The organism is Paenibacillus sp. NEAU-GSW1 (genome assembly GCF_009737085.1).
Lineage (GTDB): Bacteria > Bacillota > Bacilli > Paenibacillales > Paenibacillaceae > Pristimantibacillus.
This window is the reverse complement of the sequence record NZ_WOVL01000012.1, coordinates 115,343-173,013: the sequence shown is the minus strand read 5'-3', so window position 1 is coordinate 173,013 and position 57,671 is coordinate 115,343. Positions and strand designations below refer to the sequence as shown.

Genomic DNA, 57,671 nt, shown 5'->3' with positions numbered 1-57,671 from the left:
AGTAATTAGCGCCTAAACGGTAACGCTGCGTATCCGGATATGCGAACAGCCGTCCTTGCAGCAGCTTATCCTCGGAATGCTCTATTCCCGGCACAAGCGCGCTAGGCGCGAAAGCGGACTGCTCCACCTCGGAAAAATAACTGATCGGATTGCGGTTCAGCGTCATCGTGCCCACCTTGTGCAGCGGAAACAGATCCTCCGGCCACACCTTCGTCGGGTCGAGCGGATCGAACACGTAACGGTCGACATCCTCCACAGGCAGCAGTTGGACATGCAAATCCCATTTCGGATGATTGCCGAGCTGAATATTTTCGTACAAATCGCGCGTCGCATGATTGAAATCGCGAGCTTGCACTTCAGAGGCTTCCGCCGCAGTGAAATTTCGCACGCCTTGCTGCGACTTCCAGCGGTATTTTACATAAACCGCTTTGCCTTTGGCATTGATCCATTTAAACGCATGCACGCCGAAGCCGTCCATTTCCCGGTAATTTGCAGGCGTGCCGTCATCGGAGAACACCCAAGTCAGCATATGGGTCGATTCCGGTGTCAGCGTCATGAAATCCCAATACCGGCCAGGTGTCTGTACATTTGTATCCGGCGAAGGCTTCAGCGAGTGAACCATATCCGGGAATTTCATCGCATCGCGAATGAAGAAGACCGGCAGATGGTTGCCGACGATATCCAAATTGCCTTCCTCCGTATAAAACTTAACGGCAAAGCCGCGCGGATCGCGCGCCGTCTCAGGCGAGCCGGTGCCGTGAATGACCGTCGAAAACCTTGCAAATACCGGTGTCTCTTTACCCGACTCTTGCAGAAAATGAGCCTTCGTATACGCCTTCATGCTATTCTCGGCAACGAATACGCCGCGTGCGCCGGCGCCGCGCGCATGCACGACGCGCTCTGGAATCCGCTCGCGGTCAAAGTGTGCAAGCTTCTCAAGCAAATGATAATCTTCAATAAGGGCTGAACCCCGCTGTCCTGCTGTTCTTGAATTTTGATTATCTCCAACGGGGGCGCCTTGATTTGTAGTTAAACGGTTGTCCATGATTACGACCTCCAAATTATATTTAGACTTAATCTAAATCTTATTTGAAGTTTACTTAAAACATACCGCTTATGTCATGAACATCGGATGAAAATAAAATGAAGCTGCCGTGAAGTTGAAGCTGCGATTGACGCGCTATTCGGCTAGCCGATAGCCGGCTCCCCGCACCGTCACGATATAGGTCGGTGAGGCTGCGCTGTCGCCAAGCTTTTTGCGAAGCGTTTTGATATGAACGTCAACGACATTGCTTCCGCCAAGATACTGGCTTCCCCATACCGCGTCGAACATCGCCTCGCGTGTAAGCACCGCGCCGTCAGACGAAATAAACATGAGCAACAGCTCATACTCTGTTTTCGTTAAATCAATCCGTTCAGTTCCGCGATAGACGATCATCTTTTTTAAATCAATAGCCAGATCTTTGAACGTGTAGCCAGACTCCACGCCTACGCCTGCTCCAGTTGCTGCGCGCTGATCCAATATGCCGTTGATTTTGTCCAGTGCGTTTACCGGATCACCCGGCCAGACGAGAAGTTCGGCGCCTTTTGGCAGCGAATGCGAAGCGACAGTCGCTTGTTCCCCGACTAGGAACAACAGCGGCACGCCCTGCAAATGAGCGGTTTGCAGAAGACCCGCCCGCAGCGCGTCAACGGCGTCGGGATTCAGCTGCGGATGAGGCGTCGCATCGAAAATAATAAGCTCCGGCTGCAAGCTGCTGACGAACGCTTTGTTCCAGTCATGCAGCGTAAACAAATCGAAGCATTCTGCAGAAAGCAGCCGCATTAATTTGTGCATTCGTTCAGGGAACGGACTGACCGCCATCACGCGTTTGGTCAACGAGCATGCGGTACGTGAAATCATTTCGCTGCCGGCCGTTTCGAATGAACCGCTCAATATGCCAGCCGACGGTATGATTTCTTCGCTATTCAATGCTGTTATTGGCTGGCGCATGATTCGCAAACCCCCTCAAGTACGACATGTGTTTCCGATACTTTGAACTTCGTCTCCTGGGCGACTTTCTTTATCCATTCTTCCGGCATTTCGGTCAGCACTTCCTCTACCCGGCCGCACACTGTACAAATAATATGCTCATGATTATCCGTCCTTGCGTCATAGCGGCTTGCCGCTTCGCCAAGCTTAAGCTCCCGAATCATGCCCGCATCGGTCAAATAGCGAAGCGAGTTATAGACGGTACCGTAAGCAAAAGTGAAACCGTTGCCGCGCAGCCGTTCAATAACGTCCGCCGCTGTCGGGTGGTCATGCGATTGCTGGATTACATCAAGGATCGCTTTTCGTTGTATAGTTAAATTTATTTTGGCCATTGTCTGTTCATTCCTCACATCAGGAGTTTAGCCGTAACATCAGAAACTTTGAATCGGAGCTCAAAATGACACCGCATCTCAAAGTCGCTTATTAGCTTATAGTTACATCTTTTTATTTAGACTAAGTATAAATCTAAATTTAATAAAGGTCAACCATTGCGGTCCCGTGCAGCCTTTCCAAATACTCGCTGGATTCGCAATACCTATCCTTCTACAGACCGTTAATCACAGTCGCTGCTATAGACTGCTACTTTAGAACGATTTATGCAAAACAGGCTCTCTATTAATTTTCAGAATATTTACAAAATTAAAATAATAGGCTATAATGAGGGTACATCAAACGAGAGGGGATAGTCCAATGAAGTGAGTTAGCGAAGCATGTCTAATCCGAAAGAAAGGAGTCAGCCGATGCGTCGGTCGTGACATCAGACATGCGGGAATCCATTTGAATTGAAGAAGATGATGAGGAAGACAATCTGAAACTAGGCAAAGGCAATACTTACTTGAAGGCAAGTGCAAATATGGCAACGCAAGTTGTAGAATGGAGTGTATTTTTCAATTGAATAGCAGCAAGGATGAAAGTTAAAGGGATTCCGGTTATCTTCGATAAGCGGAATCCCTTTTTGATTTGCGCTAGAACAAAGATAAGGCCATATTCGGCCTTACGCGCATGACCAACAGCCGCTTTCGCGATCGTAAAGCCAATTTCGGCCTTACAGCTGCTGCTTTCGAGTGACATGCCTCCAATTGCCGCTCCGTAAGGCCATATTCGGTCTTACGCGCATGACCAACAGCCGCTTTCGCGATTGTAAAGCCAATTTCGGCCTTACAGCTGCTGCTTTCGAGTGACATGCCTCCAATTGCCGCTCCGTAAGGCCATATTCGGTCTTACGCGCATGACCAACAGCCGCTTTCGCGATTGTAAAGCCATTTTTGGTCTTACAGCTGCTGCTTTCGAGTGACATGCCTCCAATTGCTGCTCCGTAGGCCATATTCGGTCTTACGCGCATGACCAACAGCCGCTTTCGCGATTGTAAAGCCAATTTCGGTCTTACAGCTGCTGCTTTCGAGTGACATGCCTCCAATTGCCGCTCCGTAAGGCCATATTCGGTCTTACGCGCCGCCTTGCTCCGTCCCGCTTCGCTTCCCCGCTACAAAATCGGCGACAGCAGCCGGCTGATCGACTCTTTAAATTTATTCATAAGCGGACGATTGTTATACTTCGCCAACGTCAGCTCCTCGCAATAGGCCAAATCCGCTTCAAAAATGCGTTGCAGCTCCGCAGACGTCGCGCTGTCATAAATGAAGGCGTTCATCTCGAAATTCAGCTTGAAGCTGCGAATGTCGATATTGGCCGTGCCGACCGAAGCGACCTGTCCGTCAATGACGAGCGTTTTGGCGTGCAGAAAGCCCTTCTCGTACATGAAGCATTTCGCCCCGCCAACGAGCAGCTCGCTCACATAGGAATGCGTCGCCCAATAAACGAAGAAATGATCCGGCTTGCTCGGCAGCATAACCTTTACGTCAACGCCGGACAACGCTGCGATTTTGAGCGCGGTCATCAAGCTTTCATCCGGCACAAAATACGGCGTTTGCAGGCAGACGCTTTTTTTCGCTGAATAGATCATTTTGATATAGGCGTCCTTTATTTGCTGGTATTCGGTATCCGGGCCGCTTGCCACCACCTGCATGCCGATTGTGCCGCCGCCGCTAATTTCTCTCGGAAAATAGTGCTCGTTCAAGTCAATCATTCCCGAAGAGGCCATATTCCAATCCATTAGAAATTGCGCCTGCATCTGTTGAACGGCGTTGCCCTTTACCCGCAAATGCGTATCGCGCCATTCGCCGAAATATTTGTTCCGCCCCAAATATTCGTCTCCGATATTAAAACCGCCGATGTACCCCGTATGACCGTCAACGATGACAAGCTTGCGATGATTGCGGTAATTCAGCTTTAAATTCAAATAAGGAATACGGGATGGAAAAAAAGCTGCCGTTTTACCGCCTGCCGCCCACAGCTTGGAGAAAAACCGCCGCGGAAGTCCCTTGCTGCCAATATGATCGTACAAAAACCGGATTTCTACGCCCTGTTTGGCCTTCTCGGTTAACAGCTCCAGCAAGTAGTTGCCGATTTTATCATTACGCACAATGTAATAGACAAGATGAATATGATGTTGTGCGGACTCAATATCGCGAAGCAGCGCGTCGAATTTGCTGTTGCCGTCGGTGTAGATCCGTACGCCGTTATTTTGCGTATACAACGCGTAGCTGCTCACTAAATTCATCGACATCATATCGCTGTACCCGGCCATCGCCGGATCGTTAAACGAAACGGCACTGCGCTCCAGCTCCAGCTTCTGCCCCTCAATCGTATCTTCAATAATGCGCTGGCTCTCCCGCAGCAGCTTATTCAGCTTCCGTTTACGCAGCTTCTGGCCCAAAATCAAATAAAGAATAAAGCCAATGACCGGGATAAAATAGAGCACCATCAGCCATGCCCATGTAGAGGAAGCGTTTCTGCGTTCCAGAAAAATGACCGTTATTGCTAAAAAGATATTAAGCAGCGTGAACAGCGAAAATATATCTTGAACAAGATTCGCTGCAATATTCATAGAAGCACCTCACTTCACTTGCGCCAACACTTCCGGATCGGGACGAATTTGTAAATTTTTCTTCTAATAAATAATACTAAATGGGCGTGTCATGTTCAAATATGCTACAATGCTCACAAGCATTTACGCTGCCAACATACATAGACGCGGCGGAACGGATTGGAGGAGACAGCCATGGACTTACGCAAGCTACGCATCGACGAGCCCGTACTAGGCACGTTCAGCGAGGAACGGGATGAATACGAACGCGATTACGCTCGGCTCATTCAATCGCCCGCTTTTCGCCGGCTGCAAGGAAAATCGCAAGTATTCGGCGCAGGCTCCGGCGACTATTACCGGACAAGACTGACGCATTCGCTCGAAGTTTCGCAAATTGCCCGCGAGGTTGCCCGCAGGCTCGGAAAGCAGTATGCTTTTTTGTCCAAAAAAGAGCATCCCGGCCTCATACTCGACCCGGCTGTAGTGGAAATTGCCGCGCTCGCTCATGATCTCGGCCATCCGCCATTCGGCCATAAAGGCGAAGAAGTGCTCAACCAGCTGCTTATGGAGCATCATGGCTTGAAATATGAAGGCAACGCGCAAAATTTTCGCATCTTAATGTTTCTGGAAAAAAGAGCAGGCAGCGGCAGCGGCCTCGATTTAACCGCCGCCTCCCTTCTGGCCATTAATAAATATCCGTATTCGCTTGACGAACCGAGCAAACTTAAAGGGCTTTACGCTTCGGAATGGCAAGAAATCGAGCATCTTCGCGATCTTTGGCAAATGCCTCTGGGCTGCTCGACGCTTGAAGCGCAATTAATGGACTTATGCGATGATATCGCTTATTCGACGCATGATATTGAAGACGGGATTCGTGCCGGCAAAATTCAAATGAACCGAACGTTTTTTGAGGACAGCCGTCTGATCGACAATCTCGTCCAAGAGATCGTAGATGACCAAGGCAATATGGAGGTCGGCTGGGATCAGGTCGATATTCCGGCAATGGTCAAGCAAGTTCTCACCGACTACTTGCAGCAATGGGAAGAGCTGTACGTTCAATATGACCATGAATCGTCCCGTACCCGCAGAGAGATGAAGGCTCGCTGGGTCAGCACTTTTGCAGGCAAAATCGGCATTATCGATGATCCCGCAAAAGGCTGGAAGAAGGTTTCGTTCATCGAAAACGGCAAGCAGGATCTGGAGCTGCTTCGCACGATGGAAATTTTGAAAAAGCTCGCTTGGGTGACGCTAATTAAAGATTTTCGCGTACAGCGGCTGCAAAAACGGAGCGAAATTATGATCAAGCGGTTATGGGACAGCTTTAAAGTGCCGGAATACGGCCGTTTGATTTTGCCGCCCGATTGGGTAGCAAGCTATGAGCAGCATAAGCAGAACTGGAGCTGGCCTCGGTTTGTTGCCGATTATATATCGGGAATGACCGACGCTTATGCGGAAAAAGTGTACGCCGAGCTGTATGCCAGCAAATCCGGTTCGATCTACGAAATGGACTAGCATCGCGACTTCCCTAAATGCCTCGCAACCCGCGCCAATCCTAGCAAATGAGTATGATTCTCAAGTATAAATCACCTCCGCCATTGTCTATCCTATAGACGGAGGAGGTGATTCAATCATGGCTAAGGATGTACTTTGTGAAGTCAATTCTTGCAAGTTCTGGGCCGCAGGAAACCATTGCCACGCTTCTTCCATCTATGTCGTAAACAATCGTGACAAGCAAGCGAAACACTCCGAGGAAACCGACTGCAAAACGTTCGAATCAAAGCTGTAAACGAAAAACATCAAAGCAAAAAGCGGCGCATACGCCACGTGCTGGAATTAGGCTTCCCCTGCACTCGGACGTTATGCGCCGCTATTGTTAGGTTGCATTAATTGTTGACCGGCACCGCGTTGAAATATTCCTCCAGCGTAATGCCTTGCTCCGCTATTTCCGACGATATATCTTTGCCTACATAACGAAGATGCCACGGTTCGTACTTATAGCCGGTAATGTCTTCTTTTCCATCCGGATAACGAATAATAAAGCCGTATTCATCGGCATGATCAGCAAGCCATACCGCTTCCGGCGTACCTCCGAAGCAATCGGATGCGGCACATTTGCCGTCGCTGCCCGATACGTCGATTGCCAAGCCCGTTTCATGCTCGCTCGTGCCCGGAAAGGCGCTGTACGTCTTCGCCTTCTCCAAGCCGTCTTTCTTCACATAGCGCTCGAACAGCGACTTTTGCGTCGCATGCGAACGATACGCCGATACGCCCGCTAAATGAATGCCGTCGGATTTTGCCCCGTCGAACATCTCTTCCAGCGCTGTTGCTGCTTCCTTGCGCATTTTGCGCTTATCGATTTTTTCATTGAACGTAAACAATACGTCCGGATAAACGAGATCGGCCGGTTCATAGTTTTCCGGCAGTTTATTCTGCTTGTTGACTAAAGCAGTTACGCTATCGGGCTCGGCTATGACCGCCATGCCGTCCTCATCGTCAGTTGGCTTCGGCTTGGCTGTGGCAGCCGGTTTGTCCGTTTCAGCAGGTTCATCGGAAGGCGCTTCTGTTGCCGCAGCAGGCTCGTCCGTATTTTGCGGTGTCTGAGACGGAGAAGCCGTCACGCCCGTTGAAGCTTGCGGATTTGCTGCCTCTTCCGGCGCTTGCGCGATCGAATTCTCGTATCTTATGAGCAAAAACGCGGCGATGGCAATGACGCATACCAATGCAAACCATAACTTAGTTCTTCGTTGTTGTTTTCTCGATTGTCGGTTCATGCCGCACTCCTTACAGGTTTTTTTTCGAATCTAGCAAATCGATTAACGAGTCTCGTTCTACTATAAACGATACGCCTGTGCCTTGTCATTTATATTCGACATTTTTCGCATATTAGCGCGGTTTTTTTCATGGTCATTGAGGTGACTTTTGCCTTTGACATTGGACTATGAAAAGGAGCATAATAGGGATTAATTGTTCATATATTGAGTACTAGACAAGACGGGCTGATGGTTCACTGCCAGCCTGTTTTTGTTGTGAAAGGTAGGCGGTATCGTGTCAGGTTTAACTCCAAAACGGCTTTTCAGCACTACACCTATTCTAGTCTTCTCGCTAATCGTTCTCTTAAAGAGTTTTCTTACTTGGATGGTTGTGTTTGGCGGCCCGTCGTGGACAACGCTATTAAAGGAAGTTCCGTTTGCACTTATCGTGTTTTGTCTTATTGAATGGTTCGCCACAAAACGGAAGTTGGTCTACTACTTGACCGCAAACCTGTTGATGACAGCTATTTTGTTCGCCGTGCTTATGTACTATAAGTATTATGGCGTCATCGTCACCTATCTGGCTTTGCATCAGGTAAACCAGGTAACCGCCGTGAGCAACAGCGTATTCTCGCTCATGGACCCTTATTATTTGCTTGTCTTTATCGATATTATCGTCATGGGCTATTATTTGATGCGCCGCAACAAAGCCCAAGCCTGGAAAAAAGAAAGCCAAAAGCAAATCCGCAAAAGCGTCGTTGCCGCTCTGTTCGGCGTATCGCTTGCGATTAGCTTGTTCAATATCGTGCCAAACCGCGCAAGCATGAACGAAATTGTAAAAGCGGAGCAAATGGGCATTCTAAACTACGAAGCGTATACGATTTTTTCGAAAAAAACGCAGGATTTCGTTGAACCTTCCGAAATTACGCAAACTAAAATTAATGAGCTCAAGCAGTTCGAGCAGCCTGCGTCGCCACAGTTGTGGGAAGCGGCAAAAGGTAAAAATCTAATTATTATTCAGATGGAATCGTTCCAAAATTTCCTGATTAACCTGAAGATCGACGGACAGGAAATTACGCCAAACATGAATAAACTCGCTAACGGAAACTATTACTTCAACAACTTCTACCAAGGAGTCGGCCAAGGCAATACATCCGACGCTGAGTTTATTGTAAACACTTCGTTCTATATCCCGCCGAATGGCGCGGCAACAGGGGTTTATGCGGGCAAGGAGCTTCCTAGTTTGCCTAAGCTCGTGAAGGAGCATGGCTACAACTCGGCTACGTTCCATACGAACGTCGTAGAATTCTGGAATCGCGGCGAGCTCTATAAAGCGCTTGGCTTCGATCAGTATCACGACAAAAAGTTTTTCGGCGAGGAAGATACCGTCTTCTTCGGCGCTTCCGATGAAGTGCTTTATAAGAAAACGGCTGAAGAACTTAGCAAAATGAGCGAGAAAGGTCCTTTCTACTCGCAAATCATTTCGATGACATCGCACCATCCGTTCACGATTCCGGAACGCAAGTACAAAATGCAGCTTCCTGAACGTTATGAAGGCACATTTGTAGGCGACTATATTCGCGCGCAAAACTATGCCGATTTTGCGCTTGGCCAATTTATCGACGATTTGAAAGCTCGCGGCTTATGGGAAAACAGCTTGGTGATGATCTACGGCGACCACCTCGGCTTGCCGATCTATTCGCTTGATCGCGACGACAAAGAGCTGATGAAAGAAATTTACGGCCATGAGTACGGCTATACGGATATGATCAACATTCCGTTGATTATCCATTCGGCCGGCTTGACCGATAAAGAACCGAAAGTGTTCGACCAGCTGGGCGGACAAGTCGATATCGTGCCGACGGCGGCGAATTTGCTTGGCATGTCGATGGCGAACCAAATTCATTTCGGCCAAGATTTGCTTAACAGCAACTCTTACAACCTGCTTCCGCAGCGTTACTACTTGCCAAGCGGTTCCTTCGTAAGCAGCGAAGAGCTGTTTATGTCCGGCAGCGGCTTTGAAGACGGTACGCACTATTCGCTCGCAGGCGACGGCAAAACAACTACGAAAGCGACAGAGGACGAATACAATCGTGCGCTGGAGCTGCTGAAGCTGTCCGACAGCTATGTCAGCCAGTTGCCAGACCGCGAGTCGCAAAAAGCGGAATAAAACCGACAACGGCTGTTTCGAGAAGGGCAATCTCGCCCCTTTCGAAACAGCTTTTTTATAACAACCATAATCGGAGGGGTACGTAATGACGAAAAGAAGAGTCGATCATGTGGGGGTAGCTGTTAGAGATTTGGAGGCTTCCGTACGGTTTTACACCGAAATCGTCGGTCTGACGCTGAAGGGACGCCTGACGCATACGAACGGCGTTATCGAGCTTGCCTTTCTCGGCTTTGGCAACGACGACGAGACGGAAATCGAGCTGATTCAAAATTACAGCAACAAGCTTCCGGCGGAAGGAACTGTCCATCATTTTGCAATTCATGTCGAGGACTTGGATCAAGAATGGACTCGCTTAAAAGCGACGGAGGCCGAATTCATCGACAACGAAATTACGACGCTGCCGAACGGCTACCGTTACTTCTTCATCTACGGGCCGGAACGCGAGTGGATCGAGTTTTTCCAGCGTTGATTAAAGCGACAAAGAAAGAGCCCATCAGTCCCCCCAGGGGACTGATGGGCTCTTTCTTTGTTGGCGCGAGCAAGCGAGGAACGGGCTTCGCCGGATCTAAGGTACATTTGTACCTTAGATCCATAATTCGGTGCTTCGTCGGTGGCTCCAAGGTACATTTGTACCTTAGAAGGCCGTTCCTCGCACGCTCGCGCTGGGCTTCGCCGGATCTAAGGTACATTTGTACCTTAGATCCATAATTCGGCGCCCCAGCGGCGGCTCCAAGGTACATTTGTACCTTAGAAGGCCGTTCCTCGCACGCTCGCGCTGGGCTTCGCCGGATCTAAGGTACATTTGTACCTTAGATCCATAATTCGGCGCTTCGTCGGCGGCTCCAAGGTACATTTGTACCTTAGAAGGCCGTTCCTCGCTGGTAACGCTGGGCGTTCCTCCCGCCGCCAGAGCAAATTCGTCCCAATTAAGACTAAAATGCGCCACCGCCGCTGGATTTGAGTGGTTTTAGGCTCAAACGAGACTTATACCTGCAAAAATAACTGTCGCCTACCCGCCGCCTGCGCAAATTCGTCCCAATTGAGACTAAAATGTGCCACCGCTGCTGGATTTGAGTGGTTTTAGGTTCAAACGAGACTAAAGCCTGCAAAAGCAACTACTGCTTCGCCGCCTCGAGCACCTGTTGGACGTGGCCGTCAACATCTACGCTGCGCCATTCCTCGGCGAGCATGCCCTGCTCGTCGATTAGAAACGTCGAGCGCTCGATGCCCATAAATTCATTGCCGTTCCAGCTGCGCAGCTTCCATACGCCAAACAGCTCGGAAACCTCATGCGTCGTATCCGACAGCAGCGGGAATGGCAGTTCATGCTTTGCAATGAACTCGTCATGGGAAGCCAGATCGTCAGGGCTAATGCCGATGACAGCTGTATTGTTGGTTTCAAACTGGCCGTTGTAGTCGCGGAAATCGCATGACTCGACCGTGCAGCCCGGCGTCATATCTTTCGGATAGAAATAAATGACGAGCTTTTTCCCTCTATAATCCTTCAACGAAATCGCTTGTCCGGTAGATGCCGGCAGCGTAAAGTCCGGCACCTGTTGGCCGATTTGTACTTGCCCACTCATTTGTTATCCTCGCTCCTTCCTTGTTTCGGAACAATATGCTCATAGAACAATGAGGTATTCAAGACGAAATCCCGAATCTCCTCTTTATCAGCGTGCAGCAGCGAGTACGTAAGCGTAAGCTTGGTCAGCGCCGCCTCGATAGACATGTTTTCGATAAAAGCGACGCCCGCTTCGATCAAGCTGACCGAGGAAGCGTAAAGCGCCTCGGAACTGTCCTTAAGCGGACAGAGATAAAGATCGACGCCATGCGTTCCGCAATATTCGGCGAACCGAAGCAGCGAATGGCTCCCTGGCGCGTTGGCGCTGGCCGTGCCGGAATGGTACAGGTCATGAAGCACCGCCTTCGGCTTTCTCGCGCCGCTGAAATCATAATACGAGTAATCGATGCCGCTAAAAGGTTTGATATAAAGCAATCCCGATTCCAACCGGCTTTTGCCTTGCTGCCATGGCGAGCTAAAGGCGCCCCCTCTGCCGCGAAGCTCATCTGTAAACGGATTATACGGATGCTCATTCCGCACAAACCGCCCTTCGACCATTTGGCCGTAAGGAACGCTGTACGGGCTGCCAAACTGATCGGTAAAAGACTCGCATTGCGTAATGCGAGTTCCCAAATAAACAATCGACTCCCCGCGGTCATTCCGGTACACAACGAATACGCCCGGCAAGCTTTCTCCTGCTATAAAATCAATCGCCGCCGCAAAGTTGCTCGCACCGTTGCTGCGTTCGTCTTCAAGCGGATAGTTCGCAGCTACAAGCACAATCGGCACCGGCGTATCGCAGCATAAGTAACTGAGCATCGCGGCCGAGTAGGCGAGCGTATCCGAACCGTGCGTCACAATGATGCCGTCGTATGCCGATTTATCGAGGCCGCCCAGAGCGTCCATTAACGTATTCCAATCGTCCGGAACGATATTTTCACTGAGCACGTTCAACGGCTGCGCCGTATCGAACACCACGTCCCTCCGGTCGGGAGCGTTCGTATAGGATTCAATCAACGTATAGGCTCCGCCTGCTTGCGGGGACATTTTCCCGTTATTGTTTTTGCTGCCGATCGTCCCTCCTGTGAAGAGGACGGCGATCTGTTTCGCTGCCATAATCTCGTCTCCAATCGTGCGCGTTGTCCATCCTCATTTTACTATTTCCGCGATAAAAAAGCACAGCCCCCGGCATGCCGGAAGGCTGTTCATGTTACAAGCCTATGGAGCTGCGCCAGCCGCGCAGCACATGCGACTTTACAACGGGCTTGAAGACGCCGTTTCTACCGTATTTGCCAAAGGCAAAAATCCGTCGATCCGGCATTCGACGCTGTCCCCCGCGCGCAGGACGGCCGATCCCGGCGTACCCGTCATAATGACGTCGCCAGGCAGCAGCGTCATTACCTGCGAATGGAAGGCGATTAAATGCCACGGGTTAAACCGCATATTCGAAATGACATTTCTATGCGCCAGCGCTCCGTTATGCCACGTTTCCACCTGAAGCTTAAACAGATCATCAACATCATCGGGCGTAATCAGCTCGGAACCGAACGTAAAAAACGTATCGAAGCTTTTCGCTCTCGTTAAATAACGCATATGCCTAGCGTGTATATCGGCGGCCGTCGTATCAATAGAGGCTGCATAGCCGGCAACATAGCTAGCCGCTTCGGCTTCCGTAACGTTTCGGCACACCTTGCCGATAACGATCGCAAGCTCCGCCTCCGCGGTTACTCTAGCCGACTGCGGCGGCAGCACGATCGCTTCGCCCTCGCCGATCATCGCCGTATCCGGCTTCATGAAACTGACCGGCTCTTCACCGGCCGGCAGCGTCAGCAGTTCATCGGGATGGGCTGCGTAGTTCATGCCGATGCCCCAAATTTTGCGAGGACGGCGATAAAGCGGCGCCAGCTTCGCCATAGCTTGATCTGCGGGGACCGCATCCAGCGTTTCCAGCTTTTCGCGTCCGCCCGCGTTATACCAGGCCGTCAGCTCCGGCAACCGCCCGGATTCGATTAGTTCAAATGCCGTTGTCGGCCAGCAAGCGTCAACGCCGCTCGAGTTCAATGTCGAGAGGCTAACGAAGCCGCCGGACACGGCGATAAAAGCCCGCTCCCCTTCGCCATCCCGAAGCGTTGCCAGCTTCATAACCGCTCCCCCATTCGCCCGGCAAATTGACGCGCCCATTTCAACAGCTTCAAATCCTGCTTTGCCCCCGCGATAAAAGAAAGCCCGATCGGCGCGCCGTCGACCTCCCCCGCAGGTAACGTAATCTGCGGCAAGCCGGACAGACCCGCGATGCAGCACAGCTGCATCGTATGGAATCGCCCGAGCTCGACCGCTTCGCCGCTAACCTCCCGGTCAGGCGCCGTTCCCGGCACCGTTGGAATGACGAGAAGCCCGTCTTCTCCGAGCAACTCCCGCATGCGGGCTCTCACCGTTCGCCAAAGCTGCAGCTGCGGCTCGTGATCGGCCGGTTTCAGCTTGCTCGCGAAGACGAACCGTTCTCCGATGCTGCCTCCAAAAACCGGCTTAACGCTCTCAATCCATTCCCCGTGCGTCTCCCATATTTCGAGCGCTTGCGCCGTGCGGAAAGCCTTAATCCATTCCTCAAGCCCTTCGGGCGCTATATTTACGCTTTGAACAGAAACCGCATATTCATTAGCGGCTTCCAGCTCCTGACGAAAACGCAGAAGCTTCGCGGCGCTTTCCGCTTCCGCTTTGCCCCATGCGTCTTCGGCGAATAGCAGGCGGCCGAAGCCTTTTTTCGAGCCTTCACCGGCCGGCAGTGCCGCACCAAGCAGCGCCTCTCCAACGCGGAGGAGCATTTCGGCGTCGCGGGCCATCCATCCGACCGTATCGAAGCTCGGCGCTAAAGGAATGACACCTTCAGCCGTCACCCATCCATGCGTCGGGCGAAAACCGTAGATGCCGCAATAGGACGACGGCACGCGAACCGAACCGCCAGTATCGGTGCCCAGCGCAAAATCGGCCATGCCCGCCGCCACTGCGACCGCCGATCCGCTGGAAGAGCCGCCCGGAATGCGACCCGGCGCCTTCGGGTTGATCGGCGTGCCGTAATGAACGTTTTGCCCGTTAATGCTGTACATGAGCTCATCGGTATGCGTCATGCCCGACAGCCGGGCGCCGCTCGCGAGCAGCCTCTCAATCGTTGGGGCTGTAGCATCAGCCGGCGCGTGCGTCCGAAGCCAATCCGGATTCCCCGCCCCGTTCGTATGCCCTTTGACCGCAAAGACGTCTTTTGCGGCAAACGTCAACCCATCCAGCGGCCCTTTGCCGGTCGGCTCCAGCACGACATCCTGACGGGCATAACCGTTATATGCGTCTTTCATCCGCAGTCCCTCCTTTTCCGCCGCTCGTATCGTTGATAAATCAACCTCCGATTGCTGCGCCGTCGCTGCGCGGATCGGCTCCTCCGCTCAATCCGCTGCCGTCCGGAGCGATGGCGATAGCATGCGCATGGCCCATAATGCCATCTACATCATTCATAACTCGCACGAGATGCCCTGCCTCGGACAACCGATCAGCCACTTCTCCTCCGATTCGCCCCTCGATTTTCAGCTCCAGTGTCGGAGCTCCCCACGTCCGTCCCCAAACAAAGCGCGGCTCGCTTACCGCCTGCTGCGGGTTCATGCCGAAATCGACCATTCTCGTAAATACGGCAAGCTGCGTCTGCGGCTGCCCTTCGCCGCCCTGCGTGCCGAACAGATAGGCGGGCTTGCCTCCCTTGCATGCCATCGCGGGCATGAGCGTATGGAACGTTCGTTTTCGCGGCTGCAAGCAATTGACATGATTGGAATCAAGCGAGAAAAAGGAGCCTCTGTTTTGCAGCAAAATGCCTGTATTGCCCGCCGTAAAACCGGAACCAAACTCGAAATACAAGCTTTGGATAAAAGAAACCGAGTTCCCCTCGCTGTCGACAACAGCGGCGTATGCGGTATCGCTGCCTACCGGCCGGCTGTCGATTGGCGATGCTTGACCACTCTTAATCGCAGCCGCAAGCTGTTCCGCGTACGGCTTGCTGAGAAGACGGTCCAACGGGATGTCGGCAAATGCAGGATCGGTCAAATACAGGTTCCGGTCGCGGAAGGAAAGCTTTAGAGCCTCGACCATCGTATGGTAGTAATCGTAGGATCCATGGCCCATGGCCCGTATATCGAAATGCTCCAATATTTGCAGCGCCATAATCGCGACGAAGCCTTGCGAATTCGGCGGCACTTGATACACATCATATCCTCGGTAGCTGCCTTTAATCGGCTTCACCCATTCCCCGCTATGCTCGGCAAAATCGTCCATCGTCAGCAAGCCGCCTTGCTCTTGCAGAGCGGTTGCTATGGATTCCGCAATCGGCCCTTTGTAAAAGGCGTCGCGCCCCTGTTCGGCAATCAGCCTCAAAGAAGCTGCAAGCTCTCGCTGCTTGAATCGTTCGCCAGGCTTAACGATTTTTCCGTCCGGCAAATAGATCGCCGATGTATGCGGGAAGCGCCGCAGCGTCTGCTCCTGTTTTACCGTATTCTCATATTGGTCGGGCGACATCGGGAACCCTTCCTCGGCATAAGCAATCGCCGTCTTCATCACTTCGGCAAATGCCAGCTTGCCGTATTTGGTTTGCACCGCAAACCAGCCGTCCGCCATACCCGGCACCGTAATTGCGCTTAGCGGCCCCCTCGTCGGGATCGCTTCCATGCCCAGGCCTGCAAACGCTTCGATCGCTGCTAGACGCCCCGAGCGGCCGCTGGCATTGTAGGCGCGCACTTCGCTATCGCTAGAATGATAGGTCAGCCAGAACGAATCGCCGCCCATACCGGTCATATGAGGGTAAACAACAGCCAGACAGGCGCTGACCGCCACCGCCGCATCGAACGCATTGCCCCCGCGCTCCAATATGGCAGCACCTGCGGCCGAAGCCAAATGATGCGGACTGACAACCATATGTTTGGCTCCGTACGCCGATTCTGCCGCCAAGCTTGTTTCGCTCATGCTATCTCCGCCTTCATTGGATTGGAATGGACTGCTAATGTCAATAAATCTATCATTCTTTTCTTCTAAAATAACATGCTGCGTTTCGTATAGGCAATTCCTATTTTATAAAGTAAATTGCGTATTTTATGTTGAATGTGAATATTTATCGTTATATATTAATTCGTATAGTAATCCAGACGCAATTATTACAAACATTTCGTAACCTAAAGCACAGAACGCGAAAGGAGTTCTTTTTATGCAACCAAAACCGTCTCCTCCCCTCACCGCTGCCAACATTGATGAAATCGACCGAAAAATTATATTGGCCCTGCACGCCAATGGCAGAATTTCTTACACCGAACTGGCAAAAGATATCGGGCTATCGCGAGTTGCCGTACAAGCGCGAATCAACGCCTTAATGGAAGAAGGCGTGATTGAGCGTTTTACCGCCGTAATCAATCCGGAGAAAATCGGCATTACCGTATCGGCCTTTTTCAATGTGGAAGTCGAACCGAAATTTTTGCACGAAGTAGCCGACCAGCTCTCCACCGAGCCCGCCGTCACCAGCCTGTACCATATGACCGGCCCGAGCAAGCTGCATATGCACGGCCTGTTCACGAGCAATCAGGAGATGGAAGTGTTTATGCGGGAAAAGCTGTATACGCTGCCCGGCATTATGAGCGTTGATTGCCAAGTGCTCATAAACCGCTACAAAAGCAGAATGGGGATGAGGCTATGAGCGCACACCCTCCGCTGCCGCTTCCTGAAGGCGAAGGAGCAGGCAAAGCTTATGGGCAGCTTAGCTGGGCGATGCTGAAAACCGGCATTTTAGGCTTTGGCGGCGGTCCTTCCGTCATTCCTTTGATCCGTTATGAAGCCGTCACCCGCTGCCGCTGGATCAATGACGATGATTTTGCCGAAATACTCGCATTAGCCAATGCGCTGCCCGGACCCATCGCGACCAAAATGGCGGCCTATCTCGGCTATCGCAAGCAAGGCTGGCTTGGCGCCGTTGTTGCTGTGCTCTCGCACATCATGCCGTCTGCAGTTGCGATGATCGCCTTGCTGTCAGCGGTCGACGCCTTAAAGGGCTCAGCCGCCGTGCAGGGCATGATCGCCGCGGTCATCCCCGTCATCGCCGTCATGCTTGGCGTTATGGCGTATGAATTCGCAAGCCGAGCCGTTAAGGGTCTCGGCGTCGCGTTCGGCATCGTTATGTTTGCCGTTGCCTTTCTGCTGCTGCAGATCGTAAACGTTCAAGACGCTGTCGTCATCGTCTCATTCCTCGCTTACGGAGCCATTCATTTTAAAGCGATAGGCTGGCTAAAGCAACGCAAAAACAAAAAACGCCCTATAAGCGAAACGGACGGAGGCGAGGAGTAGCTTATGAATATGCCGGATTGGCTTGAACTCATCATTGGTTTTTTTGTCGCCAATGTGCTCGGATACGGCGGGGGCCCCGCCTCGATTCCGCTTATGTATAACGAAATCGTCACGCATTACGGCTGGACGACCGATCCGCAATTTTCGAACATACTGGCGCTCGGCAACGCTCTGCCGGGGCCGATCGCAACTAAAATCGCCGCATTTGTCGGATACGATGTGCTCAGTGACGCCTATGGTCCCGCCTACGGCTTGCTCGGCATGCTGCTTGCATTGTCGGCCACCATCATCCCTTCAGCAGTGGCGCTCATCTTCCTGCTCAAGCTGCTGCAGAAGCATCGCCAGTCGCCGATCGTCAAAGGCATGACGCTGCTAGTTCAGCCGGTCGTCGCCATCATGATGGTGCTGCTGACCTGGCAAATGGGCAGCATTTCCGTCCACTCATCCGGCATCTGGCAATCGCTTGGCATCGCCGCCGTCGCCTACTGGGCGATGGAGCGTAAAAAAATCCACCCAGCTATCGTCATTTGCGCAGCCTTCGCTTATGGCGGACTCGTGCTGTCCCATTCATTCGCGTAATGCGGTTCGGCGGTCCGACGGCCCTCTGCGAACTATGTTCGCAGAGGGCCGCGTCAGACCGCTATACTCCTCGCCAACCTACCAACCTGCCTACGAGCAGCTTCGCTCCACCGTCCAACTAACCTGTCTGCGAACCAGCTGCGCTCCACCGTCCAACTAACCTGTCTGCGAACCAGCTGCGCTCCACCGTCCAACTAACCTGTCTGCGAACCAGCTGCGCTCCATCGTCCAACTAACCTGTCTGCGAACCAGCTTCGCTCCACCGTCCAACTACCTGTCTGCGAAACAGCTTCGCTCCACCGACCAACTAACCTGTCTGCGAACCAACTTCGCTTTTTTACGAAGCTAGTTTCGCTATTTGGTTACTCAAACGAGCAGCCTGCCACAATAGCGAACCGACTTTCGTTAGTGGAGAACCATCATTCGCTATTAACGTCATCCGGTTCGCTATTTACTCGCTGCGCCCCCACAAAACCACAAACAACGAAATTAGCTGCGCTATTCTGCGAACCTGCTTCGCTAATACACTTACCGCCCACCAACCAACCGTTCAATCCAACCTCGCTCGCCCACCCAAACTAACCTGTCTGCGAACCAGCTTCGCTCCATCGTCCAACTAACCTGTCTGCGAACCAGCTACGCTCCATCGTCCAACTAACCTGTCTGCGAACCAGCTTCGCTCCACCGTCCAACTAACCTGTCTGCGAACCAGCTTCGCTTTATTGCGAAGCTAGTTTCGCTATTTGGTTACTCAAACGAGCAGCCTGCCACAACAGCGAACCGACTTTCGTTAGTGGAGAACCATCATTTGCTATTAACGTCATCCGGTTCGCTATTTACTCGCTGCGCCTCCACAAACCCACAAATAGCGAAATTAGCTGCGCTATTCTGCGAACCTGCTTCGCTAATGAGCCGCTAACGGCAAGCCCCGCTTTCCGTCAGCTTTCCGCGTGCAGCAAGCCCCTGCGCAAACAACGCAAAGAAGCCGCCCATAACAGGCGGCTTCCATACTTCCTCTTGCTTTTAAATTGTGGTGTCGCGCGGATAAGCGCGGACCTTTCCTCCGACTGCCGGAGGATCGAGCTCGTCGTCGGAACTCATAAACGGCCAATAGTTCGCTTTGCCGAACATGCGCACCATGACCGGAATGAACAGCGGCAGCATGACGAGCGCATACAAGAACAATCCGCAAAGCACGATCGTTGCGATCTGCAGCAGCGACATCACGCCCGAAGGCAGCATTGCGGCAAAGGTGCCGCCGAGAATGACGGCTGCCGACATAATGACGGTGCCCATGTTTTTCATCGCTTCCAGTATCGCCTGCGCAGGCGACAGATGGCGGTACTCCTTAAACCGGTCCATCAAGAAAATACTGTAGTCAATGCCCAGCGCCACCAGCATGACGAAGCCGAAGAACGGCACCGCCCAGCTGAGGCCGGTCTGGCCCAGCAGCCTTACGAAAATCACTTCCGTAATCGCCATCGACGTATAGAACGTCACGAGCAGCGACGCAATCAAATACAAAGGCATTACAATCGAGCGGAACAGCACGATGAGAATAAGCGATATGCCGATCAGCATCAAAACAACCGTGCGGCTGTAATCCGCATTCGAAATATTGCTCAAATCGTTGTTCATGCTCGATACGCCGCCAACCGCATAAGTCGCCTCCGCAAAGGAGGTAGCTTTAATCGCGCGTCCGACTGCGGCTTCCAATTCGTCAACCCGCTTCATCGTCTCCCGTTCGTACGGATTGTCGCTGAACACGACATCAAACTTCGCCGTTTTCCGGTCCTCCGACAGGTAGATGTCCAGCGCCTGTTGGAACTCCTGCTCTTCAATCGCTTCCTCCGGAATGAACCAGCCAGTCATTTGTTTATTTGACGCAGAGGAAAGCTCATTCAAGTAACCCTTCGCAGACGCAAGTCCGTCCGTCACCTGCGTCAAGCCGTCAACGCTTTGATCCAGACCGCCCGTAAGCTCGCTAAGCTGGCTGTTCAAGTCCGCGAAGCCGGAGCGCAATTGTTCTTGTCCGCTTGCCAGCTCATCGAAGCCTTGCGTCACGCCCGGAAGCTTTGAAACGATCTGACCTTGACCGTCAGCAGCCTGGTCGATCCCTTTTTTCAGCTCCCCAATGCCGTCCGCCAGCTGCGACAGCCCTTTCGCCAGCTGCGACTGGCCGTCGGACGCCTGCGACAGCCCGCTATTCGCTTTGGTCAAACCGTCAGCAACTCCACCGAGCTGCCCATTCAACTGCACCAGCTGATCGCTCAACCCGCTTGCTCCCAGCTGAAGCTGCTCCAGCGAGGAGACAGCTTGCAAATAATCCTCATCCTTTGTCAACTCCGGATGGCTTTTCTCAAGCCCCGCAAGTCCGTCGCCCAAGCTCTTCAAACCGTCTGCAAGCTTTTTCTGCTCATTGGCAATGGCCCCGTACGCCAGCTTCAACTGTCCGAGACCTGTCGCCGCCTGCTCATAACCTGTCAGCAGCTCCTCACTCGCAGCAGCCAGCTGTTCGGCGCTTTTCTTTGCCTCGCCAAGACCTTTGCTCAGCTCCTTAGCGCCAGCCGAGCCGTCGTTCAATCCTTGCTCGATCCGCTTCAAGCCGTCTCCAAGCTGCTCGACGCCGGTTTTCAATTGTTTCGTACCGTCGACAAGTTCATCTACGCCGTCCACCGCTTCATTCAGCTTAGGCGCGTTATCGCTAAGAGCCGCGCTGGCCTCGGACAATCCGGATCCAATTTCACCCAGTCCGTCACCGCTTTTGCCTATCCCGTCTTCCAACGTGCCTACCTGATCGGTTACGAGGAAGTCGTCAAGCACCTCGCCTGTCGGGCGGGTTGCGCTTCGTACTTTTTTGACACCCTCCACGTTCGACAGCTCGCGGCTTACTTGCTCCAATGCAGCCAAGCCTTCAGGCGTATCGAAGCCGGCATCCGACTTCACAACGACAGTCGACGGAAGCGACTCGCCTGGGCCGAAATTGTCCGCGATCAGATTGAATGCTTTGACCGAATCGTATTTATCGCCGATTTCATCAAGCGAGTTGAACGAAATGGCGCCTTTATACGCGGTCAGGAAAGGTACGATCAGCACCGCCAAAATAACGAGCGCCCAGAGCGGACGCTTCAGCGAGAAGCTGCCAACCGCTCCCCACAGACCGCTCGGCTTATGCTCAAGCGAGCCCTTCGAAGGCCAGAACAGCTTCTGGCCGAGCACTGCCATGAAGAATGGCACAATCGTAAACAGCGCGACAAGCAATACCGCGATACCAACCGCAACCGCAACAGCCGAGCGATAAAGCACGAAGGTCGAGAAGCCGATCGACGCAAAGCCGACGAGTACGGCAAGACCGGAGAACAGCACTGTTTTGCCCGCTGTTTTGTAGGTCGCCAGAATCGATTCTTGAATGTCGCCGCCGCGATGGGACAGCTCCTCCTTAAATCGGCTGATCAGCAATATGCAATAGTCCGTTCCGATCCCGAACAACACCGCGACGAGAAAAATTTGCGTAAAGTTCGATAACGGAAAGTCGATGTACTCCACCAAATAGGCCACGATCGACTGCGACACCAAGTAAGTGAAGCCGACCGTAAGCAGCGGCACAATCGGCGCGACAGCCGAGCGGAATACAAGAAACAGAATAACGAGGATAAAGATAACCGTAATTAACTCCGTCTTCTCCAGCCCTTCTTGCGAGCTTTGCACGACATCCTCGGAAATTAGCCAGTTGCCTGTAAAATAATGCTCGACCGACACATCCTCAAGCGCGCCGTACAGCCCATCCCTAACGTCCGCAAGCTCCGCTCCGTCCAGATCGACATTTACGAGCGCAAGCATCGTGGAACCGTCCTCGGATACCATCTGGCTTTTCAGCTCCGCCGTATCCAAGTGCGTCGTCAGACTGACGATTCGCAGCTCATCCTTGCGATCTTTTAACGTCTGTATTCCCTTCTCAATTGCCGTTAAATCTTCATCCGTCAGACTCTTGTCGCGATGAAACACCAACACCGTGGCAGCGCCGTTCTCTTCGCCGCCCATTTGCTGCAGAAGCTCCTTCGCATTCGTCGACGAGTAGCCGTCTGGCACATTAATTTGCCCTTTATCGCGTACAAGCTGTTGCATATCCGGTGCGCTTAACATCAATCCTGCCGCTACCGCTACCCACGCGACGAGCAGCACCCATCTTAACTTCAGTACGGTTTTCACTCTCTCCTCAGCTCCTGTCTGTCTCTTTGGCTTGCTCTGTCATAACCTCCGCCAGCTTCTCGAAGGTGTTGATAAACGCCATACATTCTTCTAGGCTGAAATGATTCATGAAGCAGGCGATCATCTTCTCGATCTCTTTCTCGACCAAATCCGAAACCCGTTCTCCTTCCTCTGTCAACCGCAGCAGGGTGACGCGCCGGTCCTTCTCATCCGGGATTCGCTCAATCAGCTGTTTATCGAACAACCGCGATATAATCGCAGTTATCGAGCTTTTGCCAACGCAAAATATGTCCGCAAGCTCCGAAGACGTGCAGACCCCTGCGCCGCGCAAATACCGTATCGTTCCGAATTGGTCGACCGTCAAACCCTCCGGCATCAAATCTCGAATCATCGCATTCAATCTGCGATTAACCGTGAAATTAGCCTTCTCATAGCGTTGGATAATCTGCTGTAAACAGTGGTCGTCCATTGTTGTCATTGTTGCTTCCTCCTTGCATCAGGAGTTTGAGCGGAGCTCAAACTCACACCGCTTACGTTCTTGCTGTCAATTAGTTTTATAGATGAACTATTCACTTATTGAACTATATAGGAAGACAGCCCTTCCCGTCAACGTATAAATTGTGAAAATATGGTGAATAAACCGACTATAATGAAATAGAAACGCCTATTCGATTAATGGAGGTTTGGGAGCATGTATGATATCGTCATTATCGGCGCAGGTCCGGCCGGCGCAAGCGCAGCTATTTTCACCGCAAAAGCAGGCAAGAAAACGCTCGTATTCGATAACGGCAAAGGGATGACGAAGCGCGCATGGTTTGAAAACTACTACGGCATTACCGAAATCGGCGGTCCCGATCTTGTCGATACAGGCAAACAGCAAGCCGTTCGGCTTGGCGCGGAAATGAAAGAGGAAACGGTGCAAAACGTATCCCGCATCGAAGGCGGCTTATCGGTCGTAACCGATCAAGGCATCTATGAAGCGAAGCATGTGCTGCTTGCTACAGGAGCGCTCGCTGATCTCGCCGAGCATATCGGCGTGCAGACGAAACCGGGCACGGAGCCGCGCATCAAGACCATCGTCGATGTCAACGCAGCCGGACGAACGAGCATAGAAGGTGTTTGGGCAGCGGGCACCGTTGCCGGCGTCAGCGTTCATGCCGTTATCACGGCAGGAGACGGCGCGAAAGCAGCCATCAATATCATTAGCGAGCTGAACGGCGAGCGCTATGTCGATCATGATGTTCTGAAAGCTTAAACTTGCATATACGAAAGAAGCCGTCAGGCAGTATCAATCGCGATACCGCCTAACGGCTTCTTTATTAGGTTCTATAATTTAAGCATCAGCAGCGGCTGCAGAATCAGCAGTTTCCGAAGATGCCGATTTATCCGCGCATCCGCCAAAGCCGCCATGCTTGCCGCGTCCGCCCGGTTCGCCGGCCGGCTTCGTTTCATTCACTCGTTTTGTCGCCTGCTCGGTTAGAGCAGCTTTTTTCTCGTCATACTGGGCTTGCGTAATTTTGCCGTCAGCCAGCGCCTGATCGAGCCGCTTCGTCTCTTCGCTAACAAGCAAATCGATCACCTTTTGCACATCAACGCCTTGTTCCGCGGCAATCGCAGCGAGCGTCTTGCCTTCTTTTATCGCGGCTTGGAGCTCTTCTGCCGTTAAACCAAGCAGCTCTGTCAACACTTCGCTATTGCCGAAATGGCCAAAGCCTCCGCCATGGCGGCCGTCTCCGCTTCCATTTAGCCCTTTGCCGGCAAAGCCGCCCTTCGCATCCAGCAGCTTATCGGCCAGCGCCCCGCTGTCCAGCGGCTGGATTTTTTTATCTGTGCTGCCTGTAGCAGTTGTATCCGTCGCATCTGTCGCTTCATCGTTTGCAGCTGCTTTGGATGCATGCTCGGCCCGCTCCGCCTCAATGAGCTCGACCAGCTTGGCTCTCATATTTTCACGACTGACGCCGTTTGCAAGAGCAACCTCCGCCAGTGTCGCTTCCTGTAGCTGCGCATGCAGCTCGGTCAGCTCAAGACCAAGATACGACGCAATCTCGTCCTGCAGCTTGCCAAAAGCCGAGAAGCCGCCTTTTCGGTCGTTAAGATGCTTGCCGCCCTGACCTCGCTCCGCTGCAGCCGCGCTTTTATCAGGCGCCGCCGCTGTCTCCGCATTCGCATAACCAGCCCCAACTCCGCCTCCAAGCGCCAATAAAACAGCCAATGTGCTTGCAACCCAAGCCGTTCTTTTCTTCAACGTAAATCCCGCCTTTCATTGCATTAGTCGGTGTACATGCTCTATTCTAACGGCGAAAGCTTAACACAGCCTTAGTCATGAATGAGCCCTCCCTGAATGTTTCCTGAAAGTTCCACTTTTCTAATTCGATCGTTAATACGTTAGCAACCCCAATACATTCCTAACATCCATTAGAAAACTTATCTAATACATTGTTGTTACAGTGGATCAAGAACTACAGCATGAGAACACAGCTCCAAAACAAAAACAAGGAGTTATTGCCATGTTACATTTGTTCCGTAAATTTAAAGATCAAAGCCTTGCCCTAACCAGCTCACTCGTACTCGCCGTCCTGTTCATCATGATAATCGGCATCACGGAATGGATTTCCTATGGCGCGCAGAAGGCTGCTTATATCGAAGATATGGAACGCTCCACTCGCACCTTCAGCGTTCAGACGCAAGCAAACCTCGATCTTATCGAAAATGCAAATATGCAGTTAACATCCGGCAAGCAAGACAATCCTGCAGTGTTCAGTATTCTCGCCAGGCAGCTGGATGCAATGAATACGAATGAAATGGTGAAAAACACCTATCTTTTCATGCCCGACCTCATCGTCAAAGACGATAAAAAGTTTTTGTCTGTCATGCAAAGCAACAAAAGCATGGTTGACCTCAACTTCACGACCGGAACGATGTACGAGCTCTCGCCTCAGTTCGCGGAAGGCTACGACAACGCAAGAAGCGACGGCTTCGTGCAGTTAGATACATATACCGACGATTACGGCACTTGGATCACTTATTTAACGGCAATCTCGAATGCAGACGGCAAAATTGTCGCAATGTTCGGCGTTGATTTCGATTACGGCGAAGTAGAAAACAGGCTTCAAGCATTGCTGTGGAAAAGCATCGGCATTGCAGCTCTGTTTATCGTCATCGCCCTCCTGCTAGTCGTTTGGCTGGTCCGGTTGGCATTGCAGCCGCTGAAACGGCTGGCTGTCCTGTCGGCACGCACAGCGCAAGGCGATTTGACGGAGACTCTTACGGTTACAACTCATAATGAAATCGGTCAAGTCTCGACTGCATTCAATGAAATGATTCTAAGTCTGCGAAACTTAACAGGAAATTTGCGAATCGCCTCCAATGAAGTCGCAAGCTCGTCGAGCGCAATGCAGGAGAGCGCCGAGCAAACCGCTTCAGCGACACAGGAAGTAGCGGAAGCGATTCAAGAAGTGGCAGCCGGAGCGGATACTCAGCTGCAAAGCTTCCAGGAATGCCAGCGCGCAATGACGGAAATGACCATCGGCATTCAGCGGATCGCCGAGTCCTCCTCGGCTGTATCGGAAATGGCGGCAGATACGACTGAGCTTGCCGTATCCGGCGGAGAAGTCATCGACCGTACTGTGCAGCAAATGCAAAAGATTGAGAGCAGCCTATCCGAGACGGTCGTGACGCTGGAGCAGCTGGAAGAAATGAACGAACAAATCAGCTCGATCCTCGCTATGATTGGCGATGTGGCAAATCAGACGAACCTGCTTGCGCTGAACGCTTCGATCGAAGCCGCGCGCGCTGGCGAGCATGGCCGCGGCTTCGCCGTCGTCGCGCATGAAATCCGCAAGCTGGCGGAGCGCTCGAAAGAATCATCCGAACAGATCGGCACCATTCTGAACGGTATTAGCAGCCACACCAACACAGCGGTCCGCTCGATGGAGCAAGCGGTTATTGGCGCCCGCGACGGCTCAGCCGTATCGCAGCAGGCCGGCGATTCGTTCCGTGCGATCGTGGAATCCATTCGCCAAGTATCCGAGCAGGTGCAGGAAGTATCGGCAGCCTCCGAGCAAATGTCGGCGGGCAGCGAAGAAATCGCCGCTTCGCTTGACCAGCTCGAGCATATCGCCGAGTCCTCCTCGATTCATTCGCAGCGCGTAGCAGCCGCATCGGAAGAGCAGCTCGCCTCGATGCAGGAGGTCGCAGGCTCCTCGACCCAGCTGCGCAGCCTCGCAGCCGCCTTGAACGCCGAAATCGGCAAGTTCAAGACGGAGTAATTAGCTCATACGAACCAGCTTCGCGTCATTCGAAGCTGGTTTTTCTTTGTTCATACCTCTCGGCGCTCCCCCCCGCCACTTCACCGTTTAACGAACCTGCTTCGCTTTATTGCGAAGCTAATTTCGCTAATCCGTGCCTAATCGCACCATCTCCGCCGTCTAACGAACCGTTTTTCGCTATCCGAGCACATTCGTTCGCTATTAGAGTAACTGGATTCGTTATCCGCGCGTTCGAGCGCTCCCAACCGCCCAGCAGCGAAGTTGGCTTCGCTATTTAGCGAGGCTGCTTCGCTATTCCGACTAGGCCAAGCAGCTGCATCCCAATAGCGAATTTCATTTCGCTATTTAGCGAAACAGATTCGTTCATTAGCAGAGTTTGGAGAATAGAGAGGCGTACCGCACTTCGGTACTCGAAACAACGAACCTGCTTCGCTTTATTACGAAGCTAATTTCGCTAATCCGTGCCTAATCGCACCATCTCCGCCGTCTAACGAACCGTTTTTCGCTATCCGAGCACCTTCGTTCGCTATTAGAGTAACTGGATTCGTTATCCGCGCGTTCGAGCGCTCCCAACCGCTCAGCAGCGAAGTTGGCTTCACTATTTAGCGAGGCTGCTTCGCTATTCCGCAAGACCGGGCCTCCGCGCGACACGATAGCGAAATAAATTTCGCTAATTTCTCGCAGCAGGCTATCCCTGGCAAAGAAAAAAAGCCTGTGTCCCCCCCGCTCCCGCAGGAGCCGGTAAAGACACAAGCTTGTTGCATCATTAAAATCATTACGACGCCGTAACCGCCGCGCCTTGCTGCAGCTGATACATCGCGAAATACTTGCCGCGATGCTCCATCAGCCGCTCATGGTCGCCGCGTTCGACGATCCGGCCGCGGTCGAGCACCAAAATTTGATCCGCTTGGCGGATCGTCGACAGACGGTGCGCGATAACGAACGTCGTGCGCCCTTTTTTCAGCACATCAAGCGCCGCTTGAATAATCGCCTCTGTCTCTGTATCAATGCTCGCTGTCGCTTCGTCAAGAATAAGGATCGCCGGATCGTATGCCAGCGCCCGCGCGAACGAGATCAATTGGCGCTGACCCGCGGACAGCGTGCTGCCCTTCTCGATAACCGGAGCGTCAATGCCGCCCGGCAGCGACGCGAACATCTCGTAAGCGCCTACATCGCGCAGCGCCTTCTCGATCTTCTCGCGGCTGATCGCCGGATTGTCGAGGCTGACGTTGGAAGCAATCGTTCCGGTGAACAGAAACGGATCTTGCAGCACGATGCCCATATGGTGGCGCAGATGCTGCTTCGGAATATCGAGAATGTCCATGCCGTCAATCGATATTCGGCCGCTATTCGAATCGTAGAAGCGGAACAGCAAATTCAAGATCGAGCTTTTGCCCGAGCCGGTGTGCCCGACGAGCGCTACCGTTTCACCTTGGCGCGCGGTGAATGAAATATTTTTGAGCACCAATTCGTCCTGTTTGTATGCAAACGAGACGTTGTCGAACTGCACCTCGCCGCGATAGCGTTCCATCGCGCCCGGCACAACATCAATGCCCTCTTGGTCCATCAGCGTAAACACGCGCTCCGCAGACACACGCGCCGTCTCCAGATTGGAAAGCTGATTGACGACGCCGACAATCGGCTGGAACATCCGGCCCATCAGATCGACGAACGCATACAGCACGCCGACGCCGACAGCAGCGCCCAGCCAGTCGCCCCAGAACATAATGATTACAACGAGGAACATCAAGTTCCGGATAACGTTAACGAGATTGTGTGACGTAATGGAGTTCAAGCTCAGCAGCTTGTTCTGATATTTGAAAAAATGTTCGTTCAAGTCGTCGAATTCCTTCATCGTCTCTTTCTGACGGCGGAACGCTTGAATAATTGGCATGCCTTGGATCGACTCATTGATCATCGCGTTAATCTCGCTCAATTTCGAGCGAATGATGCGGTTATAGCGAGAAGCCACTTTGCGATACAGCTTGATCCAAACAATGAGAATCGGCACAAGCGGAAGCGCAAACAGCGCCAGACGCGCATCCAGCAGGAACAGCGCGCCATAAATCGCTGTCATGTATACGATCGCCGCGAAAAAGTTCGCAAGCACCGCGACATACAGCTCGCGAATCGCCTCTGTATCGTTCGTCACCCGCGACACCACTTGCCCCGCAGCGAGCGTATCGAAATAGCCGACAGGCAGTCTTTGCGTGTGGGCAAATACGTCGTTGCGCATCTTGCGGACGATTTTGTTCGCGGATGTGAGCAGCAGCAGCCTCTGTCCGTAAGTAAACGCCGCGCCAAGCAGCAGCAGACCTAGATAAACGCCCGCAAGCAGCAGCAGCGCCGGAACTTCCGGTTTATAGAACGCATAAAGCTCCTTCGCCGGAATCAGCGCGACAGGCACTTCCGCCTGTTCGCCCGTATCCTTGCTCTTCACCGTCATGACGCCGTCCTTCACCGAACGGTTGCCGTCCTCGATCGGCAGCGTCCCCTCCAGCCAGTAAAATTTTCTGCCTGCCTGCAGGATGCGCACCTCTGTGCCCTTCGCTTCATTAAGAGCGAAATGATCCTCGCGTTTATACCACTTGCCTTTATACGAGACCGCAAATTCCTCCTGAGCGGATACCTCGTGCCATTTCTTCTCGATGCCCAAAATATTCTGATCAATCATTCGCTTGGCGATAAACGGCCCCGCAAGCTCAGCGCTTACAGCAAGCAAGAGCAGCACCAGCGCCCAAACGATCGGTTTTTTATATAACATGGCGTATTGAAACAATCTTTTTCCGGTTGAACCCATTGCTCAAATCGCCTCCAATCCTATTCTGATTCGATGAGCGACTCCAATTGCTGCCGCTCGTATTGTTCTTTGTACCAGCCTTCTTGCAAAATCAGTTGATCATGCTTGCCTTCTTGCACAATCCGCCCTTCATCAAGGACGACTATCCAATCGGCATGCTGCACGGCAGACAACCGGTGCGTCGTGATAAGCGTCGTTTTGCCGGCGCGCTCGGTTCGAATGCCTTCAATGATCTCCGCCTCCGTACGTCCGTCAACCGCCGACAACGCATCATCGAGCATGAGAATTTCCGGATTGGCGATCAATGCGCGAGCAATGCTGACCCGCTGCTTCTGTCCGCCGGACAAGGCTACACCCTTCTCGCCGACCATCGTCTCAAGACCGTCCGGCAGAAACTGAATGTCTTTGGCAAACGACGCCCGCGCCAATGCGCGCTGCAAGTCGGCTTCCGTACCTTCGCCCTTCATACCGAACAGTATATTTTCGCGGATCGTCCGTGAGAACAGAATCGGCGTCTGCGGAACGTAGCCGATCCACCCGAGCAGATTATCGATCTCCAATTGGCTGAGCGATACGCCCGATACCGAAATATCCCCTTTGCCTAACGGATATTCGCGAAGCAGCTGTTTGAGGAGCGTCGTTTTGCCGCTGCCCGTACGTCCGACGATACCGAGCGTCTGCCCCTTGCGGAGTGTAAAGGATACGCGGCTTAAGTTGTCGCTCGCGGATGACGGATAGCGGAACGTGACGTCATGGAACGCAATCGTATCCGGCTGAGCAGCCTTCACGGCGTCTTCGCGGTCCGTTACGTCCGGTTTATAACCGAGCGTTTCATTTACGCGGTCAAGCGAAGCATTGCCCCGTTGCATAATGTTGATCAACTCGCCGATTGCGAACATCGGCCAGATAAGCATCCCGAGATATACGTTGAACGAGACGAGCTCGCCGAGCGTAATTTCGCTGCGGAATACGAGATAACCGCCGTAGCATAAGCCGATCAAATAGCTCATGCCGACCAGAACCTTCATTGTCGGCTCGAATAATGCGTCAATCTGCGCAACGGCAATGCTCTTATCGAACACTTCCGCCGTTTTCTTCTCAAACCGTTGCTGACTCGCTTCCTCTTGCACGAAAGCGCGGGTAACGCGCACGCCCGATACCGATTCCAGCACCTGGTCGTTCAATTCGCCGAACGCGTCCTGCGACGCCATGAAACGCGTATGAATCTTCTTTCCGAAATAGGTCATGGCAAGCGCCATGAGCGGCAACGGCAGAAGCGCGGCCAATGTCAGCTTTAAGCTAATCATCCCGGCCATCATGATCAAAATGGTCACCATAAAAAGCGTCGAATCGATCAGCGTCAAAATGCCGAAGCCCGCTGTCGTCGCGACTGCGTTCAAATCGTTGGTCGAGCGGGCCATCAGGTCACCCGTCCGATTTTTTTCGAAAAAGGTAGGCGTCATCCGCAAAAAGTGACGCATAAGTCTTGAGCGCATTAGCCGCTCCAGTACAAAGGCCCCCCCGAACAATTGATAATGCCATACGTATGAGATCAAATACCCGACAATTGTAACGGCCAGCCAGCCAAAAACGACTTCGTAAAACGCGGTCGTTCCGAGCCGCCCTTGATGGATGCCGTCGATCGTATATCCGATCAGCCAAGGCGGAATGATATCCAGCACACCGGCCAGAATGAGCAGCACGCCGGCTAACGTATATCGTTTCCAGTTCATTGCAAAAAACCATTGAAGCTTCTTAAGTACGATAAACATAAGTTTGTTTCTACACCTCCCGTTATCCATCCAACCGCCATTTCGCCACAAAAAAAAGGAAGCGTACCGTAATGAACGATACGCTTCCTTCACTCGACGCAGGAGGTCCTATTAAGACACTGCTCCCGCGGTAAATGAAAAGGCGCACGATTACGGATACGTAACCATGCGCCTTTGATTTATGGGATAACCCTTAAATTCAAAGAGAAATGACTCGCGGATGGATTACGTTCATTAAATTAGAATTAGTATGCACATTTAGATCGGCAACATTTGGCATTTCAGTAAAGTTAATCATAGAACGCAATCCTCCTTTCGTTTAATGAAATCTATTTGTCACTTTATCATCGGTTGAAATATATGTCAACCCGTTTTTTGGAAAAAAATGAAACCCCTTGTCCCTGCCGTAAAAAGCAGTGACAAGGGGAGTATAACTACCCGATCATGCTCAAAGCGGACGCTTGCCGCTGCGCACGGATCAGTTGTTCCCGCACACGAACGACATCTCCGACAATAATAAGCGCCGGATTCGTAAGCTTCATCGCTGCCGCGATTCGATGAACGTCTTCCAAAGTAGCGGTAATGACACGCTGACCTTTTGTCGTGCCGTTCTCGATCAGAGCAACTGGTGTGGAAGGTGATTTGCCATGCATGAGCAGCTGCTCGCGAATTTCGCCTAGCTGGCTGACACCCATGTAGATAGCAAGTGTATCCACGCTATGAGCAAGCAGATCCCATCTAACCGGCTTGCCGTCGTCGTGACAGCGGCTTCCGGTCACGCAAGCGAAAGATGCGGCATAGCCGCGGTGCGTGATCGGGATGCCCGCAGCAGCGGAAGCGCCTATCGCCGATGTAACGCCCGGTATGAACTCATACGGAATATCTCTCGCCGCCAGCTCCAGCGCCTCTTCGCCGCCGCGCCCGAAGACGAGCGGGTCGCCGCCCTTTAAGCGGACGACCGTCTTGCCTTGACGCGCATATGCAATAAGCGTTTCGTTGATTTTGTCCTGCCGCATGGCATGTGCGCCTGGCGCTTTGCCGCAATACACCCGTTCGGCATCCTCACGGGCATATTCCAACAACTCCACATTGACGAGCCGGTCATACAAAATGACGTCAGCCTCTTGAATTCGGCGCATCGCCTTGACGGTGATCAATTCCGGATCGCCCGGTCCCGCTCCGACAATATAAATCTTTCCCGCAGCTCGTGTCATGGCGATCACCTTTCTTTCTTAGATTGTTATATATATTTCGCCGCTCTCGCTGTCTACCGTCGTTTCGAAGGTCGTTATGCAGCCTTCGTCAGGCTCATGCACACGGCCGCTGCGAAGGTCGATTTTCCAATCATGCAATGGACAATGAACACTGGTGCCGCATACCATACCTTCGGATAACACGCCGCCCTTATGCGGGCATTTATTTTCAACTGCAAGCACACTGCCGTCTGTCAAGCGGAAGACTGCGATATCAATGCCCTGCAGCTTTACGGTACGCGAGCTTTTCACATCAATATCGGATATTTTGCCAATGAGCGTTTTGGTTTTCGTTGACATATATGCCGCCCCCTATCCTCTTACCGGCTGTGCGCCGGACAGTTGCTCAAAGTTTTTACGCAGATCGTCTTTTTCGATAATTTCTTTCCATGGATCCACCGTCACGCCGATTGCCGTTTCCAATCTTTGTTTGAGAGCAAGACGGTCTTCTTGCTTCTCGAGCGCCGCTTTGATCGAATCGAGCCCGACTCTTTCTACCCATGTCGAAGTCCGCTCATTCCAGTTGCCGTTCTCGCGGTAGTATTGCAGGTACGCATAGGACCATTCCATTACTTCTTCTTCGGTTTTGACGACGCAGAGCAGATCGGTTGCCCGCACATGGACGCCGCCGTTGCCTCCAACATGCAGCTCCCAGCCGCCGTCGATAGCTACGAGGCCCAAATCCTTGATCGTTGCTTCCGCACAGTTACGCGGACATCCGGATACGGCAAGCTTCACCTTCGCCGGCGCAGTCATCCGCTCGAACGCTTTCTCCAGCTTGATGCCCATACCCATTGCATCCTGCGTGCCGAAGCGGCAGAACGTATTGCCGACGCAAGTTTTGACCGTACGCAGCGTTTTGCCGTAAGCATGACCGGAAGGCATATCGAGCTCTTCCCACATTTTCGGCAAATCTTCCTTCTTCACGCCGAGCAAGTCAATCCGTTGACCGCCTGTGAATTTCACCAATGGAACCTCGAACTTCTCAGCTACTTCGGCGATTTTCTTCAGATCGGACGGTGATGTCACGCCGCCGTAAATACGCGGTACGACAGAGAACGTGCCGTCTTTCTGAATGTTCGCATGGAAGCGTTCGTTCGTAATTTTCGATTCTTTCTCGTCCACATACTCTTCAGGGAACAGCATGCCCAGGTAATAGTTGAGGGCAGGACGGCATTTGGAGCAGCCTTCCGGCTCCTTCCATTCCAGCACGTTCATAACTTCCTTAACGGTTTTCAGTCCCATGCGGGAAACTTCGGCTACGATCTCGTCGCGGCTCAATGTCGTACAACCGCAAATGCCTTCCTTCACCGGCTCGCCGAGCGCGTCTCCGGCGTACACCTTCAACAGACCTTCAACATCCGATTTACAGCCGCCGCAGGAGCCTGCCGCTTTCGTGCAGCCTTTGATCGCTGACAGCGTATTGCAGCCTTTATTTTTGATCGCGTCCGTAATCATCGCCTTCGTGACGCCGTTACATCCGCACACAATTTCATCATCCGGCATCGATTCGAATTTGCTTGTCGAACTGCCTTTGCCGCCGAGCGCATCTGCCGAAACGCCGAGCAGAAGCTCTTTCTCTCGGCCCTCGATCGATTCGCCTTTTTTAATATAGGAGAACAACTCCGTGCCGTCGGAAATGTCGCCGAACAGAACAGCGCCGATCAGCTTGCCGTTCTCGATAACGATTTTTTTGTACGTGCCGCCAAGGTCGTCTTGAATGCGGAGCGCCTTCATGCCAGGCTTCTCAAGGAATACGCCGGCCGAGAATACGTCAACGCCGGAAACCTTCAGCTTCGTCGATGTAATCGAACCGGTATAGCCCGCCGTTTCAACGCCAGCCAGCCTTTTCGCCAGCACCGCGCCTTGATCGTACAGCGGAGCTACAAGGCCGTAAGAAACGCCGCGATGCTCGATACATTCGCCAACGGCATAAACGCCCGGCGCGCTCGTTTGCATAAAATCGTCTACGACGACGCCTTGATTCGCTTCGATGCCGGAATCTTGCGCAAGCTTGACGTTAGGGCGAATACCAACTGCCATAACGACCAAGTCAGTCTGCAGCTCGCTGCCGTCTTTGAACTCCAATCCTTCTACGCGATCCCCGCCCACCATTTTGGTGGTTTGCGCCGAAAGCATAAACTTCATGCCCTGCGCTTCCAGCTCGCGCTGCAGCATGCGGCCAGCTGGCTCGTCGAGCTGAGCGTTCATTAGAATCGGGTTGCGGTGGATAACCGTTACGTCCATGCCGAGATCGAGCAAGCCTCTTGCCGCTTCCAATCCGAGCAGGCCGCCGCCGATTACGGCAGCTTTTTTATATGATTTCGCTGCGGCAAACATGGTCTCGCAGTCTTCGATATTGCGGAACGCAATGACGCCTTCTTTATCCGAGCCTGGAATCGGCGGCATAAACGGGTTCGAGCCCATAGCCAAAATAACATTGTCATAGCCGACTTCCACGCCTGCGTCAGTAATTACTTTGCGCTGCTCTACGTCAACTTTCGTAACCGTTTGACCAGTGATTAAGTTAATGTTGTTTTCTTTGTACCAGTTCCAATCATTGATTACGATATCATCAATGCCCGCTGTGCCCGCCAAAACATGCGACAACATAATCCGGTTGTAGTTCGGATGAGGCTCCGATCCTATTATGGTAATGTCATACGCATCAGGCGCCAGCTTAAGCAAATGCTCGATTGACCTTACACCCGCCATACCATTTCCGACCAGCACTAGTTTTTTGCGTTCTGTCATCATCTATCTCTCCTCTCCCTTGTAAACCCAAACAGGAACACGCATCGTCGCATTTTCAACAGCAGAGCCGCAATTCGCGTTCGCATCGAAATATAAGCCGCATAAGATGTGGAGCCTATATTTCTTCTTTATATATTGAAAAAAAAGAAAAGCCTGACCCGCAAAAATGGACGCATAGATGCACAGAGAGCGCATTTCTAGTCCATTACTTGCGAAGTCAGGCTTCGTTGCCGCTTCAATCGAACACATCGTTGTATTCGAGAAATTAAACTGTTTGCTTGTATGGTAACTATACACCGATGTCAGTTTTTATGTCAACATTTCTGTGTTAATAATATTGACATAAAAAATGATGACGTCAGGTTATCGACATAACTACGGTTATTGTGTTATATATATTGACATAGAAGCAACATTTGACCGTGGAAAAGCGAAAGGAAGGGAGCTCTTCATTATGCGTTCATTATTAGTCATCTCCAACCTGACGGCTGGGCCGAAACAAACTGCCGCTTCCATGCAGCCGCTCCCCGAAACTATACTTAGCGGAAATGGCTATCATATGATGAAGGCTTCTTCTGAAGAGCGCGCCAAACAGCAAATCGGCGAGGCCGATGCGATCGTATTGAACCTTCCATTAAACGAAGTGAAACAATGGGGAAAAGCGCTCATGCAATGGAAGCGAGTTCCGCTCTTATGGTGGTGCGGCGCTGCCTCCGCCGGATCGTCAGCCGCTTTTTGCGAGGATGATGTATTAATAGACGGCATTCTGACACCGTCGATGAGCGAGCAAGAAATTCATTGGGCGCTCCACTTCGGCGCCAAACAATCGTTCGAGCGCCAGCAATGGATTAATGAAAGAAAGCAGCTTGAAAGCCGTTTGGAAGAACGCAAATGGATCGACATGGCAAAGGGCATTTTATGTAAAATAAAAAATGTATCCGAAGCGGAAGCCTACGACCTGCTGCGTAAGCAGGCGATGAACGAACGGAAACGAATGGTCGACGTTGCGACCTCGATCGTTAAAGTCTATCAGCTTCTTCAAGAGCAAAAATAAGGGGGACTTCGCAATGTTCACTAAACTATTAAAAGAAGTCGGCCGCGGCAAGCGAGGCGCGAGAGACTTAAGCTACGAGGAAGCGCTCGAAGCAGCCGACTGGATCATCAATAACAAAGCGACCCCTGCGCAAATCGGCGCCTTTTTCGTTGCGGAACGGATTAAAATGGAAAGCGTCGAGGAGCTCGAGGCTTTCGTAAATGTATGCCGAAGCAAGGCTTACCGCGCACCGATTCAGAAAGGGATTGATTGCGCAGGACCTTACGACGGGCGAAAAAAATCTTTTTTCGCAACCTTCGCCACCTCCTTCCTGCTCGCCTCCGCCGGCTTGCCAGTCACGCTCCACGGCACGTCGCCGCTGCCGCCGAAATGGGGCGTCACGCTGCACGATATGCTAGCCGTTGTCGGCATTGACGGAGACGCATTGACACATGAACGCGCGGCTCAGATCTCCGCCGAGACTGGCGTGCTCTATGTGCCAACGGAACAATGGTGTCCGCCGTTGAAAGAACTTCGCTCAATCCGCGTCGAGCTCGATATGCGGACGGTGCTCAATACGGCAGAGAAGCTGATCGACTTCTCGCATTCTCCATATTTAGTATTTGGCGTATATCACAATACCGTATTCGATCGCATGAGCAAGCTGTTCTTGCAGCTTGGCTACAATAATGCGTTAATCGTACAGGGCTCCGAAGGTTCGGAAGACCTATTTATCGACCGGCCGACTCGCACCTATATAGTCGAGAACGGCGACGCCCGGCTGCATGTCATTGACCCTGACACGTTCGGTCTGGAAACGCCGCTGCCGGAAGGCATCGTGTGGACCGCAGCCGAGCAAATGCGCGTAACCGAGGAAACGCTTCGCGGTGAAGCGCATCTCAGCTTTGTAAACCAAGTGCTGCTGAACGCTGCTGTGCGACTCCGCCTTGCGGAACGCGCTTCATCGGTCGAAGAAGCGTTGTACACTTGCAAATCGCTGCTTGAGAGCGGCGCCCCATGGGAGCTGTACCGCAAATGGCGCGGCGCGATGCTCGGCGAAGACGCCGGCATCCCGAAATTGCCTGTATCGCGATAAATGAGAGCCCGCCTTTCCGACTAGGAAGGCGGACTTTTTTTATGGAGGCGGGGGTTGGCGCGCAGGGGCCGAGGCCGCTGATCGGGCAGCCACATTGCGTCGTACAGGTGAATAAGACCCTTGCTGGGTCCTATTCGTACCGTGAGACGCAATTTGTTCGCGATAAGACCCTCTATGGGTCTTATTCATGTTGATCGACAGTTGCAGCGCAGGTGCCACGACGGAATAAGACTCCGGCAGGTCTTATCCGCACCAGACCATGCCCGTTGTACTCAAACAAGACCCAGGGTCTTATTCTTGTTGATCGCAGTACCGACGCCATCTCGGCATCCTCTCTAACGGAACCGCAAGCCGTTACACGCGTTCCGCTCGAGCTATATGGAGTCCTAACGGATCCAGAGGCCGTTAGAACTCCAGCGAGAGCAGCTTTTTGGAGTGCTCCGCAGCCTCAGCACCCCCTCTAACGGAATCGCAAGCCGTTACACGCGTTCCGCTCGAGCTGTAGCGGAGTCCTAACGGATCCAGAGGCCGTTAGACTCCAGCGAGAGCAGCTTTTTGGAGTGCTCCGCAGCCTCAGCATCCTCTCTAACGGAACCGCAAGCCGTTACACGCGTTCCGCTCGAGCTATAGCGGAGTCCTAACGGATCCAGAGGCCGTTAGAACTCCGCGCCGCTGGCGGCTGCATTGCAACGAGCCGCCACCCGGCGCAACGCAGCCGCATCAACCCGCGCGCCGCACAAGCAGCGCGTAGCAGAGCACCGCCGCGCAGTTAACCGCGGCGATAACAATCGCCATCGGCAGCGCCGCGCCGCTGCCGCCAAGGCCGACGAGCGGCGCCATGAAGCCGCCGAAAACGAAAGACAGCAGGCCGATTAGCGCCGAGGCGCTGCCGGCCAAATTGCCCTGGTTTTGCATGGCGAGCGAGAAGCTTGCAGTCTGTACCACGCCGACGCTCGAGACGATAACGAAGAGCGGAACGAGCACGCCGAACAAGCCCGCCTCGGCAATCGTCAACGCCAGCAACGCAATGCCGCCAAGCGACGCCATGCCAAGCCCGGTCATCAGCATCCGAGTTGCGCTGACCCTGCCTGCCAAACGGCCGGCTAACTGACTCGCGATAATGATGCCGAGACCATTAATCGCAAAGCATATGCTGTACATTTGCGCCGACAGCCCAAAAATCTGTTGCAGCACAAACGGGGAGCCGGAAATGTAAGCAAACATGCCGGCGACGACGAGCCCTTGCGACAGCGCATAGCCCATAAATACCCGATCTTTCAGCAGACCGCGAAACGTCCGCAGCGTATTGCCGAGACCGCCCTTCAAGCGGTTTTTCTCGCCAAGCGTCTCCTTAAGCCCCAGCCAAACGGACAGCAGCATGAGCGCGCCTATGGCTGCAAGCACGATAAATACGCCGCGCCATGACGTCCATCCCAGTATTTGACCGCCTGCTATCGGCGCCGCAATTGGAGCTACACCGTTCACAAGCATCAGCAAAGAGTAAAACTTCGTCATTTCCGCCCCTTCATACAGATCGCGGACAATGGCTCGGGAGATAACGATACCGGCAGCGCCGCCGAAGCCTTGGATGAAACGGAGCAGCACAAACGTTTCAATTGAAGGAGCCAATACGCACAAAACAGACACCGCCGCATACACCACAAGGCCGATAAGCAGCGGGTTTCTGCGCCCGTAAACATCGCTAAGCGGCCCGATAACAAGCTGACCGATGGAAATGCCTAGCAAGCACGCAGTCAAGCTTAACTGGGACAACGAGGCTCCGGCATGGAAGTCGTCCGCCAGTTGCGGCAGAGCAGGCAAATACATATCAATCGATAATGGCGCGAATGCGGCCAGACACCCTAACAGCAAAGCCATCCACAACCGGGCGCCCGGCGCAAACTTCTCCTCTGCCTTCATCCCCTCATTAACGACTTTCATCTTCGTCACCCCAAACGCGCTCTAAAGTTGTAACAATTATAAAGAGCAACTGGCCGAGCGTCCGCATACCTGTATATCCTCCCCGACAAAGCGCGCCAAGAGATCGGATTGCCAGGATCAGAAAGGGCGTACCACCTCGTAAGGCAGCCACTCCTCAGGAAGCAACCGCGAATATTCCATCTGCAAATACCGATCATCGACCAGCACCAGCACGCCTCGATCCGACTCGGAGCGAATAAGCCGCCCGCCTGCTTGAAGCACTTTGTTCATACCCGGGTATACATACGCATAGCGGTACCCGTCCTTCCCCGTATCATCAAAATAGTTTTTGATGATATCCCGCTCCGCCCCGATTTGCGGCAGTCCCACACCAACAACGACAACGCCAGTCAGGCGTTCGCCAACCAGATCGATGCCTTCGGAAAAAATACCGCCCATCACAGCGAAACCGATCAGCGACCGATCGCGTCCCGCTTGAAATGCGGCCAGGTACCGCTCCCGCTCCTCTTCCGGCATTTCCGGAAGCTGGAGCTGCACATCAACCAGCTGTAAGTCGCCGCCGCCATTCAGCTCGGCCATCAACGCCTCATAGCATTCATTCATATAAGCATAGGACGGAAAAAAGACGAGATAATTGCCCGCCCGTTCCGCCGCAAGCCGCGCAAGCAGCCGGGCGATCGGCGCTTTCGATCGTTCCCGGTCCCGATAGCGGGTAGAGAGCGGCACAACCTGAACGTCCAGCTGCTCGCGAGAGAAAGGAGACGGCACAGCCACCGTATAGTCCTCCTCCAATGCGCCGAGCATGTCCATGTAGTAAGCGCCCGGGGAAAGCGTCGCAGAAAAATAAATTTGCGAGCGGTAGCTCTTGCCGGTTTGCCGCAGCAAATGCGAAGGATCGAGGCAGTACAGCTTTAACCGAACGTCATTGCCCCTAACCTCCGTATATGTCAGAAACCGCTCATCATACAGCTTCGCCGAACGAAGAAAGGCTTGCGACGCGAAGTATACGTCCAGCAGCAGCGCTTCCAATTCCATTTCCGAACCCGCATCAGCATCCGCAGCCAAACCATGTTCAGCCGCATCTGAATTCGAACCGCCCGCACCCGGCACCCCTCCGCCGCTCAGCTCTGTCCGCAGCCGCCTTCCGCCAAGCCAGCCTTCCGCAAGTCCGGCAAACCTCTCCAGCAAGCCAATCAACGCTTCCGGCAGCTCCTTGTCAACGCGCTCCCGTTCCCCGTCTAGCGATTTGCGCAACGCGATAAAATAATCATTTATCGCTTTCGCCGCAGCATAACCCTCCGGCCACAACGGCTTCAACAGTCGCTGCAGCAACAGAAAATCCAACTTCTCCAGCTCTGCGGAAAACATCTCTCTCGACCGGTCGACCAGCTGGTGCGCCTCGTCGATCAACAGCGCCGACCGCTTCCTCTGCTCGCCGGACAGCCGCTTGAGCGAAACTCGCGGATCAAAAACATAATTATAGTCGCATATGACAATATCTGAACCATACGCTGCATCAAGCGAAAGCTCAAATGGGCATACCCGGTGCTTGCGAGCATACCGTTCCACAACCTCCCGGGTCATGAGCGACTCTTCGCTGAGGAGATCCAGCACAGCGCCGTTAATACGGTCATAATGTCCATCCGCATATTCGCAGAGCCGCTTGTCGCAACGAACCTCCTCTTGAAAGCAAATGCTCGCTTTCGCCGTCAGCGTGACCGTATGAATGCGCAGCCCTTTGGCCGCCATCCGCGCAAACGCTTCTTCGGCTGCCAGACGCGTCGTCGTACGCGCCGTCAAATAGAAGATGCGGTCCAGAGCGCCCGTGCCCATCGCCTTAATAGCGGGAAAAGTCGTCGAGATCGTTTTGCCGATGCCGGTCGGCGCCTTCGCAAACAGATTGGCGCCCTCCTCGATCGTCCGGTATACGGCGCCAGCCAGCTTCCTTTGCCCGCTCCGATAGGACGCAAACGGAAACGGCAGCTCCGTTATGCTGCCGCCGCGTTCAGCGGCATGCCGGAGCTGCATCCGCGCGTAAGGCGCGTAGTCGCGCACAAAGCCCTCGACCATCGCCTGCAGCTCCTCAAACGCCATCAATCGCTTCAGCCGCTTGCGCTCGTCGCGTTCGACCGACACGTACGTAAGCTGTACGCCGATCTCAGACAGTCCGTTTTCCGAGGCGTACATGTAGGCGTAACAACATGCTTGCCCCCAATGAACCGGCAGCCCCTCCGACAGCTTCGCCAAATCCATGCGAGTGGACTTGATCTCATCAATCGTCACGCTGCCGTCTTCACCGATCAGCAAACCGTCACAGCGGCCGTCAATCTCGAACACAAGCTCACCGTTGCCGATTCGAGCTTTCAAGTATACTTCCTTCAGATCGCGTTCACTGTAGCTTTGCTGCACCTTCTGATGAATCTTTGTCCCTTCCGCCATCGCATCGGCCGTCTGAAAGCCCGATTCAATGCTCCCGGATCGATACACATATTCCACTAACGGCCGCACCGCAATATGTAAAGCGCCCTCTGCCGCGTTCGAGCCCGCATCCGCCATACCAGCTACCCCCGATATCATTCCCTATCAGGATCAGTATACCACACATATGTTCGCCATTTTGAGACAAAACAAAAGGATGTCCCCCTGCTTGCAAGGGACATCCTTCCGAATGCCGAACGCTCTACTCAGCCGTCGCCGCTACAGCTTTCAGCTTCATAATGTCATTCGTATTCACGATTTGCGGCAGCATGCGCTCGCCAATCGTCATTGGCGAGTTGCACAGCAAGCATGTCGGAGACGAGTCAAACGTAAAATTTTCGCGCATCCAACCGTTGCAATCATCGTTTTCGCAAGACCATATTTTTGTGCTGACCTCCGGAATTTCCTCTTGAATCTTTTTACGGTTATACATGCGTACAGCCTCCTTCCAATGATTCGCTTTCTCTATATCCCGACTGACTATTTTATCGTTTCTTTTTTAAAAAATTCCATTCATCCCAAAAAAACTTTTTTTCCGCAAATTAAAAATGCCCCGCCGCCGCTTCAATTACTTCAACAGTAATTTGCAATAAGGCGCATTGCTTCTCAGAAACGCCTCTTTCTCCAGAAGCTTGTCGACTTGGCCGCTTCTCTTATATTCACTTCTCAACCCGCTCGCAATAAACAGCTTCGGCAAAATGGGGAGTTGATCAAATTTCTTTTCTAGCGCAGCGACAACTTCATCATTGCGAAACCCTGTCAAGAGTTGGCCAATTGCAATATATGCCTCATACGTCATCTCGGCTTGCTTGCTTCCAGGGAAGGAACCGGATACAGTTGCCAGAGCCTTTGCTTTTCTCATTAAAGACAGCCCTTCATGGCAATCTCCGGTATGATAATAATGAATGAAAGCTCGAATATTTAAAGAAACAGCAGCTTGATACATCGGGATTTTCCGCTCCCAATCAATCTTCCTCATTACACGCTCCGCGCTCTCGAACTCCTCGAATAAAATGTGGGACAATGCAGTGTTGTAAGCAATGAAGACTTCACCCATTTGCCTGTCTTTCACCGCATGCAGAGGTTTAACCAATCCCGCCGTCAGTTTCTCGGATGTTGGCTGTTTGAGTGCCGATGTTAGCAAATGATTCGATTTTCTTCTGCCCCGGCTTCATAGCTTTCTCCTGACTGCATCATAATGTCGAGCCCGTCGCTACATGTATCCAAATTGCTGGGGCACATAGGCAATGCTGGACTTGGCTGCAAAAGTGAGCCTCCGCTCCGTACGGTCGTATTTCACCGTATCCTCCTGCACGTAAAACCATATTTTCACCGTAGGCTGACCGTCCTCAAAATTGCGAAACAGAAATACGTTCAGCTCGCTTTTCCATTTCAGCAGCTCGCCGCCTTCCAGCTCCGGGGCTCCTGTAACCGCGAACGCCCAGCGCCCGCTCTCGGCCTCAGGCTCCGCCGTATACGAAATCGGCTGGCGATCCGAATCAATAAACGTCCGGCCGCCAACCGCGTGCTTGATTAACAGTTGCTCATGCATCTCACAAACCTCCTATTAAGGCAAATCGATAAATAACACAAATGCGCTCTCGCTCTCTGTACGAAACAGAAATTCCGGTTCGAACTCGGCTCGCACCGAATCTTTCGGACCCATCTGCGTATGATTCAGCTTCACGCTGCCCTCCAGCACCATTGCGAAAGCGCGGCGGCCTGCCGGCTGATGATGATACAGCTTTTTCCCCGGCTCCAATCGCGTGAGATAAATTTTCATATCCTGATGGATGCTTGCAGTCTCGCCGGCACCGTCCGGCGTCACGATGGGCACCAGCGCGTTCGTCAGCTTGTCCGGGTCATAACTCGCCGTTTCATACGATGGCGCAAGCCCCTTCTCGCCAGGCATGAACCAAAGCTGCAGGAAGCTCACCTCTTCCGTATCCGAATCGTTGTACTCCGCGTGAATAATGCCCGTTCCGGCCGTCATTCTCTGCACCTGGCCCGCAGCGGTTACCGCAGCATTGCCTAAATTGTCTTCATGCTTCAGCCTGCCGGCAAGCGGTATCGTAACAATCTCCATATCGCTGTGCGGATGGGCGCCAAAGCCTTTGCCCGGAGCGACAACATCGTCGTTAAGCACGCGCATGATGCCGAAGCCGTAATTGTCTTGGTCAAAATAGTCCCCAAAAGAGAAGCTTCTTGCGCTGCGCAGCCATCCCATATCGACTGAGTTGCGTTCATGTGCCGGAAAATGCTTTATCATCGTAGACATTCCTCCTAGAAAAAGTAGTGTGACCAAACTTTCCCGTTCGCTCGTAAGTATTCGCATATTAGGTCATTATAATAGAACTACAGAAGGGAGTGTTATTAAGCGACAATGATGACGGATAAGAATCATTCTGAAGACTTGGTAACGGAGAAAGATATCGACGACCAATTCGGCTTGTTTACGGAAGAGCTGCAAGAGAGGAAGCTGCCCGATGCAAGCGAGCGGCTAGCCGAGACGTACACGGAACGGAATAGCACCGCCCGCAGCGACAGCCGTTCCGACCGTTCGGAATAACGGATACTTCAGCGCGGAAAAGTCGGCTTCCTGCCGCTGTCAGCATACCGCTGTCGGTATTCGCGGGGCGTAATGCCCTCCCGCTTGCCGAAGCAAGCGGTAAAGTAAGCGGCCTGCTGAAAACCGACTGATACCGCGATTTGATGAATCGAGATATCAGTATGCAGCAGCAATTGACGCGCTTGCTCAAGCCGATAGCGAAGCAAGTATTCCATTGGCGAGCAGCCGAATTGCTTCTGCATGCATCTGGCGATATAGACAGGATGAAAATTGAGGCAGATGCCCAGCTCCTTCGACGTGATCGGCTCCCGATATCGGGAGCGAAGGCAGGAAGCGGCTCTCACCGCAACCTCGGCGCCTGGACTAGGCGCCTCCCCTTCCAGCGACGCGCCGAGCAGCTGCAATATTTCCTGAAACAGCAGCTGCTGCTTCCAACGGACCGCATCCAGATGCGAGTGCCGCTCATTCGAGACGATTTGCTCCAGCAATCCGTACATCACTGCCGGCTGGGCGATTCTTGCGAACTGCGGAATATCGAGCCGAAATTGCCGTTTGCGGAATGGATGCTCTGCAATTCCGTCCGAGCGCTCCTGCTCCTCAGCCTCTTCGCCCGACACGCTCCACGAGCCTGCCGTCTGAAAATGCAGCCAATAGGAGGCGGTCGTTTCCCGGCATCCCTCTGTCGGATAATGATGCAAATCAGGCCGTAAAATAAGCGCATGACCCGCCGACAGCTCGTAGCGCCGATCCTCTTCCCCGATATAAAGACAGCCTTGTTTGACAACAAGCAAGTCAAATTCGCCTACCGCATACCGCTCCGGGTGCTTGCGACCGGGACCAGCAAGGGAATAGCCGCTGTAAATGTAGTACGGCAGCGGCAGCGCGTTGAATGAGATTACTTGCATAGAATCGATAGCTCCTAAAAAGTTTTACGCAGCAAAACGGCTTTTTAAAAAGTTTCAAACTTAATAGTTTTAGTTGTCAGAATAATACATCCCCTTAAGTATAGCATCTATAATCGGTGGTATAAAGGAGGTATTGCAGATGAACACCCAAGATGCGTACAACCATTTCAAAACCGCAATTTACTGCACGGCTGGCTGCCTAGATAGCGATGAGAAGCAGCTCGCGCGAGAATTGGATTTTTTCCAGAAGCACATTCGGCTCTCCAAGATGTATATCGAAAATCATCGCGGCGACATAAGTTTGGACAGAGATAGATTGCTCGAGCTCAAGCATTTCTATGAATCGCGCGGCATCGAGACGGCAGGCGGCATTACGCCAACGCTTGGCGACGCTTATCGCCCCGGATACAATCGGCTGTTCGGCGGTATTTGCTATACGGACAGACCGTCGCGCGCCAAATTTCAGAAAGCGGTAGAAACCGCCGCATCGGTATTCGACGAAATTATTTTTGACGACTTCTTCTTTACGAATTGCGGCTGCGACGATTGCTTGTCCGCCAAGGGCGAGCGAACCTGGGAGCAGTTTCGGCTGGAGCTCATGACGGAGGTTTCCGAGAACCTCATCCGCAAGCCTGCCAAAGCAATCAACCCGGACGTCAAGCTTGTCATCAAATATCCGAACTGGAATGAAGCTTACCAAGCCTCCGGTTACAATACAGAAAGTCAGCCGTCGCTGTTCGACGGCGTCTACACAGGAACAGAAACCCGCGACCCCGCCATTAGCCAGCAGCATATTCCGAGATACGCCTCGTATTCCTTGCTTCGCTGGATGGAACGGCTCGCGACGGGACGAAACGGCGGAGGCTGGTTCGACAATCTCGACTGCACCTATATTGACTATTACCTGGAGCAAGCCAATTTAACTGTATTCGGCAAAGCGAAGGAACTGACTTTATTTTGTTACTCCTTGCTTAAGGACAGCGTTTACCTCCCTCCGCTCGGCTTCCAGCTGGAGAAATTAGACGCGCTTGCGGGCGGGCTCGCATCGCCGGTCGGGGCACTCGTCTATGAGCCCCATCACGCCAAAGGCGAAGATCATCTCTACGATTACGCAGGCATGCTCGGCATTCCGCTGGAGCTGACGCCGCATTTTCCGTTAAAACAGGAAGGCCCGCTCTTCATTACGGCAAACGCCGCCCGCGATGAACGCGTGATCCAGAAGATGAAAGCCTATTTGCGGGAAGGCGGGGAAATCATCATGACCTCCGGCTTTATTGCGCAAATGACCGGCAAAGGCATCGAAGAATTCACTACGTTGCGCGGCACGGGCAAAACGATGGCTGTGAACCGGTTCGCCGTTGAGACGAGCAGCTGCACATTCGATCAATTCGCATCGTCGGAAGAACCGATCTGCTATCCGATCTTCGATTACAGCACGAACGGAACATGGCAGTCGATCGTCGCGATGAACGGACAGAACAATATTCCAATCCTCATGTACGACAATTACAGCAAGGGCAAAATTTATTCGTTAATCGTGCCGGACAACTACGCCGACCTGTGGAAATTGCCTGCGCCGGTATTGAACAGGCTGCGCTCCGTGTTTGCAGGCAATCTGCTGCGTTACCGGATTGAAGGGCCTGCGAGCGTCGGCTTGTTCACCTACGATAACGAAGCGTTTATCTTAGAAAACTTCGCGCAGGTGCCGCAAACGTGGTCGATCGCCATTCCTTCCGGGACGGCATTGCAGACAGCGGCCGGCTCATCACCCGCCGCCGTCAAAACCGCCGTACTGGAAACCGGGGACATCATCTATACGATCAGGCTCGCTCCCTCCGCATGGGCCGCTTATCGGCTGGAAGCAGATTAATAAGCCTGTCAATTAAAAAATAGCGATGTAGGGATAGTCCCTACACCGCTATTTTTTTGAAATCTTCATCGCTAATCCTTAAACGTTATTTTGCCGAGGCTTCAACTGCCGGGGATTGCGCCTGCAGCGAAGGCATCGGATAAATCCGCTTGGCAAGCAGCGTCTGCAGAATCATAAATATGCCGCCAATTACCCAATAAAGCGGTACCGCCGCCGGAGCGGAGAAAGAGAACAGCGCCATCATGACCGGCGACAGAAAGCCGACAAACGCCATTTGCTTCTGCTGCACTGGATCAACGCCGAGTTGCGAGACGCGGAACTGCACATAATAGATAATGCCCGCAAGGAACGGCAATACATGATCGGGAGCGCCGAGCTGGAACCATAGGAAGGAATGCTGGGCCAGCTCAGGCGTCATCTTGATCGCCCAGTAGAGACCGGTCAGTATCGGCAGCTGCAGCAGCATCGGCAAGCAGCCGACAGCCAGCGGATTGAACTTATGCTTGCCGTACAGCTCCAACGTTTCTTTTTGCAGCTGCGCTTGCGACTCCGGCGTTTTATCCTTGTACTTTTCTTTCAGCTTGGCCAGCTCCGGCTGGATGATGTTCATCTTTTGCTTCATAGCCATTTGACCTTTGTGCTGGCGAAGCATAAGCGGCATCAGCACGATCCGCACGAGCAGCGTCATCGCAATGATCGCAAGCCCGTAGCTGTCGTTCAGAAATGATGCGATATGCTGAATCAAATACGAGAACGGGAACACGACGTAATGATTGAAAAAGCCCGGCGTGCTCGAATCGATCGTCCCGCTCGCCGAACCGCAGCCGCTCACCAGGAGCAGTACTGCGATAACGGCTGCAATTCGGTAAGGGCTAAGCGCAAATCGTTTGAAAAAAGCGGTGAGTGCATTTGGGTTGTTCATATAAGTGAAAATCCTCCTCGTTATTAGGTCGGTTATGATCGAATAACGAGGCTGCACAGTCTGACGAATCATCGTCAGGCGATTCTTTGCGTTTTGTTTTGCTGATCAGCCATTGAGGCGACCGATTGCTTCCGTCCACTTGCTGAACGAGCGGAATAAGCAATATTCGCACCACTTTCGATCGGGACGGATCAGCGTTCCATTCCAACGCTTGATGCGTAAAATAGGCCGCATAGGCAAACGAGCAGATGACACTGATCGAGAATAAATACGGAAATAAATCATGAAGCTCCAACATGCACTCACCTCCTGACATCAGCAATTTGAACTCCCCGCCTTTAGTCCAGCCAAATGCCATTCCTCGGACGGTTATGGATACAGACTGTCCGTTATACAATGGGTAAAGCTATGAACTAACGCGCATCAGGGAGGATTACCTTTGTATACGACAGCAATTTCGATCTTATTAGCCAGTTTGTTAGTATCTATTATACTCGGTTGGATAGCCGGGAATAAAGCCTCGGCAATAGTTTACAGCAAAACCGAGGAAAGTCTGAACCGAAAAGCTCGTCAGCTTTTACGTTGGACGGTTATTTTGTCTGTGCCGGCCGCTGCGGTGATTGGCTCTGTCCTGCTTTTGACGGCAAGCGGCACTGCTGCCCTGTGGGCCGATCGGCTGACAATACTGCTTATTGCAGCTATACAACTGTTGCTGTTGTGGATGGCGGCGCACCCGCGTCTGCGGCGCATTCGCATCGCTACGAACCGAAAGCTGCAAAAGCCGCTCGACGTTCGGCTTCGCAGCCGCGCCGCTCAACCGGCTCTCATCGTACCGTTTCAATTCAGCGCTCTAGGCCCGCTGACTGGATTTTATCTATTCTGGACATCTAGGCACCCGTTCTCCATGCTCGATACAGCAATTCCGCTAATCGTTCTCGCGATCGCGGTTCTCGCTCTATGGACGGTTCACTTAAACCGCAGCTCTCGAGTTAGCCTGACTGGAGAAGAACTGCCCAACCGTCCTTGGCGCCGCCTGTTCAACCGTCTAGGCATTCTCGTTGCTGCCATCGCTATAGCTTTCCTCCCATTCAATATGGCAATGAAAAACAGTTTGCTAGCGGATAAGATTTCGATGGCGGAAGGCACTATGGATTACGGCAAAGGAAGTTCTATGGTTTCACACAGCCATCCGCATGGCGAAACAGCCGTGCAAACGGCATCCTCCGGCGCGGCAGCCGCACCGGTCTCGGTTGATCAGTTAAGCGGACCTAGAGAGGGAAAGGCCGATGTGACCTATACTTTGACTGCAGAGAAAAAAACGATCCAGCTCAGCTCGGGCAAGACAGTCGAGGCCTGGACCTACAACGGACAGTCGCCTGGCCCGGAGCTGCGCATGCGGCAAGGCCAGCTTGTCGAAGTTACGCTTATTAACAAAAACATCGACAGCGGCGTCACCATTCATTGGCATGGCCTGGATGTGCCGAATGCCGAGGACGGCGTGGCCGGCGCGACACAAAACGCAGTCATGCCGGGCGAAAGCCATACGTACCGCTTCATCGCCGAACAGACCGGCTCCTTCTGGTACCATTCGCATCAGGAATCGAAGGAAGCGGTGCAAAAAGGACTGTTCGGCCCGCTGGTCGTCGAGCCCGCGGAAGGATTGCCTGAAGGAACGAAGGACGTCGCCGTTATGACGCATATATGGGATAACGCAGGTATGGCAATCGGCAGAAACGACGGCATCGAGCGGATGACAATCGCTCCAGGTACGCCCGTTCGTCTGCGGCTTATCAACACCGACGATTGGGTGCGGCAGACGTATCGGCTGATCGGGGCCGATTTCCAAGTGTCCGCCATCGACGGCACTGCATTGAACGAGCCTGGCGATTTGCGCGATGTCAGCCTAACGATAACAACCGGCGGACGATTCGACGTGACGTTCGTTATGCCGGAAACTCCGGTATATTTGGCCGTCGGCCCAGGCGCCGCCGGAGGAAAGCTCGGCATTCTCATGAGCAGCGACGGGAATGGCGAACTGCCAATTGTAAAGGGCGAAGGCGCTTCGTTCGACCCGCTTCACTACGGCAAACCCGCAGAGACCGCGTTTAATGCCAACAGCGCCTTCGACCGGGAATTCAAGCTCATCCTCGACAATTCGCTGGGCTTCTATAACGGCCAATTCGGTCTTCGATATACGCTGAACGGCGAGCTGTTCCCGAATACGCCGATGTTTATGGTCCGCGAGGGCGAGCTCGTCAAAACGACGATCATCAATCGCGGCATGGTTGAGCATCCGATGCACCTGCACGGCCATCATGCGCTCGTCCTTTCCCGCAACGGCGAACCGTCAACCGGCAGCCCTTGGTGGTCGGACACGCTTGATGTTCTGCCGGGAGATGTATACGAGATCGCCTTCGTCGCCGACAATCCCGGCCTGTGGATGGATCACTGCCATAACCTTACCCATGCAGCAACCGGGATGTCCATGCATCTCATGTACGAAGGCGTCACATCCCCTTATGAAGTTGGGGCCGACACAGTCAATCATCCGGAGTAGCGCAGCGGTCTCACAGCATGCGTACTTATTCATTCAGCATATCGATAAAAGCTTGCAGCGGCTGCGACATCCATTTCTTCGGATGAACCGCGTACTGCAAATGGAAGCGAATGTCCGGATGCGAAAAAGGCAGCTCCGTCAGCTTGCCGTCATTGAGCTCTCCGGCAACGACCATCTGCGGCAGCAAGGCGATGCCGAGGCCGTTAATTACGCATTGCTTAATAGCCTCGGGGTTGCCGAGCTCGAACAAGCCGGTATACGCCACCTCGCCCTGTTGCAGCACTTTATCGAACATCCCCCGGTAGATACAGCTTTCCTCGGAAATAATCAGCTCTGCGCCGTTCAACTCTTCTAGCCCGACCTCCGGCAGCCCGGCAAGCGGATGGCTTGGCGGCGCGACGAGCACGAGCGGCTCCTCGCGCACCAGCTCGCATCGAAGCGAGCTGTCGGCGAGCTTAACATCGAGCAGCAAGCCGATATCGTATTCTCCGTCCTTCACTTTGCTTAACAGCACCGATTCGCTCTCCGGATGCAGCTGAATGTTCAGCTCTGGAAACAACCCGCGCAGCCTTTGCAAATAAGGCGGCAAAAAGTAGGCGGCGAGCGAGTCGATCGCCCCGATAACGAGCGTTCCGCCCGCGTATCCCGCAACAATCTCGCGGGATTGATCGTACAGCTCAAGCATTTGAGAAGCCAGCTTGAGCAGCGCTTCGCCAGGCGGCGTAAGGCGCATATGGCGGCCATAGCGTTCGAGCAAGGGAACGCCGTACTCTTTTTCCAGCTTCTGAATTTGCGTCGTCACGCTCGATTGCGCATAGCCCAGCGCATCTGCAGCCCGCGTTATGCTTCTCCTTCGCGCCACCTCGCGAAAGGTATGCAAATAGACCAGATCCATCGATTACGCCTCCTATATTATCAATATTATTGATGACATCAATCGAAATGTATCGATAACTGCAATAAATCAAACATGCTAAAGTAGAGCTACCAAGAGGCGAATCCTTATCGCACTGCGCCATATCCGCCATCGCCGAAAAAAGGAGCTGGATTACATGTCTATTTGGAACGAACGGCAATTAAGCGGCATTTACGTCCCTATTGTTACGCCATTTCTGCCTGCCGGCGGTTTAGATCTGGAAGCTTTCGAGCGCTATGTCGACGAAATGCTCAATCGCGGCGTTCACGGCCTTGTTATTAACGGGACGACAGGAGAATCGCCAACCGTCTCCCTTGAGGAAATGAGCGCATTGATGAGCGCAGCCCTGCGAGTTCGGTCCGAGCGGCGGCATGTGCCGATCGTGCTCGGAACCGGCACGAACGACACGGCGTCCACCGTCATCCGGACGCAATTGGCCGGCGAGCTTGGGGCGGATGCCGCCCTAGTCGTCACTCCCTATTACAGCCGTCCCTCGCAAGCCGGCATTGTCGAGCATTATCGGCTCGCGGCCGAGACCGGAACGCCCGTTATCGCCTATGAAATCCCTTCTCGCACCGGGGTTCGCATGACAGCGGAGACGGCTCTTTCCGTCCTCGAGCTGGATGGCGTTATCGGCATGAAGGACAGCTCGGGCGGCGTCGAACTAATGAATCGCCTTGCCCGGCATACAGCAAAGCCGGTGCTGTGCGGTGAAGACGAGAGCTTCTTCGCGATGCTCTGCTGCGGGGCGCAGGGCGGCATGCTGGCTTCGGCCAACGTGCGAACGGATGCTTTTCTCGAGGTGTATGATCGGTTTCAAGCCGGAAACCTCCCAGATGCCCGCGAGGCTTTCGGAAGGCTGCTGCCGCTCATCCGCCTCCTGTTCCAAGAGCCGAATCCGGCGCCGATCAAGTGGCTGCTCGCCGAACAAGGCGTAATCGCAAGCGACTTCATCCGTTTGCCGCTTACTCCGATCACTGAGGAGCTCAGGAGACAACTGGCCGTCGAAATCGGAAATCAACAGCAGTCTTAGCAGCAGCTACTCATCGTAATACGCAAAGACTGTTTCAACCGGCTTGAAATATAGATGCCCGTCCTCCCACGGCTGAAAATGCAAATCCATTCGCGAATCGCCCCAATTCGCCGGAGTGCCCGATGTCGCTAGCTTTCGCGGCAATACGGGCTCTTCGACGACAGCTGGAAACTCCTGATAGCCGAACAGCAAATTTTCGCTCATGGCGATTATTTCGTATTTTGGCCCGAAGAAGGCATGCTCCTCTTGCAGCTGATAGTGATAATAAATATAGCTGGACATCATTTCAGGCTTTAAATGCGCAACGCGCCCCACCCGCCGCTCAACCTTCTCCTTCCGCCGCCAGTGCTCGGCGTTCGCCGGAGCGTTGAAATGAAAAACATCAATCATCGGAACCCACTTGCGCGGCGTCTGATGTCCCGGCCAATCGGCCAGATGAGAATGAAGCTCCGGGAACAGGCTTTCAGGATTCACTGCCCCTTCCTCGGACTCGTCGATGCATTCGACATACAGAAACAGATTCCGTTCCCACTTAAATACGGCGGCTGTCATCCATCGTCCGCTGCGAATGTACGGCAAAGCGCGTTCCCCATCATTTAACGCGGAAACTCCCTCCGACTCCAGACCTTCAAGGAGCTGTGCTCGCATAATGACTCTTTTCACTGCATGTTCCTCCTTAAGCACTCGCTATGACTACCTGTTGTTGGACGGTTCGCATTTGGTATACTTACAGAAATGCCGTTAATATACTTGCTTTTATTCTAACAAAACTTTTTTCGAAAAAGGAGTGTTTCCCTCATGCGTTATAACCGTCTCGGCAACAGCGGCCTTCGCGTGTCCGCTCTCGGCCTCGGCACCAATTCGTTCGGCACCCGCGCTGACAAAGCTGAATCCAAGCGTATTCTCGATTTAGCGCTTGACCGCGGGATCAACTTCATTGATACAGCCAACATATACTCCAGCACAGCATCCGAAACGATCATCGGCGCGGCGCTTTCCGGGCGGCGCAGCGAATTCGTTCTCGCTACAAAGGCCGGCCTGTCGCGCGGCGAGGGGCCAAACTCGAGAGGCTCGTCCCGTTTTCACATCCAGCAAGAGCTGGAGGGCAGCCTGAAACGGCTGAAAACCGACTATGTCGATCTCTATCAAATCCATACCTTCGACCCCGACACGCCGCTCGAGGAAACGCTTCGTGCCCTCGAGGATTTCGTTCGCGCCGGCAAGGTACGCTATATCGGCGCATCCAACTATGCCGCATGGGAGCTAATGAAGGCACTCGGCATCAGCGACCGGCTGGACTTAAACCGCTACGTGTCGACGCAGACAAGCTATTCGCTTGCTGATCGGACACCGGAGCGCGAGCTTGTGCCGCTGTGCCTCGACCAAGGCGTCGGCATCATCCCGTACTTCCCTTTGGCAGGCGGCATACTGACCGGCAAATACGGCATCGACGGCACAGCGCCGGAAGGCTCGCGGGCGTTGACGAACCCGAACTTCACCCGCTTCTTCGGCGAGCACAATCTTGCGCTCGGACGAAGCGTTGCCGCCTTAGCGCAGCAACTGGACTGCACAGCGAGCGTATTGTCGCTCGCTTGGCTCATGCAGCAGCCGGCTGTCGCAACCACCATTGTAGGCGCAACAAGCGCCGAGCAGCTTGAAAGCAACATGCAGAGCGTTGCCGTTGAGCTCTCTGCGGACACGCTTGCCGAGCTGGACCAATTGAGCCGTCCATTCCGCAACGGCGAACCGTTCGCTCTCTATCGACTCACTTAATAAAAGGCGCCGCAGGATTCCAGGGCTCAGCCCCTCGGTCCTGCGGCGTCTTTTAAAATTGCATAAGGGTAGCGGTGCCCAGAAAAAGGCTTCCGCGAAGCCGATTCGCTGTTTAACGCACCAAACTTCGCTAATCATGCGCCCGAATGGCCTTTACTCCTCCGCAACGAACCGAATTTCGCAAATCGCGAACTAATCTTCGCAAATAACGAAATTCAATTCGCTGTGCCGCATCACACCAACTAATCCAGCTCATTTAGCGAAGTTACTTTCTTTAATCAGCGAATGGGGTTCGTTATCGACAACGTCGTGCGGCGTGATCATCATTTAGCGAAGTTACTTTCTTTAATCAGCGAATGAGGTTCGTTAGCGACAATGTCGTGCGGCGCGATCATCATTTAGCGAAGTTACTTTCTCTAATCAGCGAATGGGGTTCGTTATATGGGCGCTCGCAGCGACACAGTTACTTTTCTACTTTAACCAAGCTCGACTGCGAAGCCGATTCGCTGTTTAACGAACCAAACTTCGCTAATCATGCGCCCGAATGACCTCTACTCCTCCGCAACGAACCGAATTTCGCAAATCGCGAACTAATCTTCGCAAATAACGAAATTCAATTCGCTGTGCCGCATCACACCAACTAATCCAGCTCATTTAGCGAAGTTACTTTCTTTAATCAGCGAATGGGGTTCGTTAGCGACAATGTCGTGCGGCGCGATCATCAAAATAGCGAAGTCACTTTCCTTAATCAGCGAATGGGGTTCGTTATATGGGCGCTCGCAGCGACACAGTTACTTTTCTACTTCAACCAAGCTCGACTGCGAAGCCGATTCGCTGTTTAACGAACCAAACTTCGCTAATCATGCGCCCGAATGACCTCTACTCCTCCGCAACGAACCGAATTTCGCAAATCGCGAACTAATCTTCGCAAATAACGAAATTCAATTCGCTGTGCCGCATCACACCAACTAATCCAACTCATTTAGCGAAGTTACTTTCCCTAATCAGCGAATGAGGTTCGTTAGCGACAATGTCGTGCGGCGCGATCATCATTTAGCGAAGTTGCTTTCTCTAAACAGCGAATGGGGTTCGTTATATGGGCGCTCGCAGCGACACAGTTACTTTCCAGCTTGAACCATACTCGACTGCGAAGCCGATTCGCTGTTTAACGAACCAAACTTCGCTAATCACGCGCCCGAATGGCCTCTACTCCTCCGCAACGAACCGAATTTCGCAAATCGCGAACTAATCTTCGCAAATAGCGAAATTCAATTCGCTGTGCCGCATCACACCAACTAATCCAACTCATTTAGCGAAGTTACTTTCCCTAATCAGCGAATGGGGTTCGTTATCGACAACGTCGTGCGGCGTGATCATCATTTAGCGAAGTTACTTTCTTTAATCAGCGAATGAGGTTCGTTAGCGACAATGTCGTGCGGCGCGATCATCATTTAGCGAAGTTACTTTCCCTAATCAGCGAATGAGGTTCGTTAGCGACAACGTCGTGCGTTGTGATCATTAAACAGAGAAGTTACTTTCCCTAATCAGCGAATGGGGTTCGTTATCGACAACGTCGTGCGTTGTGATCATTAAACAGAGAAGTTACTTTCTCTAATCAGCGAACGGGGTTCGTTAGCGACAATGTCGTGCGGCGCAATCATCAAATAACGAAGTTGCTTTCTCTAAACAGCGAACGGGGTTCGTTAATTGTGCCAGCAGACGCATCGAGATCATAAACAGTACAGTTTCCGTCAACTCGCTGCTCAATTGAACGCATAAGGCCGTTTTCGGCCTTATTGCCGCACCTTCGCACAAATCCAATCACTTTAAGGCCGTATTTGGCCTTAAATCCCGCCAATCCGCTCGTTTGATGCTCTCCCCCCGCCCATATAAGGCCGTTTTTGGCCTTATTCTTCGCTCCCGCACATAACAAAAGACTGTAAGGCCGAATATGGCCTTACAGTCCAACTTCTGCTCTACCGCAGCCGCACCCTCCCCAACTTCACCAATATCGCCTTACTTCGCTGGAATGCGGATTTTTTGGCCGACATAGATTAAGTTCGGATTTTTAAGCTTGTTGTACTCGGCAAGCTTTTGCCATGTCGTGCCGTAGCGCTTCGCAATATGCGAAAGCGTATCGCCCTTTTGCACGATGTAGATAATGTCCGCAGCAGGCTGCGGCTTCGGTTCCGGTTTCGGTTCCGGTTTTGGTTCCGGTTTTGGCTCCGGTTTCGGTTCCGTCACTGCCGGAGCCGCTAGGCTCAGCTTAAATTCGGCATAGCCGTCCGACGTATCCCCGATATAGGACACCCAATCAAGCGATTCGTCCAACGCCTTCGCATCCGGCGACGTTTTGAACGATACGCTCACCTTGTCATTCAACGGCGCAAGCGCCCAGTTGCCGTCCGCTGTCGGGTTAATCGTCTTGAACGAGCGGATATAGTCGATAACGACCTGCCGGTTCTCATCCGGTGAAGCCAAAATGATCCGCTTGCCGTCTGGATTGGCCAGCTTGCTGGATGAAGCGCGGTAGTTGTTCGACGCAACAACGAACTTTTTCGCCGGGTCAATCGCCTTGCCTTCGAATTTCAGATCGACAATACGGCTAGAAGCCGGGTTAACGATTACGCCTTTGGCATCGTATTTAGCCGGTTTGGAAACGTCGATCTGATACGTGACGCCGTCGATCACATCGAAGTTGTAGGTCGGGAAGTCGTAGTTAATGAGCTCTTGCTTCGCCGTCGAGGAAGGATCGATCTGATTGAACTGGCCTGCGGACCACTCCAGCCATTCTTTCAGTTCCGCCCCCGTTATGAGCACCGCATTGACCGTGTTGGAGTACAAGTACAAATCCGCAACGTTCTTGATTGCGATGTCGCCCGCAGGAATATTGGTATAGTAGTTCGGACCTTGTCTGCCGCCCGCTTTAAACGGCGCTCCCGCCGACAACACCGGAATCGCTTCGTACTCGGTGCCTTTCAAATGCTGCTCAACATACCATTTCTGCGCGTTAGTAACGATCTGGATTGAAGGGTCATCCTGAACGAGCGCAAACCAACTGTTGATCGGCGCTGTCGTCTTGCCGACCGGACCGCGCACGTAATCCAGCGTATGCTCGTGATCCTCCTTCACCGCGTCCAATACGCC

The 57,671-nt window shown here is 52.9% G+C and carries 47 protein-coding genes (2 of these 47 running past the window's edge); 16 read left to right on the top strand and 31 right to left on the bottom strand.

The window, feature by feature from the left end; all coding sequences use genetic code 11:
* The 5 genes from GOM71_RS11770 to cls all read right to left on the bottom strand — a co-directional run.
* Positions 1–1,045 carry the 5' portion of a catalase gene (locus GOM71_RS11770; protein WP_156281232.1) on the bottom strand. The gene continues 410 nt to the left of window position 1, outside the view, so only the first 1,045 of its 1,455 coding nucleotides appear in the window; its start codon is at positions 1,043–1,045; its stop codon lies off the left edge, out of view.
* A 135-nt stretch (positions 1,046–1,180) separates the two neighbouring features.
* The gene (locus GOM71_RS11765) at positions 1,181–1,993 is read right to left on the bottom strand and encodes a response regulator transcription factor (RefSeq protein ID WP_253944808.1); all 813 of its coding nucleotides are present in this window, start codon (positions 1,991–1,993) and stop codon (positions 1,181–1,183) included.
* A complete protein-coding gene (locus tag GOM71_RS11760) occupies positions 1,978–2,364 on the bottom strand; it encodes a Fur family transcriptional regulator (protein ID WP_156281230.1) in 387 nt (128 codons plus the stop codon). Before GOM71_RS11760 ends, GOM71_RS11765 begins: the two co-directional genes overlap by 16 nt.
* A 713-nt stretch (positions 2,365–3,077) precedes the next feature.
* Positions 3,078–3,374: a hypothetical protein gene (locus tag GOM71_RS11755; protein ID WP_156281228.1), complete on the bottom strand. Its 297-nt coding sequence runs from the start codon at positions 3,372–3,374 to the stop codon at positions 3,078–3,080.
* Between the two features lie 141 nt (positions 3,375–3,515).
* Positions 3,516–4,976 (bottom strand): cardiolipin synthase, encoded by a 1,461-nt coding sequence (gene cls, locus GOM71_RS11750; protein ID WP_156281226.1) that lies wholly within the window; start codon positions 4,974–4,976, stop codon positions 3,516–3,518.
* Positions 4,977–5,150: 174 nt separating this feature from the next.
* Between cls and GOM71_RS11745 the strand changes: the two genes are divergently transcribed.
* The gene (locus tag GOM71_RS11745; protein ID WP_156281225.1) at positions 5,151–6,467 is read left to right on the top strand and encodes a deoxyguanosinetriphosphate triphosphohydrolase family protein; all 1,317 of its coding nucleotides are present in this window, start codon (positions 5,151–5,153) and stop codon (positions 6,465–6,467) included.
* Between the two features lie 118 nt (positions 6,468–6,585).
* Complete coding sequence (locus GOM71_RS11740) at positions 6,586–6,741, top strand: DUF1540 domain-containing protein (protein ID WP_156281223.1); 156 nt, start codon at positions 6,586–6,588, stop codon at positions 6,739–6,741.
* A gap of 97 nt (positions 6,742–6,838) precedes the next feature.
* On the opposite strand, the gene GOM71_RS11735 is transcribed toward GOM71_RS11740, so the two are convergent.
* Entirely contained in the window at positions 6,839–7,726 is an 888-nt protein-coding gene (locus tag GOM71_RS11735) for a M15 family metallopeptidase (protein WP_156281221.1), read from the bottom strand.
* Between the two features lie 274 nt (positions 7,727–8,000).
* Here GOM71_RS11735 and GOM71_RS11730 point away from each other — a divergent pair, with 274 nt between their 5' ends.
* Both GOM71_RS11730 and GOM71_RS11725 read left to right on the top strand, forming a co-directional pair.
* Positions 8,001–9,875: an LTA synthase family protein gene (locus GOM71_RS11730; RefSeq protein WP_367649561.1), complete on the top strand. Its 1,875-nt coding sequence runs from the start codon at positions 8,001–8,003 to the stop codon at positions 9,873–9,875.
* Between the two features lie 85 nt (positions 9,876–9,960).
* Complete coding sequence (locus GOM71_RS11725; protein WP_156281219.1) at positions 9,961–10,344, top strand: VOC family protein; 384 nt, start codon at positions 9,961–9,963, stop codon at positions 10,342–10,344.
* A 646-nt stretch (positions 10,345–10,990) separates the two neighbouring features.
* On the opposite strand, the gene bcp is transcribed toward GOM71_RS11725, so the two are convergent.
* The 5 genes from bcp to ggt form a co-directional block, all read right to left on the bottom strand.
* Positions 10,991–11,458 carry a thioredoxin-dependent thiol peroxidase gene (gene bcp / locus GOM71_RS11720; protein ID WP_156281217.1) on the bottom strand — a complete coding sequence of 156 codons (468 nt, stop codon included), beginning with the start codon at positions 11,456–11,458 and terminating at the stop codon, positions 10,991–10,993.
* Positions 11,455–12,552, bottom strand: coding sequence for an asparaginase (locus tag GOM71_RS11715; RefSeq protein WP_156281215.1), 1,098 nt, complete (start codon positions 12,550–12,552; stop codon positions 11,455–11,457). The genes bcp and GOM71_RS11715 overlap by 4 nt, the downstream gene beginning before the upstream one ends.
* A gap of 138 nt (positions 12,553–12,690) precedes the next feature.
* Complete coding sequence (locus GOM71_RS11710) at positions 12,691–13,578, bottom strand: fumarylacetoacetate hydrolase family protein (protein ID WP_156281213.1); 888 nt, start codon at positions 13,576–13,578, stop codon at positions 12,691–12,693.
* Positions 13,575–14,783 (bottom strand): amidase, encoded by a 1,209-nt coding sequence (locus GOM71_RS11705; protein WP_156281210.1) that lies wholly within the window; start codon positions 14,781–14,783, stop codon positions 13,575–13,577. The genes GOM71_RS11710 and GOM71_RS11705 overlap by 4 nt, the downstream gene beginning before the upstream one ends.
* A 40-nt stretch (positions 14,784–14,823) precedes the next feature.
* A complete protein-coding gene (gene ggt / locus GOM71_RS11700) occupies positions 14,824–16,431 on the bottom strand; it encodes a gamma-glutamyltransferase (RefSeq protein ID WP_156281208.1) in 1,608 nt (535 codons plus the stop codon).
* Between the two features lie 238 nt (positions 16,432–16,669).
* Between ggt and chrS the strand changes: the two genes are divergently transcribed.
* From chrS to chrA, 3 genes are read left to right on the top strand one after another with little or no spacing between them, the layout of a single operon-like run.
* Positions 16,670–17,152, top strand: a complete 483-nt coding sequence (gene chrS, locus GOM71_RS11695) for a chromate efflux transcriptional regulator ChrS (RefSeq protein ID WP_156281207.1) — start codon at positions 16,670–16,672, stop codon at positions 17,150–17,152.
* Positions 17,149–17,796 (top strand): chromate efflux transporter ChrB, encoded by a 648-nt coding sequence (chrB, locus tag GOM71_RS11690; RefSeq protein ID WP_156281206.1) that lies wholly within the window; start codon positions 17,149–17,151, stop codon positions 17,794–17,796. The genes chrS and chrB overlap by 4 nt, the downstream gene beginning before the upstream one ends.
* Before the next feature lie 9 nt (positions 17,797–17,805).
* Positions 17,806–18,375: a chromate efflux transporter ChrA gene (chrA, locus tag GOM71_RS11685; RefSeq protein ID WP_156281260.1), complete on the top strand. Its 570-nt coding sequence runs from the start codon at positions 17,806–17,808 to the stop codon at positions 18,373–18,375.
* Positions 18,376–19,398: 1,023 nt separating this feature from the next.
* Here chrA and GOM71_RS11680 read toward each other — a convergent pair.
* Both GOM71_RS11680 and GOM71_RS11675 read right to left on the bottom strand, forming a co-directional pair.
* Positions 19,399–22,584 carry an MMPL family transporter gene (locus GOM71_RS11680; protein ID WP_367649560.1) on the bottom strand — a complete coding sequence of 1,062 codons (3,186 nt, stop codon included), beginning with the start codon at positions 22,582–22,584 and terminating at the stop codon, positions 19,399–19,401.
* A gap of 7 nt (positions 22,585–22,591) precedes the next feature.
* A complete protein-coding gene (locus tag GOM71_RS11675; protein WP_253944807.1) occupies positions 22,592–23,062 on the bottom strand; it encodes a MarR family winged helix-turn-helix transcriptional regulator in 471 nt (156 codons plus the stop codon).
* Positions 23,063–23,275: 213 nt separating this feature from the next.
* On the opposite strand from GOM71_RS11675, the gene GOM71_RS11670 reads away from it, so the two are divergent.
* Positions 23,276–23,839: an FAD-dependent oxidoreductase gene (locus tag GOM71_RS11670; protein ID WP_156281204.1), complete on the top strand. Its 564-nt coding sequence runs from the start codon at positions 23,276–23,278 to the stop codon at positions 23,837–23,839.
* A 78-nt stretch (positions 23,840–23,917) separates the two neighbouring features.
* Here the strand turns inward: GOM71_RS11670 and GOM71_RS11665 are convergent, their stop codons facing one another.
* A complete protein-coding gene (locus GOM71_RS11665) occupies positions 23,918–24,829 on the bottom strand; it encodes a hypothetical protein (RefSeq protein WP_156281202.1) in 912 nt (303 codons plus the stop codon).
* Between the two features lie 262 nt (positions 24,830–25,091).
* Between GOM71_RS11665 and GOM71_RS11660 the strand changes: the two genes are divergently transcribed.
* Positions 25,092–26,852 carry a methyl-accepting chemotaxis protein gene (locus tag GOM71_RS11660; RefSeq protein WP_156281201.1) on the top strand — a complete coding sequence of 587 codons (1,761 nt, stop codon included), beginning with the start codon at positions 25,092–25,094 and terminating at the stop codon, positions 26,850–26,852.
* 775 nt (positions 26,853–27,627) lie between these two features.
* On the opposite strand, the gene GOM71_RS11655 is transcribed toward GOM71_RS11660, so the two are convergent.
* From GOM71_RS11655 to nirB, 5 genes are all read right to left on the bottom strand, one after another.
* Complete coding sequence (locus GOM71_RS11655) at positions 27,628–29,652, bottom strand: ABC transporter ATP-binding protein (RefSeq protein ID WP_156281199.1); 2,025 nt, start codon at positions 29,650–29,652, stop codon at positions 27,628–27,630.
* 20 nt (positions 29,653–29,672) lie between these two features.
* Complete coding sequence (locus tag GOM71_RS11650; protein WP_156281197.1) at positions 29,673–31,424, bottom strand: ABC transporter ATP-binding protein; 1,752 nt, start codon at positions 31,422–31,424, stop codon at positions 29,673–29,675.
* Between the two features lie 434 nt (positions 31,425–31,858).
* Positions 31,859–32,638 (bottom strand): uroporphyrinogen-III C-methyltransferase, encoded by a 780-nt coding sequence (gene cobA, locus GOM71_RS11645; RefSeq protein ID WP_156281195.1) that lies wholly within the window; start codon positions 32,636–32,638, stop codon positions 31,859–31,861.
* A gap of 18 nt (positions 32,639–32,656) precedes the next feature.
* The gene (nirD, locus tag GOM71_RS11640; RefSeq protein WP_156281193.1) at positions 32,657–32,977 is read right to left on the bottom strand and encodes a nitrite reductase small subunit NirD; all 321 of its coding nucleotides are present in this window, start codon (positions 32,975–32,977) and stop codon (positions 32,657–32,659) included.
* Between the two features lie 12 nt (positions 32,978–32,989).
* Entirely contained in the window at positions 32,990–35,431 is a 2,442-nt protein-coding gene (nirB, locus tag GOM71_RS11635; RefSeq protein WP_156281191.1) for a nitrite reductase large subunit NirB, read from the bottom strand.
* 454 nt (positions 35,432–35,885) lie between these two features.
* Between nirB and GOM71_RS11630 the strand changes: the two genes are divergently transcribed.
* Together GOM71_RS11630 and GOM71_RS11625 are read left to right on the top strand one after the other, a co-directional pair.
* Positions 35,886–36,485 (top strand): ANTAR domain-containing response regulator, encoded by a 600-nt coding sequence (locus GOM71_RS11630; protein ID WP_156281189.1) that lies wholly within the window; start codon positions 35,886–35,888, stop codon positions 36,483–36,485.
* A 13-nt stretch (positions 36,486–36,498) separates the two neighbouring features.
* On the top strand, positions 36,499–37,560 hold the full coding sequence (locus GOM71_RS11625; protein WP_156281187.1) for an anthranilate phosphoribosyltransferase: 1,062 nt from the start codon (positions 36,499–36,501) through the stop codon (positions 37,558–37,560).
* Between the two features lie 720 nt (positions 37,561–38,280).
* On the opposite strand, the gene GOM71_RS11620 is transcribed toward GOM71_RS11625, so the two are convergent.
* The 6 genes from GOM71_RS11620 to GOM71_RS11595 all read right to left on the bottom strand — a co-directional run bounded on the left by GOM71_RS11620 (position 38,281) and on the right by GOM71_RS11595 (position 44,248).
* Positions 38,281–39,501, bottom strand: coding sequence for a multidrug effflux MFS transporter (locus tag GOM71_RS11620; protein ID WP_156281185.1), 1,221 nt, complete (start codon positions 39,499–39,501; stop codon positions 38,281–38,283).
* Positions 39,502–39,618: 117 nt separating this feature from the next.
* Entirely contained in the window at positions 39,619–42,057 is a 2,439-nt protein-coding gene (locus tag GOM71_RS11615; RefSeq protein WP_156281183.1) for a helicase C-terminal domain-containing protein, read from the bottom strand.
* Positions 42,058–42,181: 124 nt separating this feature from the next.
* A complete protein-coding gene (locus GOM71_RS11610; RefSeq protein WP_156281181.1) occupies positions 42,182–42,412 on the bottom strand; it encodes a cold-shock protein in 231 nt (76 codons plus the stop codon).
* A 135-nt stretch (positions 42,413–42,547) separates the two neighbouring features.
* A complete protein-coding gene (locus GOM71_RS11605; RefSeq protein ID WP_216651746.1) occupies positions 42,548–43,051 on the bottom strand; it encodes a hypothetical protein in 504 nt (167 codons plus the stop codon).
* A 141-nt stretch (positions 43,052–43,192) separates the two neighbouring features.
* Complete coding sequence (locus tag GOM71_RS11600; protein ID WP_156281177.1) at positions 43,193–43,531, bottom strand: hypothetical protein; 339 nt, start codon at positions 43,529–43,531, stop codon at positions 43,193–43,195.
* Positions 43,532–43,546: 15 nt separating this feature from the next.
* Positions 43,547–44,248: a pirin family protein gene (locus GOM71_RS11595; RefSeq protein ID WP_156281176.1), complete on the bottom strand. Its 702-nt coding sequence runs from the start codon at positions 44,246–44,248 to the stop codon at positions 43,547–43,549.
* Positions 44,249–44,392: 144 nt separating this feature from the next.
* Between GOM71_RS11595 and GOM71_RS11590 the strand changes: the two genes are divergently transcribed.
* Positions 44,393–44,548: a hypothetical protein gene (locus GOM71_RS11590; protein WP_216651745.1), complete on the top strand. Its 156-nt coding sequence runs from the start codon at positions 44,393–44,395 to the stop codon at positions 44,546–44,548.
* Positions 44,549–44,556: 8 nt separating this feature from the next.
* Here the strand turns inward: GOM71_RS11590 and GOM71_RS11585 are convergent, their stop codons facing one another.
* Positions 44,557–45,453 (bottom strand): helix-turn-helix transcriptional regulator, encoded by an 897-nt coding sequence (locus GOM71_RS11585; protein ID WP_156281173.1) that lies wholly within the window; start codon positions 45,451–45,453, stop codon positions 44,557–44,559.
* A gap of 139 nt (positions 45,454–45,592) precedes the next feature.
* Here GOM71_RS11585 and GOM71_RS11580 point away from each other — a divergent pair, with 139 nt between their 5' ends.
* Positions 45,593–47,323, top strand: coding sequence for a permease (locus GOM71_RS11580; protein ID WP_156281171.1), 1,731 nt, complete (start codon positions 45,593–45,595; stop codon positions 47,321–47,323).
* 85 nt (positions 47,324–47,408) lie between these two features.
* Here the strand turns inward: GOM71_RS11580 and yidC are convergent, their stop codons facing one another.
* Positions 47,409–48,245, bottom strand: coding sequence for a membrane protein insertase YidC (yidC, locus tag GOM71_RS11575; RefSeq protein ID WP_156281169.1), 837 nt, complete (start codon positions 48,243–48,245; stop codon positions 47,409–47,411).
* On the bottom strand, positions 48,196–48,543 hold the full coding sequence (locus tag GOM71_RS11570) for a hypothetical protein (protein ID WP_156281167.1): 348 nt from the start codon (positions 48,541–48,543) through the stop codon (positions 48,196–48,198). The genes yidC and GOM71_RS11570 overlap by 50 nt, the downstream gene beginning before the upstream one ends.
* Before the next feature lie 141 nt (positions 48,544–48,684).
* Between GOM71_RS11570 and GOM71_RS11565 the strand changes: the two genes are divergently transcribed.
* Positions 48,685–50,802, top strand: a complete 2,118-nt coding sequence (locus tag GOM71_RS11565) for a multicopper oxidase family protein (protein WP_156281165.1) — start codon at positions 48,685–48,687, stop codon at positions 50,800–50,802.
* A gap of 25 nt (positions 50,803–50,827) precedes the next feature.
* Here the strand turns inward: GOM71_RS11565 and GOM71_RS11560 are convergent, their stop codons facing one another.
* Positions 50,828–51,697 (bottom strand): LysR family transcriptional regulator, encoded by an 870-nt coding sequence (locus GOM71_RS11560; protein ID WP_156281163.1) that lies wholly within the window; start codon positions 51,695–51,697, stop codon positions 50,828–50,830.
* Positions 51,698–51,860: 163 nt separating this feature from the next.
* Between GOM71_RS11560 and dapA the strand changes: the two genes are divergently transcribed.
* Positions 51,861–52,751 carry a 4-hydroxy-tetrahydrodipicolinate synthase gene (gene dapA, locus GOM71_RS11555; protein WP_367649563.1) on the top strand — a complete coding sequence of 297 codons (891 nt, stop codon included), beginning with the start codon at positions 51,861–51,863 and terminating at the stop codon, positions 52,749–52,751.
* Between the two features lie 6 nt (positions 52,752–52,757).
* Here dapA and GOM71_RS11550 read toward each other — a convergent pair whose 3' ends face one another.
* A complete protein-coding gene (locus tag GOM71_RS11550; protein WP_367649559.1) occupies positions 52,758–53,414 on the bottom strand; it encodes a hypothetical protein in 657 nt (218 codons plus the stop codon).
* Positions 53,415–53,549: 135 nt separating this feature from the next.
* Between GOM71_RS11550 and GOM71_RS11545 the strand changes: the two genes are divergently transcribed.
* A complete protein-coding gene (locus GOM71_RS11545) occupies positions 53,550–54,524 on the top strand; it encodes an aldo/keto reductase (RefSeq protein ID WP_156281159.1) in 975 nt (324 codons plus the stop codon).
* Positions 54,525–56,540: 2,016 nt separating this feature from the next.
* Here the strand turns inward: GOM71_RS11545 and GOM71_RS11540 are convergent.
* On the bottom strand, positions 56,541–57,671 hold the 3' portion of the coding sequence (locus GOM71_RS11540; RefSeq protein WP_156281255.1) for a bifunctional 2',3'-cyclic-nucleotide 2'-phosphodiesterase/3'-nucleotidase. The gene runs 1,059 nt beyond the window's last position; only the last 1,131 of its 2,190 coding nucleotides appear in the window; its start codon lies off the right edge, out of view; it ends in the stop codon at positions 56,541–56,543.

What these genes read in the sequence shown, in the direction of transcription:
- GOM71_RS11765 (WP_253944808.1), bottom strand. Translation starts at nt 1,993, where the DNA reads ATGCGCCAGCCAATAACAGCATTGAATAGCGAAGAAATCATACCGTCG.
- GOM71_RS11760 (WP_156281230.1), bottom strand. Translation starts at nt 2,364, where the DNA reads ATGGCCAAAATAAATTTAACTATACAACGAAAAGCGATCCTTGATGTA.
- GOM71_RS11755 (WP_156281228.1), bottom strand. Translation starts at nt 3,374, where the DNA reads ATGCGCGTAAGACCGAATATGGCCTACGGAGCAGCAATTGGAGGCATG.
- cls (WP_156281226.1), bottom strand. Translation starts at nt 4,976, where the DNA reads ATGAATATTGCAGCGAATCTTGTTCAAGATATATTTTCGCTGTTCACG.
- GOM71_RS11745 (WP_156281225.1), top strand. Translation starts at nt 5,151, where the DNA reads ATGGACTTACGCAAGCTACGCATCGACGAGCCCGTACTAGGCACGTTC.
- GOM71_RS11740 (WP_156281223.1), top strand. Translation starts at nt 6,586, where the DNA reads ATGGCTAAGGATGTACTTTGTGAAGTCAATTCTTGCAAGTTCTGGGCC.
- GOM71_RS11735 (WP_156281221.1), bottom strand. Translation starts at nt 7,726, where the DNA reads ATGAACCGACAATCGAGAAAACAACAACGAAGAACTAAGTTATGGTTT.
- GOM71_RS11725 (WP_156281219.1), top strand. Translation starts at nt 9,961, where the DNA reads ATGACGAAAAGAAGAGTCGATCATGTGGGGGTAGCTGTTAGAGATTTG.
- bcp (WP_156281217.1), bottom strand. Translation starts at nt 11,458, where the DNA reads ATGAGTGGGCAAGTACAAATCGGCCAACAGGTGCCGGACTTTACGCTG.
- GOM71_RS11715 (WP_156281215.1), bottom strand. Translation starts at nt 12,552, where the DNA reads ATGGCAGCGAAACAGATCGCCGTCCTCTTCACAGGAGGGACGATCGGC.
- GOM71_RS11710 (WP_156281213.1), bottom strand. Translation starts at nt 13,578, where the DNA reads ATGAAGCTGGCAACGCTTCGGGATGGCGAAGGGGAGCGGGCTTTTATC.
- GOM71_RS11705 (WP_156281210.1), bottom strand. Translation starts at nt 14,783, where the DNA reads ATGAAAGACGCATATAACGGTTATGCCCGTCAGGATGTCGTGCTGGAG.
- ggt (WP_156281208.1), bottom strand. Translation starts at nt 16,431, where the DNA reads ATGAGCGAAACAAGCTTGGCGGCAGAATCGGCGTACGGAGCCAAACAT.
- chrS (WP_156281207.1), top strand. Translation starts at nt 16,670, where the DNA reads ATGCAACCAAAACCGTCTCCTCCCCTCACCGCTGCCAACATTGATGAA.
- chrB (WP_156281206.1), top strand. Translation starts at nt 17,149, where the DNA reads ATGAGCGCACACCCTCCGCTGCCGCTTCCTGAAGGCGAAGGAGCAGGC.
- chrA (WP_156281260.1), top strand. Translation starts at nt 17,806, where the DNA reads ATGCCGGATTGGCTTGAACTCATCATTGGTTTTTTTGTCGCCAATGTG.
- GOM71_RS11675 (WP_253944807.1), bottom strand. Translation starts at nt 23,062, where the DNA reads ATGACAACAATGGACGACCACTGTTTACAGCAGATTATCCAACGCTAT.
- GOM71_RS11670 (WP_156281204.1), top strand. Translation starts at nt 23,276, where the DNA reads ATGTATGATATCGTCATTATCGGCGCAGGTCCGGCCGGCGCAAGCGCA.
- GOM71_RS11660 (WP_156281201.1), top strand. Translation starts at nt 25,092, where the DNA reads ATGTTACATTTGTTCCGTAAATTTAAAGATCAAAGCCTTGCCCTAACC.
- GOM71_RS11655 (WP_156281199.1), bottom strand. Translation starts at nt 29,652, where the DNA reads ATGGGTTCAACCGGAAAAAGATTGTTTCAATACGCCATGTTATATAAA.
- GOM71_RS11650 (WP_156281197.1), bottom strand. Translation starts at nt 31,424, where the DNA reads ATGTTTATCGTACTTAAGAAGCTTCAATGGTTTTTTGCAATGAACTGG.
- cobA (WP_156281195.1), bottom strand. Translation starts at nt 32,638, where the DNA reads ATGACACGAGCTGCGGGAAAGATTTATATTGTCGGAGCGGGACCGGGC.
- nirD (WP_156281193.1), bottom strand. Translation starts at nt 32,977, where the DNA reads ATGTCAACGAAAACCAAAACGCTCATTGGCAAAATATCCGATATTGAT.
- nirB (WP_156281191.1), bottom strand. Translation starts at nt 35,431, where the DNA reads ATGACAGAACGCAAAAAACTAGTGCTGGTCGGAAATGGTATGGCGGGT.
- GOM71_RS11630 (WP_156281189.1), top strand. Translation starts at nt 35,886, where the DNA reads ATGCGTTCATTATTAGTCATCTCCAACCTGACGGCTGGGCCGAAACAA.
- GOM71_RS11625 (WP_156281187.1), top strand. Translation starts at nt 36,499, where the DNA reads ATGTTCACTAAACTATTAAAAGAAGTCGGCCGCGGCAAGCGAGGCGCG.
- GOM71_RS11620 (WP_156281185.1), bottom strand. Translation starts at nt 39,501, where the DNA reads ATGAAAGTCGTTAATGAGGGGATGAAGGCAGAGGAGAAGTTTGCGCCG.
- GOM71_RS11615 (WP_156281183.1), bottom strand. Translation starts at nt 42,057, where the DNA reads ATGGCGGATGCGGGCTCGAACGCGGCAGAGGGCGCTTTACATATTGCG.
- GOM71_RS11610 (WP_156281181.1), bottom strand. Translation starts at nt 42,412, where the DNA reads ATGTATAACCGTAAAAAGATTCAAGAGGAAATTCCGGAGGTCAGCACA.
- GOM71_RS11600 (WP_156281177.1), bottom strand. Translation starts at nt 43,531, where the DNA reads ATGCATGAGCAACTGTTAATCAAGCACGCGGTTGGCGGCCGGACGTTT.
- GOM71_RS11595 (WP_156281176.1), bottom strand. Translation starts at nt 44,248, where the DNA reads ATGATAAAGCATTTTCCGGCACATGAACGCAACTCAGTCGATATGGGA.
- GOM71_RS11585 (WP_156281173.1), bottom strand. Translation starts at nt 45,453, where the DNA reads ATGCAAGTAATCTCATTCAACGCGCTGCCGCTGCCGTACTACATTTAC.
- GOM71_RS11580 (WP_156281171.1), top strand. Translation starts at nt 45,593, where the DNA reads ATGAACACCCAAGATGCGTACAACCATTTCAAAACCGCAATTTACTGC.
- yidC (WP_156281169.1), bottom strand. Translation starts at nt 48,245, where the DNA reads ATGAACAACCCAAATGCACTCACCGCTTTTTTCAAACGATTTGCGCTT.
- GOM71_RS11570 (WP_156281167.1), bottom strand. Translation starts at nt 48,543, where the DNA reads ATGTTGGAGCTTCATGATTTATTTCCGTATTTATTCTCGATCAGTGTC.
- GOM71_RS11560 (WP_156281163.1), bottom strand. Translation starts at nt 51,697, where the DNA reads ATGGATCTGGTCTATTTGCATACCTTTCGCGAGGTGGCGCGAAGGAGA.
- GOM71_RS11545 (WP_156281159.1), top strand. Translation starts at nt 53,550, where the DNA reads ATGCGTTATAACCGTCTCGGCAACAGCGGCCTTCGCGTGTCCGCTCTC.